Here is a 56897-nt window from a genome sequence, read left to right as displayed (position 1 = left end):
TCCTTGATCGGGTCCAGGAACGCGTTCTCCGCCTTCGAACCGTGGTCCATGGTGTCGCCGGTGTCGACGATCGCGGAGATCTTGTACTGCTCCACGAGCGAGGCGATGATCTTCCACGACGCCGGGTTGAGGTGGATGTCCGACACGTGCAGGACCCGGATCGTCGAGGGGTCCGGCTGGTACGTGGGGAGCGTGGACGTCGCGTCGTAGAGCTTGGTGACGTTCGTGACGAGAAGGGCCAACTCCTTTTGGTACGCGTCGAATTCGGTCACGATCGAGCGGGCGCTGCCGACCACGGAGGGCGCCGAGGAGAGCAGTCCCGAGAACTTCGGCTCCAGGACGGACTCCGGGTTCCACGTCGCGTACGCCGTGCCGCCCGAGGCCGCGAGCAGGGTGAGCGCCAAGCCGCCGGCGGCCAGGGCGCGGCGCGGGCGGCGGTAGACCACGAGGCCGAGCGTCGTGGCGCCCGCGACCACCGCCACACAGGAGCGCAGGGCCAGGTCGACCGTGCCGTGCTCGACGTCCCGCGCCACCTCGTCCTGGAGCCCGGAGAACCGCTCGGGGTGGTCGACGAGGGCCTGGGCGCGGGCCGGGTCGAGGCGGTCCACGTCGACGTCGAGGCGGATGGGGGCCGTGTGCGAGTGCAGTTCCAGGGCGCCGAGCGGCGACACGTTGATCTTCGTACCGCCCGCGAAGGAGGGGCGCAGCGTCATCTTCGTGTCCATCGGCCCCACCGGCGTGCGCACGCTGCCGACGATCAGGAGGCCGAGCCAGGCACCGAGCAGTACGACGGCGACGAGACCCAGCGCGCGTACGTACGGATGCGGCGGGTGGACCAGCTCGATGACCGGGTGCGGGTGCCGGCCGCGGTAGTGGCGCAGGAGGGCCGAGGGCGCTCCGCGAACGCCCCGCGTGCGGCGGCGGACTCCACGTATGGCGGCGGCTGGCGAGCGGGCCATTGCTCCCGTATGCCCAAGTGCACGGGTGGATATGCGGGTTGTACCGGACAATGGCCGTGTGCTGGAGATGACGCGCGAGACGTTCGAGGAACTGGTCGCCGAGGCGCTCGACCGGATCCCGCCCGAGCTGACCCGACTCATGGACAACGTGGCCGTGTTCGTGGAGGACGAGCCGCCCGCCGAGGACCCCGGGCTGCTCGGGCTCTACGAGGGGACCCCGCTGACCGAGCGGGGTGAGTGGTACGCGGGGGTGCTGCCGGACCGGATCACGATCTACCGGGGGCCGACGCTGCGGATGTGCGAATCGACGGAGGACGTGATCGCGGAGACCGAGGTGACCGTGGTGCACGAGATCGCGCACCACTTCGGGATCGACGACGCGCGGCTGCACGCGCTGGGATACGGGTGAGCCCAGGTTCTGGGTGACGGGTGAGGCCCCCGCGCTGATTGTGGGGGCTTTGTGCGGTGCTGGCGCGGCGCGTGTCCTCGTACGGGGGACAGGAGTTGGGAACGGTACCCCCCCCATGGTGATCCCGTTGGTGACCCCGTCTCGTGCACCGGAGGTGCCCGCCCGTGCGCCAGCTGTCCGTATCGCAACGCGCCCTGTCGCTCAGTGTGCTCCGCCTGGGCCGGTTGGCCGCCACCACGGTGGCCGTCGCCGCGGCCGCCGGCTGCATGAGTGTGGGCGCCGACGGCGGCGGCGCGCCCACCCACTCCCCGCCGCAGCGCGGCTCCGGCGCCGTGCCCGACGGTGGCGGAGCAGCGGTCCCGGACGGCGGGGCGGACGTGGGCGCGCGGGGCGAGAAGGCCGCGGAGGTGCCCTCGGGGCGACCGGCCTCGTCCAAGGGCAGGGGCAAGGGCCCGGCCACGCCCTCGTCCGCGGCACCGAAGCCCACGAGGACGTCCGTCCCGCCCTCCGCGCCCACCTCGCCGTCCCGCAGCGCGTCGCATCGGCCCACGCAGCGGCCGAGCCCGCCCAGCGCGACGAGCACTCCCTCGCCCACGAAGTCGTCGCCCGCGCCCTCGTCGTCACCGCCGACCGCGGAGCCCTCGTCGTCGGCGCACGAGGAGACCGCGTCGGAGCGGGCCAGTGAACCGCGTCCGCAGGCCGGGTCGCCTGCCTGACCCGGAACCCGGGCCCCGGTGGCGTGTGATCGGCGTCTCAGGGAGCGGGTTTGCCTCCGGGGGTGGGGGGTGCGTATGGTGGTAGATCGTTTGATCCCATTTGCCCGGCGCCGTTAAAGAGAGCGCCGCGTGGCGCGTACTCTCCCTTGCCGTGGCTGGACCGCATTGAGGCGGTCGATTTGCTGAACTGCGAATACACGGAGTTGCGGGCGCGTGCCGAGACTCCGGAAGGTTTCGCATTTCGCATGTCAATTTCCACTGAGAACACTGTCGACCAGGCCGTCGAGAACGACATCGACACCACCGTCGAGACGGACGTCGACACCATCGTCGAGACGGATGTCGACGCGGTCGACATCATCGAGAACGACGAGCCCACCCTCACCTTCGCCGACCTCGGTCTCCCCGAGCCGGTCGTCCGCAAGCTCGCGCAGAACGGTGTGACCACCCCGTTCCCGATCCAGGCCGCGACCATCCCGGACGCCCTGGCCGGCAAGGACATCCTCGGCCGAGGCCGCACCGGCTCCGGCAAGACCCTCTCCTTCGGTCTGCCGACGATGGCCCGCCTGGCCGGCGCCCGCAGCGAGAAGCACAAGCCGCGCGCCGTCATCCTCACCCCGACCCGTGAGCTCGCGATGCAGGTCGCGGACGCGCTGCAGCCGTACGGCGACCAGGTCGGCCTGAAGATGAAGGTCGTCTGCGGCGGTACGTCGATGGGCAACCAGATCTACGCCCTGGAGCGCGGCGTCGACATCCTCGTCGCCACCCCGGGCCGACTGCGCGACATCATCAACCGTGGCGCCTGCTCCCTGGCGAACGTCGAGGTCGCCGTCCTCGACGAGGCCGACCAGATGTCCGACCTGGGCTTCATGCCCGAGGTCACCGAGCTGCTCGACCAGGTCCCGGCCGGCGGCCAGCGGATGCTGTTCTCCGCCACCATGGAGAACGAGATCAAGACCCTGGTCAAGCGCTACCTGAGCGACCCGGTCTCGCACGAGGTCGACAGCGCCCAGGGCAACGTCACGACGATGTCGCACCACATCCTCGTCGTGAAGCCCAAGGACAAGGCGCCGGTCACCGCGGCCATCGCCTCCCGCAAGGGCCGCACGATCATCTTCGTCCGCACCCAGCTCGGCGCCGACCGCATCGCCGAGCAGCTCCGCGAAGCCGGTGTGAAGTCCGACGCGCTGCACGGCGGCATGACGCAGGGCTCCCGTACCCGCGTCCTCGAAGACTTCAAGAAGGGCTACGTCAACGCCCTCGTCGCCACCGACGTCGCCGCGCGCGGCATCCACGTCGACGACATCGACCTGGTCCTGAACGTGGACCCGGCCGGTGACCACAAGGACTACCTGCACCGCGCGGGCCGCACGGCGCGTGCCGGCCGCACCGGCACGGTCGTCTCCCTGTCGCTGCCGCACCAGCGCCGCCAGATCTTCCGCCTCATGGAGGACGCGGGCGTCGACGCCGGGCGTCACATCATCCAGGGCGGCGCCGCGTTCGACCCGGAGGTCGCCGAGATCACCGGCGCCCGGTCCATGACCGAGGTCGAGGCCGAGTCCGCGGGCAACGCCGCGCAGCAGGCCGAGCGCGAGGTCACCGACCTGACGAAGCAGCTGGAGCGCGCCACCCGTCGCGCCGCCGAGCTGCGTGAGCAGGCCGACCGCCTCACCGCCCGCGCCGCCCGTGACCGCGGCGAGGACGAGGAGGGCGTGGCCGCCGCGGTCACCGCCGCGCAGGAGGCTGCCGCCGAGCAGGTCGCCAAGGCGGCTGCCGCCGCCGAGGAGGCGCAGCGCGCCGAGCGTGAGCGTTCGTACTCGGACCAGCCGCGTCAGCGCCGCGACGACCGGGGCAACTTCGAGCGTCGTGACAACCGTGGCGGCGACAAGGGCGGCTTCCGTCGCGACGACCGTGGCGGCGACAAGGGCGGCTTCCGCCGTGACGACCGCGGCGGTGACAAGGGTGGCTTCCGCCGGGACAACGACCGCGGCGGCCGCTCCTTCGAGCGTCGCGACAACGACCGTGGTGGCCGTTCTTTCGAGCGTCGTGACGACAACCGTGGCGGTGGCTTCCGCCGCGACGACCGTCCGTCCGGTGGCGACAAGGGTGGCTTCCGCCGCGACGACCGTCGTGACGGAGACCGCGGTGGCGACCGTGGTGGCCGTTCTTTCGAGCGTCGTGACGACCGGGGCGGCGACCGCGGCGGAGACCGTGGCGGCTTCCGCCGTGACGACCGTGGCGGCGACAAGGGCGGCTTCAACCGCGACGACCGTGGCGGCCGTTCCTTCGAGCGCCGTGACGACAACCGTGGCGGTGGCTTCCGCCGCGACGACCGTCCCTCCGGTGGCCACCGGGGCAGCGACCGTCCGTTCAACCGCGACCGCCAGGGCGACCGTCCGGCCACCGGCGGCCACCGCCCCTACGGCCGCCGTGACGACCGCGCGGGTTCCGGCTCGGGCTCGTCCTTCGGCCGCCGCGACGACAAGCCGCGCTGGAAGCGCAACGGCTGACCGTTCTTGACGTGACAGGGCCGCGGCCCCACTCCCTTACGGGGGTGGGGCCGCGGCCTTTCGCTGTTCCGGGCACGGGAGTTGGGCCTTGATCACCCGCATGCGGCGCCTCCGGCGAGGGAATCGCTGGGGGCATGACAAGTGATGCCAGCAGAGTCACTGACGGAGAGCAGCCGGCCGTGGCCGCGGGCTCCGACGAGGAGCGCCTCGCCCAGCTCGGCTACACGCAGGTCCTCGCCCGCCGCATGTCGGGCTTCTCGAACTACGCCGTCTCCTTCACGATCATCTCGGTCCTCTCGGGCTGCCTGACGCTGTACCTGTTCGGCATGAACACGGGCGGCCCCGTGCTCATCACCTGGGGCTGGGTCGGCGTCGGCCTGATGACCCTCTTCGTCGGCCTGGCGATGGCCGAGATCTGCTCGGCGTATCCGACGTCGGCGGGGCTGTACTTCTGGGCGTACCGGCTCGCGCCGGAGCGCAGCGCGGCGGCGTGGGCGTGGTTCACGGGCTGGTTCAACGTGCTGGGGCAGGTGGCCGTGACCGCCGGCATCGACTTCGGTGCGGCGTCCTTCCTCGGCGCGTACCTGAACCTCCAGTTCGACTTCGAGGTGACACCGGGCCGCACGATCCTCCTCTTCGCGGGCATCCTGCTGCTGCACGGACTGCTGAACACCTTCGGCGTACGCATCGTCGCCTTCCTCAACAGCGTCAGCGTGTGGTGGCACGTGCTGGGCGTCGCGCTGATCGTCGGCGTGCTCGCCTTCGTGCCGGACAGCCACCAGTCGGCGTCCTTCGTCTTCGGCGAGTTCGTGAACAACACGGGCTGGGGCAGCAGCGTGTACGTCGTCCTGATCGGCCTGCTGATGGCGCAGTACACCTTCACCGGCTACGACGCGTCGGCGCACATGACGGAGGAGACGCACGACGCGTCGACGGCGGGCCCGAAGGGCATCGTCCGCTCGATCTGGACGTCCTGGATCGCCGGCTTCGTGCTCCTCCTCGGCTTCACCTTCGCGATCCAGTCGTACGAGGGCGCGCTCAACTCGCCCACGGGCGCACCACCGGCCCAGATCCTGCTCGACGCGTTGGGCGCGACGACCGGAAAGCTGCTGCTCCTGGTGGTCGTCGGCGCCCAGCTGTTCTGCGGGATGGCGTCGGTGACGGCCAACTCCCGCATGATCTACGCCTTCTCGCGCGACGGAGCGCTCCCCTTCTCCCGCGTGTGGCACACGGTGAGCCCGCGCACCCGCACCCCGGTCGCGGCGGTCTGGCTCGCGGCGGCGGGCGCCCTCGTCCTCGGCCTGCCCTACCTGATCAACGTCACCGCGTACGCGGCCGTGACCTCGATCGCCGTCATCGGCCTCTACATCGCGTACGTCATCCCGACGTTCCTGCGGCTGCGCAAGGGCGACGCGTTCGAGCGGGGGCCGTGGCACCTGGGCCGCTGGTCCGGGTTCGTGGGCGTGGTGGCGGTGACCTGGGTCGTCGTCATCACGATCCTCTTCATGCTGCCGCAGGTCTCCCCGGTCACCTGGGAGACCTTCAACTACGCCCCGATCGCCGTCCTCGCGGTCCTCGGATTCGCGGGCACGTGGTGGGGCATCTCGGCCCGCCACTGGTTCCTGCGCTGACGCGCGGCCCCGGGAACCCGATACCCGATCGGCCTCCCGGTCCGGGCGGGCTATGCTCGGGGGTGCGTCGGCTCAGGTCGGCGTGTGGACCCTTAGCTCAATTGGCAGAGCAGTGGACTTTTAATCCATTGGTTGTGGGTTCGAGTCCCACAGGGTCTACGTGTGCGGGGGAGGGGATGGCCCCTCCGTCCTGCTGGGCAGCGCCCGGGTCGGCTTCGGTCGGCGCGGGCGCTGTTTTGTTTGTGGCGCACGGTGTGGGAGGACGGGGCGGCTGGGGGCAGGGAGCCGTGCAGCCACGCTCTCCGGCCCGCGGGACGCCATGGCCCACAGGGCGCTGATGCGCTGCCCCGAGGCCCACATCCCGGTGGCGGAGAGCCGATCACACAGACCGCGGTGCGGGAGCTGTATGAGGAGACGGGCCTGGTCGTGAAGCCGGAGGCGCTGAAGGTCGCCCACGTCATCCACGGGGCGTGGGGAGTTGAGGCCCCGAACGGATTCCTCACCGTCGTGTTCGCGGCGCACGAGTGGTCCGGCGAACCGGAGAACCGGGAGCCGCGGAAGCACGCGCAGGTGCGGTGGGTCGATGCCGACGTCATCCCCGAGGAGTTCGTCGATACGACCGACAGTGCGCTGCACCGCTACCTCGAGGGCGGTTCGGAAGTTTCCCTCGAAGGCTGGCACCAGTGACGGTGAGCGAGAGGGCCGTGTCCTGGCGGGGAATAGGGGATCGCTCCAGGTACTGAATTCGGCGCCGAGACCTTGCTCGGCGTCGTCTCGATTGCCGGACGCTCCGGAGTGGACCGGTCCAAGCCCACACCGGCAAGGAGGCCGGCGACCGGGTTGAAGCCGGCGATCGCCGTGTATGCCATGCCCTCCGGGATCGAGAAGAGGCCCGTGCCCAGGCCGGAGCCGACGTCGGCGGGCGTCGGCTCCGGCCTGCCGAGGCTTGGCTTTCGCCTGCGCCATGAGCGGGGGAGGTTCACGAGGCGAGTCCGCTGATCGCGTCTCCCAAGTACTTGGCTCCGAGCACGGTGAGGACCACCGTCATGATCGCGCTGTTGTGCTCGCCCATCCACGTCTTCCAGCCGCCGAGCACCGCGGCCGACCGGCTGCCGCCGAAGACGTACACGAGCAGGGGCAGCAGGACGCAGGTCGAGCCGATCAGGACGAACAGGACGCCGGCGACGGCCTTGCCGCCGCTGTTCGCCGGGCTGCTCGCGATGGAGGCAGCGCCGCCGACCGCGAGGACGAGGTTCTTCGGGTTGGCACCGGACAGCAAGGCCGCGAGGCCGGCCGCCTTGCCCGGGGTGAAGCGGTCGATCGCCCGCATCCAGCCCGGCAGCGTGTGCTCCTGTCCCTCCCTGGGGCGGTCCTTCCACTGCTTGGCGCCCATGAGCAGGAAGAGCACGCCGAGGGCGAGCTTGAGCCAGTACGTCCAGTCGGCGGGTGTACCCGCGTCGTCGGCGCCGGCGCCCGAGCCGGCGAGAACGACCACGGCGGTGATCACTCCGAGCGTGACCATCCACCCCAGCGTGAACGCCGTGCCGTTGATCTTGCCGCGCGGAGTGGCCAGCATCAGCACCACCGCGATCAGCGGAAGGGGGCTGATGGCGATGCCCACCGCCGACGCCAGCATCTGTCCGACGGCGTCACCCATCGCTGCCTCCTCCGTACCGGCCCCGTTCCACCCCCGCCACGGAAGGCGGTGTGCCCGAGCCTTTCCGCCGGCTCAGGGGGCCGCAACGGAGGCGGGGCCGAACGGATGACACCCTCCCGGCCACCGCACGATCGCGAGGCGCGGTTGCGGACCCACCGGAACGCGATGACCGTTATAGGGCTTATGCCCTCCTCTTGGTGTACCGGATCGGAGCCCGCATGGACGCGCAGACGTTGAAGCAGCAGATCGCCGCAGCTCACGAGAAGGCACGGGCCGACGAGGGGTACTGGCTCGGCATGGCGGCCTTCCGCTACGGCTTCCCGCTCCTGGAGATGCACCGCAGCCTGTGGGAGTGGCACGTCGACACCACGGCTCCGACGCACCTCGGCGCGATCAACGAGATCCACCACACCCCGCGCCGCGCGGAGCCGAAGGACACCTACTTCGTCACGCCGATCGTCGACGCCCCGTACTCGCGCACCTTCGTGGACCTGACCGGCGGCGCGGTGATCCTCACCGTCCCGCCCGTCACCGACCGCTACTTCACCGTCCAGCTCCTGGACATGTACACCAACAGCTTCGGCTACGTCGGTACGCGCATGGGCGACACCACCGGCGGCGACTACCTGCTGGCCGGGCCCGGCTGGCGCGGCACCGTCCCCGACGGCATCACCCGGGTCATCGCCGCCCCCACCCCCCTGGTCTGCCTCCTGGCCCGCGTCACGATCCTCGACGACGACGTCCCCGCCGCCGTGGCCCTGCAGAAGCGGATCGCCCTGCGCCCCGCCGACCCGGCCGCCCCCAAGCCCGACCCCTCGGCCAACCCGCCCGCCCGCGACTGGCGGGGCGAGGGCGGCGACCCGCTGGACTTCTACCGGATGCTCGCCGACTGCCTGAGCGCGAGCCCGCCGCCGGCCGCCGACGCCGGCGTCCTCGGCCTGCTCGCCCGCATCGGCATCACCCCGCACCACACCTTCGATCCCTCCCGGCTGCACCCCGCGGCCGTCGACGGCCTGCGGCGAGCCATCGCGGACGGACTGCGCGACCTGTACGCGGACATGCCGTTCGCCGGTCCGTCCCGCAACAGCTGGGTGATGGTCGACGTCGACACCATCGGCGACTGGGGCACCGACTACTTCTCCCGCCTGGAGATCGCCCAGATCGGCCTGCTCGCCAACAGCGCGAAGGAGGCGTACTACATCGGCGCCATCCTCGACGGCGACGGCGACCCGCTCTCCGGCGAGCACCGCTACGAACTGCGCTTCGGACCCCAAGACTTCCCGCCCGTGGACGCCTTCTGGTCGGTGACCATGTACCTCAACCCGCAGGGCTTCCTCGTCGAGAACCCGATCGGCCGCTACCACCTCGGCAGCCTCACCAAGGACCTCGCCTACGGCCCCGACGGCTCCCTCACCCTGTACCTCCAGCGCGAGAACCCCGGCCCGGACAAGGAGTCCAACTGGCTCCCCACCACCGAGCCCGGCGTCCTGTTCCGCCTCATCCTGCGCCAGTACCTGCCCACCCCCGACATCCTCACCGGCCGCTACGCACCCCCGGCCGTCATCCGCGTCGACCGCTGACCCTCCACCGCCCTCCCCTCCCGTGGCCCGGGCCGAGGGAACCAGAGCACGCGCATGTGCGAGCCGCCGCCCGTCTACCGGCGCAAGCAGGCGAACTCTCGGACGCCGCTTCGAAACGCGCTCACCCGGCGCAAGTGCTCCGCTCGGCCAGGCCGGCTCGGGCCGGTGGGTCCGCCGCTGGACGACACGGATCGGCCGAAGACGTGCCTTGGAGCCGACATCGATGACGACTGGGCAGCCGGCGCATGCGCTGCAGCCGACTCAAAGATCTTTAGGGACAGCCCTTAGCAGCCATTCAGGGCTGCGCGGCAGCCCCTGCAGTACATGGGGGTGTACCGCCCGTACCGGTGCATGAGCTGGCCACATCCGGCACACGGTCCCAGCTCCCACGGCTGGCATCCCAGCGCGGCTGCGGCGGCGGCCCGTTCCACCGGTGTTATCCGCGTCGCACCACGGGCGCGCCGCACCGGCATGCGCGGGAGCGTGATGCCACCGGTCGGCTGGTCGAGATCGCGAAGTGGGCGAGCGTCGCTGACGAACCACCCGTCTTCCCCTGCGTGACAGCTGCGATCGATCTCCTGCTCGGCGAACGTGATCACGTCGTCGTCCTCTTGGACCGGAGCAGTGGGCAGCGGCTCCTTCTCGCCGACCAGTTCCTCCCACCGTGCACAGTCGCCCGCCGAGACCCACATGTGCCGTCCAGCGCGACCGTTTCCTCGGCTGGGTACGTAGACGGGGACGCTCTCCCCTGTGGCACTCTGCACAACCAGGTCCTCGATGTGGACGGGATTCCTCTCCGGTAGGCAGAGCGCGGGCACGAACCAGTCCGCATGAATCTCGCCACAGTGGCTTGCCCCATCGCTCACGAGGCAGTGCCGCTCACTGCTCGGAACGCACTTCCAGACCTCAAGGTGGCGGTATCCACCTCGAATCAGCATCTCCTTGCCGTCGGCTATGTCCTTCCACGGCATGTCGTCGACACGGGCCCAAGGTGCGCGGTCTATCAGAGCAGCTGTCCTGTCCTTCGCCACCCACAGAGGTGTGATGCCGTGATCGACGGCATTGGCGGAACGCCGGAACACGGTGCTGGGGCTGAGTTGGTGGTACTGGATTTCCCAGCCGATTTGTTTGCCGCCAGGCCCCGTGACGACGGCGTCCGAGATGGTGCGTCGATTGGCCACGGGAACCTCGGACTCGGCCCCCAGCCCGTATCGCGCGGCGGTCTCGACGACCCGTTCCTTCGTCGCCTTGTGCTGCGCGCCTTCTGTTGGTGTCGCCTTGTGCGTGATGGGCAGGTGCGAGGCCACCAGTGGCCGTCGACCCCCGACACGACCTCGGCGCACGAACATCCACGGGGACTTTCCGCCTGTCTCCGCGAGGCACTCCCGGCCGTCGTGGTGGGCCAGGCACTCGAGCAGCTGGGGGTCTCGTTCGGAAATGCTCGCCGTGATCTCCCGCAGGAGATCGGGACGGTTCGGGTAGCCGAGGTCGGGTAACGACAGGTTGATCTCTATGCCATATCCGGTGTGCCACACGCCGTTAGCCATTCCTCCACGATAGGAACGCCCACTGACATTCAACAGGGCGCATATCAAGGAGAGATGGGTCTGGACAGCATGAAGGCCCGGTGGCGGAGGTCCGCCGCCGGGCCGAGGTCATTCTCGAACTCCCAGGCCACCATGGTGGCGAGTGCGATTTCTGTGGGGAGCGTCTCGCCCAGCGTGTAGACGCACAACTCTCCCGCGGGAAAGACCACTTCGGCTTCCTCGTCGTGCGACCACGGCCCCTCGCCGGGCGGGTTTCCCTTCCACGGTTCCACGCGCACCCGGGCATCGATCACGTTCGATGGAACAGTGCGCGTGAACCAGCCCTTCGGCAGGGCGCAACCAGTGCCCGGCCGGCGCATCCGGACAGTGGATGTCGCTCTCTCGCGAGGTCGTGGGTCGTGGTCACCCGGACAGCCCGTTCCCGGTCGCTCGCCCGCCCTCCAGGGCTCACGCTCGGAATCTCTGCCTCGGCGGAGAACCTGAGCGAGTAGAGGAGGAGCGGTCATGGCGAACGCGTCCCACAGTGCAGGGCGTCCTACGCGGACCCGCGACGACAAAGCCGGTGCCTGGGCTTCTGGCGGCACGATGTTCGCCGGCGTCCTGATGCTGGTGGAAGGCATCTTCGGGGTGCTCGGTGGTATCGCCGCCCTCGCCGAGAACGACGTCTACGCGCGCGTCGGCGACTACGTCTACAAGTTCAACCTGACCACCTGGGGCTGGATCCACCTGATCCTCGGCATCGTCGTGGCGCTCACCGGCTGCGGTGTGCTCAAGGGCCTCGACTGGGCCCGCGGCATCGGCGTGGGGCTGGCCGCCCTGATGATCGTCGTCCAGTTCATGTGGCTGCCCTACCAGCCGGTCTGGGCGATCGTGTCCATCGCTCTCGCCGTCTTCGTCGTCTGGGCGCTGTGCACCGACCACGGCCGGACGTCCACGTCCTCGTCCACGTCCTCGTCGTCCTGACTCGAACTGGGCGTCGGAACATCGGCCTTGATGACTGACCCGCGCCCTCCGCCGCGTGTCACCCGTCCGGCGCTCCCACGTGGCCCGACCTTCGGCCGAAAGCTTGGCTGAGCGCAGGCCGAGGGAAGGGGGAGGGAGCACATGACCGGGTGGCAGCGCCCTTCCGTGCGAACGTGGCTGAGAGGGCTCGGTCGGCCGAGTGGCGCGGATGCCACCTCCGGTGCGGTGACCGGTCTTTTCTCCATTCCCGAGGGCATGGCGTACGCGGCGATCGCCGGGTTCAATCCGGTGGCCGGGCTCTACGCGGGGGTGGTGCCCGCGATCGTGGGCTCGCTGACCTCCCGTACGGTCCTGATGGTCACCACCCTCACCAGCGCCATCGCGCTGACCTCGCAGAGCGTGCTGTCGGACGCCGGGCTCGATCCGAAGGACGCGGGCAACGTCGCCATGCTGACCGTGATGGTCGGCGTGGTCATGCTGCTCATGGGGGTGCTGCGGCTCGGCGCCGTCATGAGTTTCGTGTCGAACGCCGTGATGACCGGCTTCGCCACCGGCATCGCCCTGCAGATCGTCATCGGCGTACTGAAGGACGCCACCGGCTACAAGCCGCAGGGTCACAACAAGCTGTACCAACTGGGCGACTGGCTCGCGCACATCGGCGACTGGAAGGGCGCGGCGACCGTCGTCGCCGTCGTCACCATCGCCGTGTGGGCGGCGGCCCGCACCGTCAAGCGGCTCGAGGCCGTCGCTCTGTTGATCGCCATGGTCGTGGTGAGCGTCGGGGTGGCCGTCTTCTCCGTGGATGTGGAGTTGGTGCGCTCGATCGCCGGGATCCCGGGTGCGCTGCCCTCGTTCAGCGCGCCCGACTGGTCCGCGGTCCCGCAGCTGATCGCGGGCGCGTTCTCGGTGGCGCTCGTCGCGCTCGCGCAGGCGGCGGGCATCGCGCCGTCGATGCCGAACCCGGACGGCTCGCGCTCCGACGTCAACGGTGACTTCCGCTCCCAGGGCTACGCCAACCTGCTCGGCGGCCTCTTCCAGGCGCTGCCCTCCGGCGGCTCGCTGTCGCGCACCGGGGTCGCGGTGAGCGCGGGCGCGCGCACCCGCTGGGCCGGGATCATCTCGGGCGTCTTCCTCGCGCTGGTGGTGCTGGTGTGCGGCTCGCTCGCCGAGCGCATCCCCATGCCGGTGATCGGCGGTCTGATCCTGGTGGTGGGCGGCGAGCTGATCTGGGGCAAGCGCCGCGACATCCGGCTCGTCCTGCGGACGTCCCCGCTCTCCTCGGTGGCGATGATCCTCACCTTCCTCGCCACCACCCAGCTCCCGTTGCAGCAGGCCATCGTCATCGGCGCCGTCCTGTCCCTGCTGCTGTACTGCGCCCAGGCCGCCCGGCAGGCCAAGCTCGTCGCGCTGCGGCGGCAGGCGGACGGGCACTGGGCCACCGCCGAGCCGCCGCAGCGGCTCCCGGCCGGTGAGGTCACCGTCCTCGACTACGCGGGCACCTCGTTCTTCGCCGAACTCCCGCGTATCGAGAGCCAGTTGCCGGATATGACGGGGGCTCGCGGCGCCGTGCTGATCCTCGTCGTACGCACCCTGCCCGACGTGCCGTCGTCCGCCGTCATCAAACTCCTGGACCGGTACGCGACCAAGCTCGCCGACGCGGGAGGGCGTCTTGTCCTCGCCGGGGTCCAGCCCTCCCTGCTGCGGATCCTTCAGGCGTCCGGGCTGTACGAACGGCTCGGCGAGCGGGGTGTCGTCCCGGCGGGGCCGGAGCTGTTCGGGCCGCTGGAGACGGCCGTGGAGGACAGCCGCGCATGGATCGCCGACCGGTCGGCGACCGGCCCACCACCCACGGAGGAGTCATGAGCGAGCAGCACGTATCCGGCGAGCCGGCGGGTTTCTGGCCGCGTCAGGCCCGCGCCCTGTTCCCGCTCGTCCTGCCCGCGCTGCTCATCGGCATCGGCTCCAGCCTGGTCCTGCTGGCCATCAGCTGGGCCGCCGAGCGGCTCCAGGACTGGTTGTGGGACGCGCTGCCCGACGGGCTCGGCATCTCCGCCACCTCGGCCGGCTGGACCCTCGCCGTACTGACCGCGGCCGGTGTCGCCGTGGGCCTGATCGTGTGGAAGTTCCCCGGCCGCACCGGCCCCGACCCCGCCACCCGCGGCCTGGTCGATCCGCCGCTGCCCGCGTGGATCCTGCCCGGTGTCGTCCTGGCCGTCGTGATCGGCCTCGCGGGCGGGGTGAGCCTCGGCCCGGAGAACCCGATCACCACGGTCAACATCGCCCTCGCGTACGCCCTCGGCATGAAGGCGATGCCCCGTACGCCGGGCGCCGTCTGGGTCTCGCTTGCCGCCGCCGGGACCATCGGCGCCCTGTTCGGCACGCCGGTCGCCGCCGCCCTGATCCTCTCCGAGACCTCTGGCACACCCGACCCGCGCCCGCTGTGGGACCGGCTGTTCGCGCCGCTGGTCGCCGCGGGTGCCGGAGCCCTGACGACCGTACTGGCCGCGGACCCGGTCCTGTCCGTGGACGTCGCCCCCTACCCGGGCGCGCGGCTGATCGACGCCGTGTCCGCCATGGTCATCTCGGCGGCCGCGGCGATCGTGGGCCTGGTCGCCGTCTACGCCTTCCCGTACGTCCACCGTGTCTTCCACCTCCTCAAGCACCCTCTCGTCATGCTCACCGCGGGTGGTCTCGTGCTCGGCGCGCTGGGTGTGCTCGGCGGCCAACTGACCCTGTTCAAGGGGCTGGACGAGATGAAGGAGCTGACCTCGCATCCGGAGGCGCACGGCGCGGCGAACCTGCTGCTGATCGCGGCGGTGAAGCTGGTGGCGCTCGTCGTCGCGGCCTCCTGCGGCTTCCAGGGCGGCCGGATCTTCCCCGCGGTCTTCGTCGGCGTCGCGCTCGGCATGCTCGCGCACGCGCTCGTCGACGCCGTGCCCATCGCGCTCGCGGTCACCACCGCGACCCTCGGCGTGCTGCTCGCCACCACCCGGCAGGGCTGGCTGAGCCTGTTCATGGCCGCGACGCTCGTCACCGACATCCGGCTGCTGCCGCTGTTGTGCGTGGCGGCGCTGCCCGCGTGGCTGATCGTCACCGGACGGCCCGAGATGCTGATTCACACCCCAGCCGAAAAATCACCCCAAAGTGCACATGGCACCGCCTGATGCCGAGATGCATCCGACCGGCCGGCGAGCGGAGCAGGATATGGGCGCGAACCTCCCCTTCGAGGACACCACCGACTTCGACAACGCCGACCGGGGCTTCCTCGGCGCGCTGTCCCCGGGCGCGGTCCACGCACCCGACGGCCGTGTCGTCTACGACGCCGACGCCTACGCCTTCCTCAAGGGCGAGTGCCCCGACACCGCCAACCCGAGCCTGTGGCGCCAGGCCCAACTCGCCTCAATGCAGGGCCTGTACGAGGTCACTGAGGGCATCTACCAGGTCCGCGGCCTCGACCTGTCCAACATGACGCTGGTGGAGGGCGAGCGCGGCGTCATGGTCATCGACCCGCTGATCTCCGCCGAGTGCGCCGAGGCCGCCCGGTCCTGCGTGACCGGGCCTCAGGGCGTCGGGGGCCGGCTCGTCGTCGTGTCCTCCAGGCGGAGGTGGTCCAGGTGCACCACGCCGGTGAGGGCGCACCCGGTCAGGTCCACGTCCGTGAGGGTCAGGTGGGCGGCGTCGACGCCGTCGAGGGACTTCAGCCGCACCGTCGCGTCGCGGCCCGTGAGCGCCGCCTCGGACAGGGTGTCGCCCAGCGGGTCGGTGAAGGGCACCGGGTAGGTCACCACGGTGACCGGCTGTTCCAGGACTGCCCCCGCGAGGTGCACCGCGGCGCGGCGGATGCGCAGCGCCGCCGCGGACTCCCACCGCGTACGCCGGAACGACGCCTCGGCGGCCGCGATCTCCACGGTCACCGGCGCACCGAACACCGCGTTGTCGAGACGTACGGTGCCGCCGCACGCCAGCGGCCCGAGTCGCCGCACCGTGTGCAGCCGGGACCGTTCGAAACCGGCGTCGCCGACGAAAGTGGCCCCGCCGAAGTGGACGTCGCCGTCGAAGACCACATCGACGAACTCGGCGTCGCCGCCGAAACGCACCCCGCCGAACCGGGCGTCGCGGGCGAACGACGCCTCCCCGAACGACGCTTCGCCGGTGAACGCCGCCCCGCCGAACCACGCGTGGCCCGCGAAGACCGCCGAGCTGAACTCGACGCCGCCGCTGAAGGTCGCCCCGTCGAACCGGGCGTCACCGGTGAAGGTCACGCCTAGGTGTGTTTCGCCGTTGAAGGTGGCCCCGCCGAAGTCGGCGACGTGGGCGAACGAGGCGTCGCAGAAGTCGGCGCCGGCGTTGAACGTCGTCCCGTGAAGGTCGGCGCGACCCGTGAACGTCACATCGTTGAAGTCGACGTCCCCGTCGAAGGCCGCGCAGTGGAAGTCGACATCACCGACGAACGAGGCCTCTCTGAACACGGCGCCACCTACGTACGGGCCCTGCTGAGCCGGGTAGTGGAGGGCGGCGAGCAACTGGTCCAGCAGGTCACGGGTGAAGGGTGTGCCTCGGTGGTCGAGGTCGTCGCCGGGAGACACCGTGGCCAGATACGCGGCGCGCTCGGCGTCGTCCAGGTGGGCAAGACACACGGAGTGCCCGGCGACCTGTCTGCCCCGGCAGCCGACGGTCTCCTGGGCGATGGCACCCCGGCCGCAGTGCGGCCAGTCGGGCCGGGCGAGGGGCGATGTTTCCGGAACTGCGTCTGCCATGTTCTTCAGGACGGCGTGTGGGGCGGGAGGGTTGCCTCTGGGAGTGGGGGCCGGGGTTGCCCCGCCGGTACCGGGCCCCGGCACGGGAGGGGCTTCAGGCCAGGTCGTGGATGCTGTGCACGGTCAGGTCGGACGTGTCCAGCTAACAGATCACTGGCCGAGCTTCTCCGTCTGGTGCAGGCGCTCGGCATCCTCAACGGCACCCCACGCGCGTGCCCGTTCGAAGTGACGGCCTATACGCGCCGCACGTTCCTGCTGCTCGGCGTAGAAGCGCAGGGCAAGGTTGACCGCTTCCTTCTTGGTCCTGACCTTGGACAGGGCCATCGCCCGTTCCAGCGCATCATCGTCGATGTCGATCTGGATCACTGACACAACGCACCTCCCTGGCATCTTGGTGATGTGCTCCGACATGGCACGCGGCTTGAGAAGTGCGCACCTGAAACTGGGTGTTGCGGCGATCGCTGGAACTCAAGTCGCCGGGTGGGGCGCTGCTTCGTCCTCGGCCGATCAGGCCGCCTCGTGTGCCGAGAGCGTCAGGCTCGCGTGCTCTTCGTCTATGGCGATGTTGAGCGAGGCGTCGAGCCCCTTGGCCAGCTTGGCGAGGAGCGGCAGTGTGGGAACGGTGTCGGAGCCCTCGATACGGGAGACCTTCCCCTGGGTCAGGCCGCAGCGCCGGGCGAGTTCCTCCTGGGAGAGCCCCAGGGCCTTGCGCCGGTCGTGGACGACTTGGGCGAGAGCCATGGACAGGCTGATCTCCCGGTCGAGTTCCTTGAGCTCTTCGGACCGGTGATCGGGTTCCGCGAGCCGCTTTTCCCGAGCGAGCTTCCAGCGGCTGTGGCTCATTCCCACTCCTCCTTGTCGATGTCACGCTCGAAGACCTCGTGGGCGGGCCCGTGCTCGGACGCACAGGTCTTCTTGACCTGCTTGGCCCGATCCACCTCCGCATCCTCCCGCATCCTGGTCTTGCGGAACATCGTGAGCAGGACGACGCTCCGGCGGGGACTCAGCCAGTACGTGATGCGGTATGCCGTGCCGTCGATGGTTGGCCGTAGCTCCCGTACCCCCTCGCCCAGGTGACGGGCGTGGGGTTCGCCGAGCTCGGTCGGGTTGGCCGCCAGGAGTATCACCAGGCGCTCGACCTTCCTGTAGTGCCGGGCAGGCAGAGCCTCCAGCCAGGCGCGCACCTCGGGCTCGATCTCGACGTCGAACAGGTCGGTCATGTCGTTCACAGTATATGTTGTTGAAGGTATAAGTCGCGTGAGTGGCGTTCCTCGGCGAGGTGGAGAGGGGTTTCGGCTCGGTCACGGAGCCTGCGACCCGACGCTCAGCCGGTGGGGGTGGAGGCTGCGGTGAGGCCGGTGACCAGGGCCCGGAGGCCGGGCAGGTAGGTGTCCTGGGCGGTCAAGTCCGCCCAGCGGTCGGCGACTTCGGCCAGGCGGGGGACCTCACCCGGGTCGAGGTCGGCGAAGACCGTCTCCCGGTAGGTGGGGCGGTCGTCGGCCGAGCGGCGGCGCGTCGATGCCGCGCGGATCATGATTTCGCCGGCCGTGTAGTGCCAGATCGCGCGGTAGCCGTGCACGGCCTGATCGAGGGGCAGCCCGCAGGCGACGAGCCCGTCCACGATCTGCTCGACGAACCACAGCGCGCTTCGGGACAGCAGGTCGTCGGCGGTCAGGACGTCCACGATCCAGGGGCAGGCCGCCAGCACCGTATGGATCGCCTCCGCCGCCAGGACGATCCGCTCGCGCGGGTCATCGGGCAGGTCGGGGCGGACCAGGGTGCGCGTCGCGTGGTCGTCCAGAAGCAGCAGGAGCAACTCGTCCTTGTTGCGGACATGGTGGTAGAGGGCCATGGGCGTACTGCCGAGCTCCGTGGCCAGCCGCCGCATCGTCAGCCGCTCCACTCCCTCCTCGTCGAGGATCCGAAGAGCGTTCTCGACGATCGCGACGCGGGAGATCCGAGGCGGCCGGCCGGGGGTGCCGGGCTTCTTGCGGGGGGCGGAGGGGGGCGGCATGGGTCCCATCCTCTCCCCGGTATCGACAGCAGGGGGCACGCGGGTCTAGTTTTTATACATGTATAGAAACCGGCGAGGGCGTCCGGGGGCCGTACTGGCGGCCGCCGCTGTCGCTCAGTTCGTCTTCGCCCTGGACATGTCCGTGGTCAACATCGCGCTGCCCGCGGTCCGGATCGCGCTGGGATTCGCGCAGCTCGATCTGTCCTGGGTCGTGCACGTGTACGCGCTGACGTTCGGCGGGCTCCTGCTGCTCGGCGGCCGGGCCTGCGATCTGTACGGGCGACGGCGGCTCTTCGTGCTCGGCCTGGCGCTCTTCGGGGCGTGTTCGCTTGCCGGTGGTCTGGCTCAGGCGCCCTGGCAGCTGATCGCGGCGCGGGCGGGCCAGGGGGTGGGCGCCGCGGCGGCGGCACCGGCCGCGTTGGCCCTGCTGACCACCACGTTCCCGGAAGGCCCTCGGCGTACCCGCGCGCTCGCGGTGTGGAGCGCGGTGAACGCCGCAGGCGGGGCGCTGGGGGTGCTGGCGGGCGGGCTGCTCACCCAGTACGTGGGGTGGCGGTGGGTCATGCTGATCAACCTGCCCATCGTTCTGCTGGCCCTCCTGCTGGTCCCCGGGGGTGTGCCGGCAGGGGCGCCGTCCGGCGTGCGTGCGAGGCTGGACGGGCTCGGCGCGCTCCTGGCGACCGGCGGTGTCGGGGCGCTGGTGTTCGGCGTGGTCCGTACGGACTCGCACGGCTGGGCCTCCACGGACACGGTGCTTCCGCTCGCTGCCGCGGTCGTGCTGCTGGCCGCCTTCGTGGCGGTCGAGTCCAGGGCCGAGGCGCCTCTGCTGCGCCTGGGGTTGCTACGCAGCCGTTGGATCGTCGGCGCCAACGTGCTGGTTTTCCTTGCCGCTGCCGGGCAGTTCGCCGCTTTCTACTTCGTCTCCCTGTACATGCAGCAGGTGCTTGGCATGACGGCGGCCGCGACCGGCGCCGCTTTCCTGCCCTTCTCCTTCGGACTTGTCCTGGGGACCCTCGCCGCGACGCGCATCACCTCTTCACGTACGCCGCGTGCGGCGCTGGTGCCCGGCGCCCTGCTGGCGGCGGCAGGGCTTGCCTGGTTCGCCGCGATCCGACCCGACGGCTCCTTCGTCGTCGACGTTCTCGGCCCGTCCGTCCTGACCAGCATTGGCACCGGCCTCGTACTGGCCCCGGTCGCCGCCGCCGCGACCACCGGTATCGCCAGGGAGGAGGCGGGGATGGCTTCGGGCTTCTTCAACAGTTCCCGCCAACTCGGTGGCTGCGTCGGTCTGGCCGTCCTCGCCACGGTGGCGGCTCATCACACCGGATCCGCCACCGGCGCTGCCGCAGTGAACAGCAGTTACGCCGTGGGTCTCGCGATAGCCGCAGCGCTCTTCCTGCTCGCGGCGGTTGTGGCGACGTTTGTACTGCCAGGTCGACGGGGCGGGCCGCTGCAAGCCCACGCGTACGAGCAGCTCGAGCAGCCCGAGCAATCCGCACTAGCCGAGCAAGAGAAGCGATTGAAGGGAACTCTGTGATGACGATGAGTAGTACGCCTGCCCTGGACCTGTTTGCCTCCGCTCTGCTCTTCCATCCCGACGGAGACGTCCGTGCCGCCGAGCGTCAGATGGCCGGGAGCGACTCCGACGCGTGGCAGATCGCGACCTTCCACGTGGAGACGGACGCTGAAGTGCACGCCGACCACTGGGAGATGCACCCGGAGGCGGAGGAGGCGGTGTGCTGTCTGGCGGGCGGCGTGCGCCTCTACTTCCGCGCGCCCGCCGGGTCCGGTGAGCCGGAGGAGATGGTCCAACTGCCCTCCGGTAACGCCGCGATCGTGCCCCGGGGGCGCTGGCACCGGTTGGAGCTGGACGGCCTGAGCGACCTCATGTCGATCACGCTCAGGCGCGGCACGCGGCTTGAGAAGCGCGCCGATGCCGGTTGAGGGGAGTGTGGGTCAGGGGCCGGTGCGCTGCTCACCGCGCCGCCACCCCCGCCCGGTCCTCGGCGCAGCTCGGGCAGCGGCCCGCCTCCGGCCCCCGGTACGCCCGGTCGTAGGTGTCGCAGTTTTGGAGGGGGTGGATCACCGGTGGCGTGGTGTGTGGTGGGCGGAAGGGTGGCAGGGGTGGGAGCTGGGTCACCAGGCGGTGGGCCAGGAAGGCCGCCGGGTGGTGGATCGGGTCCGGTGGGAGGTCGCGGGTCAGGGCGTGGCGGGCCGCGTCGGCGGGGGCTTCACGTTCGAGCCAGGCCGCGACGCCCGGGGCCAGGTGGGCGGTGTCCTTCGCCGAGAGGAGGAGGCGGGGGTCGGCGCGGTGGAGGGTGGTGAGGAGGGCCGTGGCGCGGTCGATGAGGGCGGGGGCCGACGTCGACGGGTGCGGTACGTGGAGGGGTTTCGGCGGGCGCTTCGGGCGGCTGGGGGCCGGGGCCGCAGCGGGAGTCGGGCGGGCGCCCGGGTGGTTGCAGGAGATCGTGCGGGTCGTGACCCGGCCCTCGGGGGTGCGGCGGCGTTCGCGGCGCAGGTAGCCGTGGGCCTCAAGTTCCCGCAGGGCGGCGGAGATTCGCGTCGTTCCCTCGGGGAAGAGGGCCGCGAGGGTACGGATGTCGACGCGGGCGCCCGTCGGCAGTGACTGGATGTGGACCGAGAGGCCGATCGCCGTGAGCGAGAGTTTGCGGTGCTGGGCGAGGTGGTTGCCGATGACCGTGAAGCGGGCGGCGATCCGGGTGTTGTCGTGAAGGACCCCGGCAACGGGAGACTGCGCGCATGCGGGCGCGTTAGGGTGCTGCGTATCCATCGGGAAGGTTCTCTCTTCCTTGGTGGTCAGGCCCTCGCAGTGGGATGCCAGTCCCGGCGGGGGCCGTCTCATGTCTTCGGTTGTGTTGGGCGTGAGCGTATGGGGCGCAACCCGGCTTTGCGCAAGCTGAGTTGGGTTCGTTCACCCGACCGGGTGGCGGGAGGAAAGGTGGGGATTGGGTTGGGTCCTTTTCCCCCCGTCGTTCTTTGTTGGTTGATCGGCCGCGACACCGTGGTGCGGGTTATTGGTCGCCGGTCGCGGCTCATCCGCGTAGCCGAATCTCCGCCCAGACCGTCTTGCGCGGCGCCGGGCCCGTTGCCACTCCCCACCTGTCCGACAGCGCCTGTACGAGGAGCAGGCCTCGGCCCGAATCGCTGACCGCTGGCAGGAGGTCGGCGCGGGTGTCCGTGATCTCCGTGCGCAACGTGAACTCCGTTACGTAGAGCGCCACGCGGAAGTCGCGGCCGGGTACGCGACCGTGTGTTGTGGCGTTCGTCGCCAACTCCGCCACGATGTGCGCTGCCGCGTCCAGGTCCAACGGGAGGTCCCACGAGCGGAGTTGTTCCGTCACCAGGAGGCGCGCGAGACGGGCTCCGCGTGGTGTGGGGGACAGTTGGACGTTGAAGTGGTGGGTGATGCGCGGAAGTTCGGCCGCTTCTTGGGTCATGTCACTCAGCGTGGTCGCTTCCGCTTACAGTTCGGAGTGACTTGGCGGTTGCGTACGGTGACTGTCCAGGGGTTGTCCAGGGCTGTACGGGCTGTCCAAGGGGCGTGGGGCGATGAGCGGGATCACCGGGAGTGAGTGCGGGTCCGAGTCGGAGGACCCGGGGTGGGACGTCGACCCGGACGATGCCGAGGGGGTGGCCCTTGTCGCCACGGCCGGGCGGCAGTTGCGCAAGTGGCGGGAGGCCGCCGGGCTGCGGGTCGGCGAGTTCGCCGAGGCGATCGGGTACGGCGAGGGGATCGTCTACAAGGTTGAGGCGGGCAAGCGGATTCCTCGGCCCGAGTATTTGGACAAGGCGGACGAGGCGCTTGGGGCGCGCGGCATTGTGGCTGGGCTGAAGGACGACCTGCGGGAGGTCCGGTACCCGAAGAAGGTGCGGGACATCGCGGGGATGGAGGCGAAGGCCGTCGAGCTGTCGGTGTACGAGAACCACAACCTGAACGGTCTGCTGCAGACCCCGGAGTACGCGCGTGCGCTGTTCGAGATGCGGCTGCCCGCCTACGAGCCCGATGCCGTCGAACGGGCAGTGGCCGCCCGCCTCGCCAGGAAGTCCGTCTTCGAGAGATGCCCTGCACCAGCGCTCAGCTTCGTCCAGGAAGAGGTGACGCTCCGGCGGCCCCTCGGGGGCAGAATGGTCATGCGCCAGCAGCTCGAACACCTCATGGAGCTGGGGCGGTTGCGCACCGTTTCGATCCAGGTGATGCCGACGAATCGCGAGGAACACGCCGGAATGCAGGGCGAGTTGCAGGTGCTGAAGTTCAGTGACGGCACGGCCGTGGGGCGCTCGGAAGGGGCGTTCAGCGGGCGGCCGGTCAGGGAGCCGAAACAGCTCCGCATCCTCGAACTGAGGTATGGCATGATCCGGGCCCAGGCTCTCACGCCAGGGGAGTCGCTGGCCTTCGTCGAGAAAGTGCTGGGAGAGACATGACTCGCAAGATCTCCGCCGGGACCTCGTCCGAACTGGCCTGGTTCAAGAGCAGCTACAGCAGTAGCAGCAGCGAGGCTGATTGCGTCGAGGTCGCCCACGCCCCCGGCGCCGTCCACGTGCGCGATTCCAAGAACGCCGGGAACTCCTACCTCACCGTCGGCGGAGCCGCCTGGGTGGACTTCCTGCAAACGCTGGCCGAGTCGTGAACCTGGCCTGGTTCAAGAGCAGCTACAGCAGCGGAAGCGACGACCCCAACTGCGTCGAGGTCGCCCACGCCCCCGGCGTGACCCACATCCGCGACTCCAAGCACCCCCGGTCCCCCCACTGCACCGTCAGCGGCGCAGCCTGGACCGCGTTCCTCAGGGGCCGCGCCGAGGGCTGACCCTCCGTACCCCCCACACCGCCAAGCCCGCCGCGGCGACCGGCGCCAGTCTCCGCGTGACGAAACCCGTGCCGTCCTTGCCCAGGCCGTGGCCGGGCAACAGGCCTACGCGCATGGTGAGTTCGCGGTTGGAGATGTCGCGGAGGAGGGCGCGGAGCTGGTCGACCGTCGAGTTGCCGGCGACGATCAGTTCCAGGGCGCGGCGGGCCGTCTGCTCGCGGGAGAGGACGTCGCGGGCGAGTTCGACCATGACGTCGGTGAGGGCGTCCTGGAAGACGTCGAGGGCGGAGAGCTCGGGGGCGATCCGGCGGACCGAGCCCTCGATGTTCGTAATGGACTTGCCGAGCATGCCGATCATGGGGCTGGTGCGGATGCCCCGCTGGGCCGCGCAGCGCAGGACGTCGGTGAGGGCGATGCCGAAGTCGAGGTCTTCGAGGGCCGCGGAGGTGATCAGGGGGACCAGGCGTGTCATGTCCTCCTGGAAGCCGAGGAGGTCGGCGAAGGGGGTCGCCCGGCCCATCTCCGTCCAGGCCGACGCGAGGCCGCGGGCGTCGTTCTGGGCGAGGCTCGTGAGGACCATGATGCCGAGGGAGCTGAGGTTGCGGTCGATGCGGCCGACCATGCCCCAGTCGATGAGCGTGGCCCCGTGCTCGGGGTGGACGAAGACGTTGCCGGGGTGCGGGTCGGCATGGAACATCCGGTCGACGAAGTAGCCGCGGTACATGAAGGCCAGCAGGTCGCGGCCGATTCGGAGGCGTTGGGTGGACGAGAAGGTGGAGAGGTCCGCATTGTTGAGTGAGGCGCCCGGGGCCATGCTCTGCAAGAGGACCCGGGGTGTCGCCAGATGGACGTCGGGGACGTGGATGCGCTTGAAGTCGCGGGCCATGCGCCGCGCCTGCACCATGTGCTTCGCCTCGGCCGTGAAGTCCAGCTCCGGCCGCATGCAGTCGAAGATCGCCTGAAGGGTCGCCTCGACGTCGAGGACCGTGTCGATACGGGGGACGGCGCGGCCCGCGATCCTGGCCGCCCGCCGCAGATGGGTCATGTCGGCGTACACGCGGTCCCGGGTGCCGGGCCGCTGCACCTTGAGCACGGCGGTCCGGCCGTCGGCGAGGACCACCCGATAGACCTGCGCGAGGGAGGCGGAGCCGAGCGGGGTGTCCGTGTCGATCTCGCGGAAGCGGTCCCGCCACCGCCGGCCGAGCTCCTGGCACAGGACCGGCTCGAAGACGTGGAACGGTTCGCTGTGCACGGAGTCCTGGAGGCCCCCGAGTTCGGTGAGCACCGCGTCGGAGACGACGTCGGAGCGGGTGGCCAGGATCTGGCCGACCTTCACCCAGAACGGGCCCAGCTTCTCGATCGACTCCCGGATCCGCCGGGCCCGGCGGCGCTGCCCGGCCAGTTCCGTCCGCTCCACGTCGATACGTTCACGGGAGGTGAGGACGTCCGTCACGAGCAGGGCCATCAGACGGGCCATCGCACGGTTGCGGCCCGCGCTCACCGCAGCAGACCCTTTGGCAGGGCCTCACGCGGCAGGCACGCCGCCAGCAGGTCGAAGATCGTGTCCAGCGTGCAGTCCGTGTCGGTCGTCTCGTGCCGCACCCGCAGCCGTTCACCGGCCTGCAAACGCGCGCGCAGCTCCGGAAAGGACACCGTGGTGCCGTCGGCGGCGTCCGTCAGTACACCTTCCGCCGTTCGGATCAACTCCCGTACGGGGGACGGGGGTTGCTCGTCCGCCGTCACGGGTTGTACCTGCCGAACAGCTGCGCCCCCGCCTCGACCTCGTCCCGAACGGTGAAGTACAGGGCCAGCGCGTCGAGGAACTCCGCCCTGGTGATCCGGCCGTCGCCGTCCACGTCGATCTGCTTGAAGCCCCGGTTGAGGTCGGCCGGGTGCAGCTTGGGCCCGAAGACCGTGCGGTACTCGGTCATGTCCAGGTGGCCGCTGTGGTCGCTGTCCACCGCGTCGAAGACGGCGCCCATCGCGTCGAGCAGCCCGCTCCACAGGCCGAGCGCCGTTCCGTCGGCCCCGGCGAGCGGCGCCGCAAGGAACTCGGCCCGGGAGACGCGGCCGTCGCCGTCCGTGTCCAGTTCCGCCGCCAACTGTTCCCACCAGGCGTAGAAGGCGTCGTAGACCACCTGTTCCGATGCCTCGGTGAGTTCCAGGGGCCAGCAGACGCCGCGTGCCATCGCCCCGAGGTCCTCACGGGTGAGGTGGCCGTCCCCGGTCTGGTCGAGGACGTCGTCGAAGAAGCGGCCCACGCGCACCGGGCGCGGTTCCCCGGCGCCCCGGCGCCGCCCGGCCGGTGCGCTGCGCCGGGTCTGGCCCGGGATCAGCGGGCCGCCCCGCATCGCGGCCGTCGCGAGCGGCAGGTATTTGCGGTCCGCCCGCTGTGTGCCGAGCACCCTGCGGGCGGTGCCGTGCAGCAGCCGGGACAGGGCGCGGTCGCGGCGGCGGGCGGTCACACCGAGGGTGCGGCGGTACGGCTCCGGCAGGTCCGCGCGCAGGACGCAGCCCATCACGGCGCCCGCGAAGACCCGGACGACGTGCCACAGCGGCGCCGGGCAGCGGGCGAGGAAGGACGGCGGGGGCACGGTCGCGTACAGGGCGCCCATGAGGTGGCGCGCCTCCGTGTTGTCCTCCAGGACGCTGCTGAGCATGGCGTCGACGTGGCCGCGGCAGGCCACGAGGTCGCGCGGGACGGCGCTCTCGTCGATGCCGAACGCGAGGATCACCGGCCGCCACTCGTCGTACAACCGGGCCTCGTCCGCGGGGGACAGCGGGTGGCCGGCGAGCCGTTCCATCGCGACCATGGCGTCGAACAGCGTGAGCATGATCCAGGTGCGGCTGGGGTCGTGGAGACCGTCGTAGCGGCGGCCCTGGTCGTCGGTGCCGTTGATGTGCCGGTGTACGCGCCCGATGCGGGCCACCTCGCATTCGCGGGTGTTGGCGTCGCCGTAGACGAGGCGCATCAGGCTGTCCAGCGTGAGTTCGAGCCGGTGCAGTGGGCGGGTCCGGTACGTGGAGTGCTGGGCGAGGGCGGCGCCGCCGGCGGGGAGCGCGGCTTCGAGGATCAGGGCCCGGCCGGTGACGAGCAGCATTCTGCGCTGGCCGAACAGCTGCCAGCACAGTGAACCGGGGCCGGGGAGCTGGCGGTTGGTCACGTGGAACCTCCTGCGGTGCGGCCTGCGGCGCCTGGTGGCACCGCCGACACACTCCCTGCGGAGAGCCTTCTGTAAACACCGGCCTTTTGCCTTCGCTTACGTTCCCGAGCGCGTCGGAGGTCGTCGGAAGCCGCCGCTCCGGCATGGGGCAAAAGGTGTGTGAACTCTTAAACCACCAATATTTAACGGGAGTTCGGGAGGCGATGACTACTCGTTCGAGGGACGCTGTGCGGTGCGGATTTTCATCTGCACATAGCTGAGAGGCCGTGGGGGTAGGACGGCTCTGCCCATCGAGTGCAGCCGATACAGCGAGTACAGCGAGGCGGATGTGCATGATCGACACGCAAGTCATCGAAACCCTGAAGACCACGAGCAGGACGTTCTTCCTGCCCATCATGCGGCTGGACGGAGACCTGCGGGACACCGTCGCCGCCTACTACCTCGCCAACCGGGCCCTCGACGAGATCGAGGACCATCCCGCGCTGACCCCCGACGCCAAGATCGAACTGCTCGGCGGCATCAGCCGACTGCTTCAGCGCGAGAGCCTCTCGGCCGCGGATGCCGACGCGCTGATGCGACCGTATGAGGACCAACTCCCACCCGTTACACGGCAGTTCCACGACTGGGCGGTCCGCCTCCCGGCGCCCGAGGTCGCGCCGCGCCTGTGGGACTCCCTCGCCACGCTCGCCGACCGCATGGCCGACTGGGTGCGGGCCGACTTCCGGGTCCGGAACGTCGCGGACCTCGACCGGTACACCTTCGCCGTGGCGAGTTCCATCGGCATCACGCTGTCCGACCTGTGGGCCCGGTACGCCGGGATCGTCACGTCGCAGTCCGGCGCGGTGGCCTTCGGCCGCGCCGTGCAGGCCGCCAACATCACCTGGAACCACGCGGACGACCTGGAACGCGGTGTCGACTTCTTCCCGGTCGGCTGGACACGGTCCGACATGTGCGCGTACGCACACCGCCACCTGTCCGCGGCGGACGCGTACACGGACTCCGTGCCCCCGGGCCCCGTCAAGGACTTCTGCTCTCTGACACTGGACATCTGCCGCACCACCCTGGACGCGATCCAGCAGGGCACCACCGTGGACAGAACCACGATCTCCGCCCTCGCCGACCGGTACACGATCCCCACCCAGTACCTGCCCCACCCGACGGAAAGCCCGTGAACCCCGACGAGGGGCTTGGCAAGCCTGGTCGCGATTCACGTATCTGAACGTCGAGCAGGTGCGCCCAACCGACACCCGCCTCGTGAGTGGGCTCGACGCCGGCTCCGTCTGATCGTCGATCTGAGCGCGGTGACCTTCGCGGACGGCAGCATCCTTGAACCGCTGTGCGAGGCACGGGCCGACAGCCGGGCGCGGCACGGTTGGACCCGGGTCGTCCACACCAGCTCGGCGCCGCGGGGAGGAAACCGCTCACGGATCGAGGAGCAGGACACTCCGCGGCGGCCACAGCGGGTTCCCGTACGAGCCCTGCGGGGCGTCCCGCCACCCCCAGGACCGCAGTGCCGCATGGGTCCGTACGTCGTCCCGGTCGACCAGCGTGATGCCCCTGGAGTGACCGTGGTCGACGAGGAGCCGGCGCTGCAGACGCCGGGCCAGATTCCAGCCCTGATGCGGGGACTGCACCCGCGTCCGACGCGGGACCACGATTTCGCGGACTTCGAAAAGCCCCGTGCGCAGCGGGAAGCCGTAGGCGCACGCCGTCATGCTCGGGTTCTCCGCGACCAGGAGGCCGAAGCCGGGACGCCGGATGTCGATCACCAGGCGACGTAGGAAGGCGCGCGTCGGCCGGTCACATTGGCCCGCCTCCGCACAGTAGTTGGCCGCGTACAACGCGCCCAGTTCCTGGAGCCGATCGGCGATCTGTCCCCGGGGCAACGGATGAATCCGCTCCGCCTCCAAGGGAGAGGGGTCCTGCTCCCTGTGCCGCGGGGGCGCCGGGTCGGCGGACGGCCGCACCGCACGCCTGCTCATGAGACCAACTCGCGCCCTGCGTACGGCAGCGGCCGCGGAAAAGCCCCTGACGGAAATCCGCAGAACATCGTCAGGGGCCACTCCGGCGAGAGAACGCGCTCCCCCCTCGGCGTCTCCTCGCTTGCCTCGTCCCCTGCGACTCCTGAACGCGGGAGTGCACCGGTGGTGGCTGTCCGGAGGGGCGCGGCGCCGAAGCCGCGCGTGTGGAGATCGCGGGTCCGGCCGTTTTCGGGACCGCACCCGGGGGCGCGGGGCACGTAAAGGGTGAACCTACCCGTCATCAGGCTCGACTTGCGGCTGCTGTTCTTCTGGATCGAGTTGTTGGGGGCGAGTTGGGACCCGGCCCGGCGCGGGGGCCCGCACGGCCCCGTCGATGGTTCGGTGCGAGGGGGCATGGATGCGGCTCCTGCCGACTGCCGTGCGTGGACCTGGCCCGACGGTACGGAGAGAGTCACCCACCGTACTCCTGCCCGACCGGAAGCGGACGGGACGTACGCTGGCGCCACCGGGTGCTCCTCGTACGCCGACCCCGTCGGTGTCGCTTCCGGCGCGCCACGACACCGGGCTCGCCGTCACGTCGGCCCGTAGAAGGGTGTGCGTCATGAACGCACCCGCCGCCCACCGCAGTTCGACAACCTCCGGTCGGCCCGACGCGTACCCGCCCGCCCGACTGGCCCTGCGCCCGCCGACCTTCCCGCCGGGGCCGGTGTGCGGAGCCTGGTGGCCCCGCACCGACGACCTGGCCACCGAACTGGCCGCCCTCACCGATGTGTTCGACGCGTCACGTGGACTCGTGACCCGGATCGCGTCCAGCCGGGGAAGCTGGCGGAAGGAGCCGCGCATCCTGCCCGTGACGGGCCACACGGTCACGGCCACCTGGTGGTGCGCGTCCGGCTTCGACCCGTACACGATCCGGCTCTTCTCCCACGGTGCCGGTCGCTGGGACCTGCTCGTCGTGCCACCGCACACCGGGGCCGACGCGGCCGCCCGGCTGATGCTCGCGGCGGCCGACCCGGCGCTGCGTCTCACGGGGACCGCGTTGCTGGCGGCCGAGGGCGCCTCCACCGGTTGACGGACCGCCGTGGACAGGCGCGGCCGTACTCCGCACCGGCCCCGGCCGCAGGAGTACTGTTGACGTACCAAGGGCATTTCGTACTCCGGCACCCACGCAGGTCTCGTCCTCGGTGAGCAGTGACCTCGGGGACGCTTGCCGCGTCGCTCCGAAGACGGGTTCGCATGATGACCGCGACCACCACGTCCATTCACACCGCCCTTCCGCCTCCGAGTTCCGCCGCGCGTGTGGCGCTCAAGTCCCCGACAGGCCGAGGCCTGCTCGACGGCGCGTGGTGGCCTCGTTCACGCGACCTGGCCGCCGAACTGCCCGGCCTGGCGGATGCACTCGATCCGCTGTGGGGCCGGATCACACGCGTCGCCGTCAACCCGATGCTCTGGCCCGTCGTCCCGCGCAAGGTGACCGTCCACAACCGCGTCATGAGGATCGGTTGGTTCACGCCCGAACTCGACCCGCACAAGCTGCTGTTGCTCTCCAACGGGGCCGGACGCTTCGACGTTCTGGTGATCCCGCCCGAGACGGATGCCGCGAGCGCCGCCCGGCTCATGCGCGCCGCCTGCGCCACGGACGGCCCCCCGCTCACCGCCACCGATCTCATGGCCGCCGAAATCGCGCACCTCCGTGACGCCGCCGTACTCGACCGGCCGCAGAGCGCGCAGGAGTCGTGGGAGTACGAGGGCGGTGCGACATCCACCCACGCCCTCCCCACGGCCGCGGGGCGGTGAGGACCATGGACGCCGCACTCATCGCAGCCGCACTCCTGCTGCTGATCACCATCGGTGCCTACCTGATCCACCGGCTCAACGCGCAGCAGGGGGGAACGACCACCCGGGCGCGCCGCCACCGCGACCGCACCACGCACAAGCCGGCCCACTGAGTCGGGCCGGGGCGGAGGGACCGCGAGGGGAGTCCGGATGGACGAGGTGTATCTGCGCAGGCTCACCCGATGGCAGGCCGAACAGCAGCGGGAGGGGATCGCCGATGTGTACGTCACGGCGTACCGCGGTGCGGCCGGGGCCGAGTACCGGGACCGGGCGAGCTTCCTGGGCCGCTTCGAGCAGCATGTTCGGCACGACGGGTTCGACATGACGGTCGCCGACGCGCCCGGACTCGTCGGCTGCGCCTACGGGTACCGCCTGGAGCGCGACGGGGCATGGTGGGCGGACCTCCCCGTCGAGGTGACACGGCAGACGGAGGAACTCGCCGCGTCCGGACGGGTGTTCGCGCTGGCCGAGCTGATGGTGTTGTCCGGGCACCGCCGCCACGGTGTAGCGACCCGCCTCGGCGACCTGCTGCTCTCCCGCCACACCCAGGACCTTGTGGTGGCCGGTGTGGGCGGGAACAGGCGCGCGGCCGGCGTCGGGCAGCTGCTCCGGGCATGGGGCTGGAAGGAACTGCCCGCCTCGGGGCCGGGCGCCGGGGAGTCGGGCCGGGAGGTGTGGGCGCGCGGGCCCCTGCGGTGAGCGGCCACGCTGCGCGAGCGGCCGCGACCAGCCCGCCCCCTGACCGGCGCAACAGAAACTGCGCCACCGCTGAGGACACGTCAGGCTGCCATTGATCCGACCGGAGGTGTTGCATGGCAGCGGGCGCACGGGTGCGACGCGTTCTTCTGGGGGGCCTCGTCCCCCTGCTGGTGGTGGCCGCGACGGCGTGCGGCGGGGCCACGCGGACCGACTCCGACGTGGGTGCGCACCCCGAACACCGGCCCTCCGGCGGGCCGTTCGCGCACCCGGGCGTCCTGGTCGGCAAGGGACAACTGGCCGCCGTCCGTGACCACGTGGCCCGGAAGCAGGAGCCGTGGATCTCCGCGTACAAGGAGATGAGCGACAGCAAGTACGCCGACCTCGACTACAAGGCCAAGCCGTACGCGACCGTGGAGTGCCCCTTCGACGCCGAGACCGGGCAGGGCTGCGTCGAGGAGCGGGAGGATGCCATCGCGGCGTACACGCAGGCGCTGCTGTGGAACGTCACCCGCGACAAGGCGCACGCCGCCAAGGCCGTCGAGATCATGGACGCCTGGTCGGACAAGGTCACCGGGCACACCGCGGACAACGCGGGGTTGCAGGCCGCCTGGGCCGGCACGTCCTGGGCGAAGGCCGCCGAGCTGATGCAGTACACGTACAAGGACTGGCCGGACGGGCAGGAGCTGAAGTTCCAGCGGATGCTGCGCGAGGCCTATCTGCCCGAAGTGCGGGGCGGATCCGCCGACTTCAACGGCAACTGGGACCTGGTGATGGCCGACGCGACGATGAGCATGGCCGTCTACCTGAACGACCAGTCGGCCTTCGACCAGGCCGTCGGGCACTTCCGCGCCCGCGTCCCCGCGTACTTCTATCTCTCCAGCGACGGGCCGCTGCCGGTGAAGCCGAAGGGCAGCGACATCGACACCCCGAAGGAACTGCGGACGTACTGGTTCGGGCAGAAGACCTTCAAGGACGGGCTCGCCCAGGAGACCTGCCGCAACTTCAAGCACGCCAGCTACTCCCTCGCCGCCACCTCCCACATGGCGGAGACCGCCTGGCACCAGGGCGTCGACCTGTACGGAGAGGTGAAGGAACGGCTCGCCGCCGCGCTCGAACTGCACTCCAAGTACCAGCTGGGCACCAAGGCCCCGTCCTGGCTGTGCGGCGGCAAGGTGCAGCGGGACATGGGGCCCGACACGGAGGTGGGCCTCCAGCACCTTCAGGGGCGGCTGAAGATGGACCTCCCGCAGACCGAGAAGCTCACCCACAAGCAGCGGCCGGAGGGTACGGACGACCTGTTCGTGGCGTGGGAGACCCTCACGCACGCCGCCGCGTGAACGGTCACGGGAAGCGATTCGCGTTCACTCCCCCTGATGGCGTAGAGTTGTGAACACAACGGCGCGGGGTGGAGCAGCTCGGTAGCTCGCTGGGCTCATAACCCAGAGGTCGCAGGTTCAAATCCTGTCCCCGCTACTGAAGACCAGAGGCCGGAATCTCACTGAGATTCCGGCCTCTGGTCATTTGTGTTCCGTTTCCGCCCCCGCCCGCGCGGTCACCCGTGTTGCGCACGTCACGTTCCCCACCCGTACGGCCCACCCCTGCTCGCCCGCACGCCCCCGTGCGGGAACTCTTGGTGAGACGCCGGAAGCTGGCAGGGAACGGCAGGAGACGAGTGGTGGGGCAGCGAACAGGAGGCACCAGCGGGAGACGGAGGCGGCACGGCTCCGACACCGTGAGCACCCGCCTCTTCCTGCGGCTGCTGCCCCTGCTGCTCATCATCGGCGGTGCGATCTACGAGTACGTCACCCCCAAGGGCTTTCCCGGCGCCCCTTTGTTCAGCGCGGCGCCACTGGTCGCCGCCCCGTTCTTCTCGCTCGGCGCGACGATCCTGACGGGCGTCGTGTCGATCGTTGCGATCACCGCCGTGCACCTGCGCTTCACGGAGAACCTCGACTCCGTGTTCGTCACCGAGGTCGTGACCGTGGCCACCGTCTGCGTCCTGGCCTGTGTGATCAACCGGATCGTGTACCGCGGTTACGAGCAGCTGGCCTCCGCCCGCGAGATCGCCCAGGCCGCGCAGCTCGCGGTGCTGCCCCGGCCGCCCCAGCGGCTCGGCGGCTTCGTGATCGCGGCGCGCTACGAGGCGGCGCAGGCCGGCGCGTTCATCGGCGGTGACCTGTACGCGGTCCAGGACACTCCGCACGGCATCCGGATCATCGTCGGCGACGTACGCGGCAAGGGCATGGGCGCGGTCGCCGCGGTCGCCGTCGTCATCGGCGCGTTCCGGGAGGCCGCCGAGCAGGAGGGCTCCCTGGAGGCCGTCGCCCAGCGCCTGGAGCGGGCGCTGGCCCGCGAGGGCACCCGGCGCAGCGGCATCGACGACTTCGAGGGCTTCACCACGGCCGTGCTCGTCGAGATCCCGCACGGCGTCGAACTCGTCCGCGTCCTCAACCGCGGTCACCCCAGCCCGCTGCTGCTGCTCGGCGACGGCACCGTACGCGCACTCGACCCGTGCCAGGCGGCGCTGCCGCTCGGCATGAGCGAACTCGGCAGCTGGCCCGACCGGGCCGTCGAGGCGGCGTTCCCGTCCGCGGCCACGCTGTTGCTCTACACCGACGGGCTCTCCGAGGCGCGCGACCCGAGCGGCCGCTTCTACGATCCGGCGGCCCGGCTCTCCGGACGCGTCTTCCCCGGACCCGATGAACTCCTCGCGGCCCTCGCCGTGGAGGTGCGCGCGCATACCGGCGGCGGGACGAAGGACGACATGGCGCTGCTCGCCGTGCGGCGGGGCTGAGGGGCGGGGCTGTTGGGCGGGCCCGAGTTTCTTGATCGTTGTTACCTGTGGTAGCCGACCGTAGTCGAACGGCGCCGCTCCGCATAACAATTGACGCACCATCACTTGCGCGGACGTTTGCGAGGCTCTGCCAACTCGCCCCGATCCGCCCGCTCGTGTCCCGATAAGTCCTGGCCAGAGTCGTGAACGATCAGTGGGAAGCGCTTGGAATTATTGTCTGCTGTCTATTAACGTTCGATAACGCAGCGCGGTCGTCCCAGCCGTCACAAGAGACAGCTCCGTGCGCACACGCTTAATCCCGCAAGGGAACCGGGGAACCATCAACTTGGGGTGAATCGGACATCGTTGAAGCTCGCGATGTCGGTAGGAGACCTTCCTGCTCCGAACCCGTCAGCTAACCCGGTAGGCGAGAAGGAAGGAAAGGAGAGCGCCCCCGTGGCGTCGAACCGGCCTGCCCCAGACTTCTTCTACGGACCCGAAGACGACTTCGGCGTCGAGCAGGAGACCTGGGAGGAGTGGAATCCCACCGAGGAGTCCGTCTCCCCCGTCCGCGGCAGGCATCGCACAGCCCGCCGCCGTGGTGGATTCGCTCGTAGCTCCACTGTTCTCGGCGTCGGCGTGGTCGCCGCCGTCGGTGCGGGCGGCATCGCCACCGCACAGGGCGGCAAGCCCGCGGTCCACATATCCATGCCCGACCTGTCGGCGGTCAAGGACTCGCTGCCCGCGGCCAAGTCGCTGCCGGGCGTGGGCTCGTTGATGTCCGACGGCTCGGACTCCGATTCCGACTCCGGCGCCACGGCCTCCCCGCTGAGCGGCGCCGGTATCACCCAGGCCGAGGCCGCCGACGGGCAGACCGGCGCGGGCGAGGCGCTGCGGGCCCGCATCATGCAGCAGGCCGAGACGCAGCAGGACGCGGCCGACGCCACCGCGAAGCAGGCCGCGGAGGAGGCCGCCGCGAAGCAGGCGGCCGTCGAGGCCGCGGCCAAGCAGGACGCGGCCAAGGCCAAGGAGCTCGCCGAGAAGAAGAAGGCCGAGGCGGAGGCCCGCCGCAAGGCCGAGGCCGAGCGCCTCGCCAAGCTGGCCAAGAGCTTCAAGCTCCCGGTCGCCTCGTACACGCTCTCCGGCACCTTCGGCCAGCCCGGCTCCATGTGGTCCTCCGGGTACCACACGGGCCTCGACTTCGCCGCCTCCACCGGTACGCCGATCCGCGCCATCCACTCCGGCACGGTCACGGAGGCCGGCTGGGCGGGCGCGTACGGATACCGCACGGTGCTCACCCTCGACGACGGCACCGAGCTGTGGTTCTGCCACCAGTCCTCGCTCAATGTCAGCGCGGGCCAGAAGGTCAGCACCGGCGATGTCATCGGCCGCGTGGGCGCCACGGGCAATGTCACCGGGCCGCACCTCCACCTGGAGGTCCACCCCGGCGGGCAGTCCACCGGCGTCGACCCGGCGTCGTGGCTGCGCGAAAAGGGCCTCACGCCCTGAACACGTGAACTCCGGCGGTCCTGGCGCTCACCCCCCGACGTCAGGGCTGCCGGTTTGCCCATTCCTGGGTCTCTTGAGGCGATTTTCGGCGCGGTCGCGGAATACCGTATTCCGTACGGGTGTTGAGTCGGGGCATGACTTCCTCTCCTTCTCTGCGCAAGCTCGGCACCTCCGACCTCGAGGTCTTCCCGCTGTCCCTGGGTGGCAACGTGTTCGGCTGGACCGCCGACGAGGCCACGTCCTTCGAGGTGCTCGACGCGTACGTCGCCGCGGGCGGCAACTTCATCGACACCGCCGATGTGTACTCGGCGTGGGTGGACGGCAACCGGGGCGGTGAGTCGGAGACCGTCATCGGCAAGTGGCTGGCCTCGCGCGGCCGCCGCGACGACGTCGTCATCGCCACCAAGGGCGGCCACCACCCGGAGTTCCAGGGCCTGTCCGCGGCCAACATCAAGGCCGCGGCCGACGCCTCCCTGAAGCGCCTCGGCACCGACCACATCGACCTGTACTACACGCACTACGACGACCCCGAGGTGCCGGTCGAGGAGATCATCGGCGCCCTTGACGAACTGGTGAAGGCGGGCAAGGTACGCCACATCGCCGCGTCGAACATCTCCGCGCAGCGCCTCCAGGACTCCCTCGACCTCTCCGACCGCGAGGGCCTCGCCCGTTACGTCGCGCTCCAGCCGCACTACAACCTAGTCTCGCGCGACACGTACGAGGGTGAGCTGCAGGACGTCGCCGCGCGCGCGGGCCTCGGGGCCGTGCCGTACTACGCACTCGCGGCCGGCTTCCTGACCGGCAAGTACCGGGCGGGCGTCAAGGTCGACAGCGCGCGGGCCGCCGGTGCGGGCAAGCACCTGGAGACCGAGCGCGGGCAGAAGGTGCTCGCCGCCCTCGACGAGGTCGCGCAGGCGCACGACGCCGAGATCGCCACGGTCGCCCTCGCCTGGCTCGCCGCGCAGCCCACGGTGACGGCGCCGATCGCGTCCGCGCGGAAGGTCGAGCAGCTTCCGGGGCTGCTCGCGGTGGCGGACGTGGAGCTGACACAGGCGGAGCTCGACCGGCTCACGGCGGCGTCTCAGTAGCGGTACGGGTTGTCGTAGGTGTACGCGGTATATGTGGTGTAGGCGGGGTGCTGCGCCGGGGGGCCCGCGTACGCCGGGGGCAGCCACATCGGCGTCGCGATCTGGGAGCCGTACGCGAGCGCCGGGCGCGCGGAGTGGCGCCGCGCCCACAGTGCCTCCAACAGCTCCCGTTCCCGTACGACGTAGTCCGCGCCGGCCCTGCCTCTGCGGCCGCGGTGGCGAAGCAGCGCGAGGGATGTCGCGAGGTCCTCGTACTCGGCGACGGCCGTCGCGGCCGGCCGGCCGCCGTAGTGCGTGGCGAACTCGCGGGCCAGGCGCCGCGCCTTGAGCGAGCCGAGCGCGAGCGGGTCCGGCGGGGCGAGCCAACCCGCGGCGACGTAGGCGGGCAACTCCTGGCGGATGGTGCGCAGCTCACGCTGGCGTACGTACACCGCGAGCCAGGTGAGCACGCCGAACACCGGCACCATGAACGCGGCGTACACCGCGAAGAAGCCGTACTCGCCGAACGAGGACGAGCCGTTCCAGAACGCGTGCATGCCCATCGCGGCGAGCAGTCCCGCGAGCGGGAGCAGCATCCGGCGCAGTCGGCCGCGGCCCGGCGCCATGGCGGCGGCGATGCCGAAGCCGATGCCGGTGAGGACCGTGAACAGCGGGTGCGCGAACGGGGACATCACGACGCGCACGAAAAAGGTGGCGGCGGTGACCGAGGTCAGGCCAGGACCTGTGCCGGCGAGCTGGTCGGTGCCGAAGGCGTTGCCGAGATAGAGGATGTTCTCGGTGAACGCGAAGCCGGTGGCGGTGACCCCGGCGATGACGACGCCGTCGACGATTCCGGTGAAGTCCCGTCTGCGGAACAGGAAGACGAGCAGCACGGCCGCCGCCTTCGCGGACTCCTCGACGACCGGGGCGATGACGGTGGCACCGAGGGTGTCGGCGCTCGACGGGTCGGCGGTCGCGGTCTCGATCCAGCGGGTCGCGAAGCTGTTGGCGACGATCGCTATCAGCGCCGCCGCGCAGGCGCCCCAGGCGAAGGAGAAGATCAGGTTCCGCCAGGGTCCCGGCTGTACGCGGTCCAGCCAGCGGAACGCGGATATGAGGAGGGGGACGGGTAGCACGGCGAGCCCGAGCCCCACCAGGAACCCCTCGGTGCCGGTCTGCTCGCGGACCAGGGCGAGGATCACGGCCCCGGAGACCGCGAGCAGCGTCGCAAGCGCGGTGGCCCGCACGCCCTTCCGCTCCCACCAGCGCCGATGCGGAACCGCGCCGCTCGGGTGTGCGCCGAGGACGTGGTCCTGCGGATGCGGATAGACGGGATACGAGGCCACCAATTGACCCTAACGAGGGATACGCCGCGCCGCGACGGGGCGTATCGAGCACTTCGAGATTCAAGCCCCTGCGGCGTTTGAGCAGCGTGGTCCGGGGCGGAGCCCCGCGGCCGCAACGCCGGTTCCCGCTCAGGGCCGGAGGCCTCGGCGGAACAGCAGGTCGTGCACCACGTGGCTCTTGTCGAGGCCCTTGCCCTCGAAGCGGGTGAGCGGACGGAACTCGGGCCGAGGCGCGTACCCGCCGCCCTCAACCGTGTTCTCGTAGTCGGGATGGGCGGTCAGCACCTCGAGCATCTGCTCGGCGTAGTCCTCCCAGTCGGTGGCGCAGTGCACGATCGCGCCGGGCTTGAGCGGGCCGGCCACCAGCGAGAGGAACTCGGCCTGGATCAGCCGCCGCTTGTTGTGGCGCTTCTTGGGCCAGGGGTCGGGGAAGTAGACGCGCAACCCGTCGAGACTGTCGTCCGGGAGCATGTCGCGCAGCAGCACGATCGCGTCACCGTTCGCCACCCGTACGTTGTCGACTCCCGCGCGGGCCGCCAGGTTCAGCAGATTGCCCTGGCCGGGCGTGTGCACGTCGACCGCGAGGATGCCGGTCGTCGGATCGTCCTGCGCCATCTGCGCCGTGGCCTCGCCCATGCCGAAGCCGATCTCCAGGACGACGCGCTCGACACCGGGGAACATCTCCGCGAGGTCGAGCGTGCGCCGCCCGTCGATGTCCAGGCCCCACCTGGGCCACAGCCGCTGCAGGGCGTCCGCCTGCGCGTCGGTGACCCGGCCACGGCGTGGCTGGAAGCTCCGGATGCGGTGCTCGTGGTGCGACTCGGCAGGGTCGGGCCGCGGCCCCTCGGGAAACCGGGGCTCATTGGGGCGGGCGGCGGACACGGAAGTTTCAGACGACTCAGACACAGTGCGACGATTTTACGGGCACCCGGACGTGGGTCGGTCTTTCACTTTCAAGCCCCTGCGGCCATTCAAGCCCCGCCGGCGCTTGAGGCGCGTCTTTTAAGCCCCTGCGGCGATTGAGGCGATCAAGCCCCTGCGGCGATTGAGCAGCGGGGTCCGGGGCAGAGCCCCGCGACCGCAACCCCGGCGCTGCCTCACAGCAACGCGAGGACCCGCCCCGCGATCTCCCGCCCAATCGGCAAAGCCGCCGTCGCCGCAGGCGAAGGCGCATTCAACACATGAACCGCCCGCACACCTTCACGTATCAAAAAGTCATCCACAAGCGTCCCGTCCCGCAACACCGCCTGCGCCCGCACCCCCGCCGCCACCGGCACCATGTCCTCCGCGACGACCCCGGGCACAAGCCTCCGCACCGCCTTGGTGAACGCCGACTTCGACAACGACCGGTGGATCTCCCCGGCCCCGTAACGCCAGTGACTGCGCGCCATCCGCCACGACCCCGGCCAGGCCAACGTCCCGCCCACCTCGCGGGGCCGCACGACCCCCCACCCGTAGCCCTCACGCGCGAGCGCCGGCACCGCGTTGGGCCCCACGTGCACGCCGCCGTCGATCCCCCGCGTCAGGTGGACCCCGAGGAACGGGAACGCCGGATCCGGCACGGGGTAGACGAGCCCGCGCACCAGGTCGGGACGGCCGAGCTCGAAGTACTCGCCGCGGAACGGCACGATGCGCATCTCCGGGTCGTCCCCGGTCAACCGCGCCACCTCGTCGCACCGCAGCCCCGCGCAGTTGACGAGCACCCGCCCGCGCACCACGTCCCCCGCTCGCGTCCGCACGGCGATGCCCCGGTCCGCGCGCCGGTCGACCTGCACGACGTCCGCCCCGTACCGGATCTCGGCCCCGGACGCCTCGGCGAACCGCTCGGCGACCGCGCTGTAGTCGACGATCCCCGTCGTCCCCACGTGGATCGCGGCGAGGCCGCGGACCTCCGGCTCGTACTCCTGGATCTGCGAGGCGCCGAGCTCGCGCACCGGAATCCCGTTCTCCCGGCCGCGCTGTACGAGGGCGTGCAGGCGGGGCAGTTCCTCGCGCTCCGTGGCGACGATCAGCTTCCCGGTTACCTCGTGCGGGATCCCGTACTCCGCGCAGAACTTGACCATCTCGGCGGCGCCGCGCACCGCGAAACGGGCCTTGAGCGAGCCGGGCCGGTAGTAGATCCCGCTGTGTATGACCCCGCTGTTCCGCCCCGTCTGGTGCCGGGCCGGGCCTTCTTCCTTCTCGAGGACGACGACCCGGGTACCCGGCGCCGCCCGCGACACGGCATACGCGGTGGAGAGGCCGACGATTCCCCCGCCGACCACCAGTACGTCCCCGTCATACGCAGCCGCCCCCACGGGCCTCACCTCCACTCCCGACACACTCAGCATCTTGCCCGACCCCACTGACAATCGGCGCCGCACGGCCGGGATTCACGTTGCGGTCGTTGTCCTCCTACGTCACGGGGCTCTGCCCCGGACCCCGCTGGCTCTCGTTCGAACGGCGGGGCTTGAATCAGCTACGCCGGAGCCATCAGCAGCGGGCGGGCCCGCTCGCGGAGCTCCACCACGCGTGGCTCGTCGCCGTACGGTTCCAGGCGGTGCAGGAGGTCCTTCACGTACTCCGTGGTGCGCGCGGACGAGATCCGTCCGGCGACCTCGAGCGCCCGGGTCCCCTGCTCGCACGCGGCGTCCAGGTTCCCCGACTCCAGCTCGGCCACCGCCGACACCACGAGACGTAAGCCGTGCGAGCGCACGAACTCCTCCGTGGGCTTCGACAGCGCCTGCTCGGTGAAGCGCCGCACCTGACGGGGCGCCTTCAGATCGCGGTAGCACTCCGCCGCGTCCGCGGCGAACCGGTCGTACGAGTAGAAGCCGAGCCACGAAGGGTCTGTGTCGCCGTCACGGGCCCGCTCCAGCCACCCTTCGGCGGCCCGCAGCGCGGCCCCGGCCGCGTGCCCGTCGCCGGTGCGCGCGTGCGCGCGTGCCTCGATGAGCCGGAAGAAGCTCATGGTCCGGGCCGTCGCAAGGCCGCGGTTGCGCTCGATGGCGGCCTGCGCCAGGTCGACGCCCTCGTCGCCGAACCCCCGGTAGGTCGCCTGTAGCGACATGGAGGCGAGTACGTACCCGCCCAGCGGCACGTCCGCGGCGGCACGCGCGAGCCGGAGCGCCTGGATGTAGTAGCGCTGCGCGGCCTCCTGCTGCCCGGTGTCGAACGCCATCCACCCGGCCAGGCGCGTCAGTTCGGCCGCCGCCCCGAACAGCGAGCGCCCCACTTCGTCCGAGTACGAGGCGAGCAGCAGCGGCGCCGCCTCCACCCGCAGGCACTCCGGCACCATCGACGAACGCCAGTCACCGCCCCCGTACTTGGAGTCCCAGCGCCGCGCGTCCTCGGCGGCCTCGCGCAGCTTCTGTACGTCGCTGTGGCCGACCTTCTGCGGCGAACCCTCCTCTACGTGGTGCGCTTCTCGCGCCACGGAGGAGTCGGCCGGGGTTATCAGCCAGCGGGACGCGGGCGTCGCGTACGCGCTCACGGCGAACGAGCCGGCGAGCGACTGCCAGATCCCGCCGCCCGCCCGCCGCCCGGCGAGGTCGAGGCGGTACAGCTCCGTCACGGACTTCACCGCCGCCCGTACGTCACGCGGGAAGGCCAGGCCCACCTCGGGCGCGGGATCCGCGTCGGCCAGGCCGATCTCGTGCAGCGGCACGGGCCGGCCGAGCTTCTGCCCTATCGCGGCGGCGATGAGGTGCGGGGCGGCGCCCTGCGGCACCATGCCCTTCGACACCCAGCGCGCCACCGACGTCTTGTCGTAGCGGAGCGTCAACCCCCGTTGCGAACCAAGGTCGTTGACACGGCGGGCGAGGCCTGCGTTGCTGATTCCCGCGAGGGCGAGGACGGCGCCGAGCTTTTCGTTCGGCCCGCGTTGCTCCCTGGACATGAGCCACCCCTCGACACAGACGGCTGCCGCGCCCGGCACCACACCGTCTGTTTCGGCCTGGCATAACCACGCGGCATTCGTACACACAGCGTAGTTCGCCGCATCCCAAGCGTTAAGGGTCGGCATTCCGGATGGCGGGATTGTTGTCCGTACGGAAGTACGGCGCAGGCCACGCCGTGTGACCGTGTGCTCCGGGCATGGTGCCGTGCGCCTGTGCGTGCGCTCTTACCCGGACGGCAGGGCGGCGGTTGCATGGGACCTGCGTGGGTCGGCCCGCTGTACTGGATCCGGTGGGCTGGGGGACACCGCCGCCTACATCCCCGCGGGCGGCGGACCGGTCCGGGAGGCGAACTCCGCCTCCCGGACCGTGCGTTGCGCGCTGTGGCCGAAGCGGGGTGTTCAGCTCCGGCCACCAACAGCCGATTTGGCCGAATCTCGCCCCTGGAATCCGAACTCGCCCGGGTAGTACCACGGTTCAACCACGGCTCAAAAGGGGCGCATTAGGGGGAGCGTACGCCTGTTCCCGCTCGGTCCTTCCCTTCGCCGTGTCCCCTCCTTGGGGCCGCCTTCGTGGCAGCATGGGTTCCCCTGTGTTGTCCACAGCCTGTGGAGGCGACGATGCGCTGGTTGGTGGGGTGGAGCAGTGCCACCTCCGGGCCCGTTGCCCTCGGTTCCGCGGGTGCCACGGGAGCGGAGGGCGAAACCGTACACCCGGTGGGCTCCCAACTCCTGTGGGGCGACCCGGATCCGCTGTGGGCGGTCGGTGACTGGCGCCCCGACGAAGTACGCATCGTGAAGGCCGACGACCGGACGCGGGTCGCGGTCCTCGGCGTGTGCGGCGCCTCCGACGAGCAGCTGAGGGTGGGCCTGTTCGCGGCGCGCGGCGGCGCCCTGCGCCACCTCACGGCCTGGCCCGGCAGCTACACGGCCGTGGTCCAGGTCGGCCGCCGCATCACGGTGGTGGGCGACCTCGCGGGCGCGCGCCCGGTGTTCCACACCCCCTGGGCGGGCGGCACCGCGTACGCGACGGCCGCGCTCCCGCTCGCCGACCTCATCGAAGCCGACCTGGACGTAGGGCACTTGGCCGCGCTCCTCGCGGCGCCCGATGTCCCGGAGGCGCTGCACGACTCGACGCCCTACCAGGGCGTGCACCGCATCCCGCCGGGCCACGCGCTGATCCTGCGCGCCGGGGCCCGCGAGATCGCCGGCTACGAGCCCGTGGCGTCCCTCGCGGTGGGCGCGGGCGCCGTCGACCCGGAGAGCGCCGTGGACGACGTCAGGGACGCCCTCGTGGAGGCCGTGCGGACCCGCCTCGCGGCGCCCCGGCACGTGCCCGGCACGGACCTGGACCCCGGGCCCGTGCCCGGCATGGGCCCCGCCGAGCGCCGGGCCGCCCGCGGCATGCCCGTGCCCGGCATCGGCGCCGACGTCTCCGGTGGTCCTGCGTCCGGCACCCTCGCCCTCCTCGCGGCGGGCCTGCCCGGCATGCCCGGCACGGTCCTCGGGCACGGCACGGGCGCGGGCGAGCGGCTCCTGGCGGTCACCTTCAACGACCGCTCGTCGCGGGCGGACCAGCACGAGGCGGAGCTCGAGAGAGCCGGGGCGCTCGCCGCGAACCCACGCCTCCACCACGTAGTGGTGGCGGCAGGCGAAGAGGCGCTCCCGTACGCCGAGTTGGATGGACCGCTCACCGACGAGCCGAGCCCGTCCCTCGTCACGGCCGCACGCCACCGTGCACGCCTCGTCTCCGGCAGCGCCGACCACTTCACCGGCTACGGGGCCCGCCAGGTCCTGGACGCCCACCCGGCGCGCCTGGCCGACCTGCTGATGGACCGGCAGCGGCGCCACATGATGCGCCCCATGGCGGCGCTCACCAAGGCTGACGGCTCCCTCACGGTGCCGGCGCGCGTCTACGGAGCGGCAAGAAAACTCGCCCGTACGCCCTACAAGGCGGGCCTCGAAGGGCTCTCCAGCCGACTCCTCCAGCGCAGTTTCGAGGAACCGGGCGGTGCCGTCGGCGCCTCGCTCGCCGCCCTCGCCTGGGCCAGACCGGGGCCCGCCGCGCGCTGGCTGACCGGAGAGGCACTCGCTGAAGTATCGGTTCGCCTCCACGACGGCAAGACCCGTCCGGGGCCGGGTCCCGGCCAGCGCCCCGGAGAGTTCCGCGCCCGCGCGGTCCTCGCCCGGCACGCCGCGGACCTGCGCATCCTCGAACAGGCCGCAGAGGTCCGCTTCCAGCGCCTGCACGCCCCCTTCCTCGACAACCAGGTCGTCCGCGCCTGCCGCGCCCTGCCCGAGGCGCTGCGCGTCCAGCCGGGGGCCCGCGCCGACATCCTGCGCCGGGTCCTCGAAGGCGCGGGCGTCAGCGAACTGCCACCCGGCTGGGGCGCCCCCTCCCACGCCTCGTCGTCCGCCGCGACCCGCGCCGGGCTCCGCCTCGCGGCGGAGCAGCTGATCGGCCTCTTCGACACGCCACTGCTCGCACAGACGGGTCTGATCGAGGCCCGCGTGGTCCGCAAGGCCCTGCGCGCCGCGGCCGACGGCGAACCGCTGCCGCTCGACGGCCTGGCCGACCTGGTCGCCCTCGAACTGTGGCTGCGCCGCCTCCTCTCCCGCCGCGGCACCTGCTGGACCGGCACCCCGGCACGCGCGCGTGCGGTGCCGACGGGGAGCGTCGTCCCCGAGCGCGCACTGGGAGCGGGGCCGCGGTAACCCCGCCCCGGGCAAAAACTGGGCCGTCCCGCCGCCGAGCGGCGACAATGCCTCAGTGCAGTACAAAATCCTGGGCACCACACAGGCATACGACGACGAGGGCACACCCGTGCCCGTGGGCGGCCCGCGGCTGCGCGCCCTGCTCACGGCCCTGGCCCTGCACGCCCCGAACACCGCCCCCACCGAAGCGCTCATCGACGACGTCTGGGCCGGAGACCCGCCCGCCGACGCCCCGGCCGCCCTGCAGGCGCTGGTCGGCAGGCTCCGCCGCGCACTCGGCAAGGAGGCGGTCACCTCCGAGGCCGGCGGCTACCGCCTCGCCGCGGGCCGCGGGAACATCGACCTGTACGTCTTCGAAGGCCTGGCCCGCGAGGGCGTCGCGGCCCTTGCGGCGGACGCCCCGGAGGCCGCCGCCCGGGTGCTGCGGGACGCGCTCGCCCTATGGCGCGGCCCGGCCCTCGTCGACCTCCCCGACCACACGGCTGCCACCCGCTACGAGGCCCGCCGCCAGGACGCCGTCCGCGCGCGCGTGGAGGCGGACCTGCGCCTGGGGCGCGCCCTCGACCTCGTACCGGAGCTGCGGGAGCTCACCGCCGCGCATCCGTACGACGAGCCGCTGCGGGGCCTTCTGATTCGGGCGCTGCGGGACTCCGGTCGGAGGGCGGATGCGTTGGCCGCGTTTGAGGATGCGAGGGGTGTGTTGGCGGAAGGGTTGGGGGCGGATCCCGGGCCCGAACTGGCCGCGCTGCATGCTGAGTTGCTGGCGCCTGCCGATTCTGCCGCCCACCCGGGGTTGCGGCCTCGGGGCTCTGCCCCGGACCCCGCTGGCTCTCGTCCACAGGCGGGGCTTGAAAAGCGAGGGCTTGACGTGCCGCAGGGGCTTGAGCGGCCCCCGGCTCGAACCGGGAATCTTCGGCCGCGGCTGAATTCGTTCGTTGGGCGGGAACCTGAACTCGCCGCCATCCGTTCCCAATTGCGAGGAGCACGTCTGGTCACCCTCACGGGGCCGGGCGGTTCCGGCAAGACCCGGCTGGCGGAGGAGGCAGCGGCACCGCTGTCCCAGGCCTGGCTGGTCGAGCTGGCGCCGCTCGACGATCCGCTGGCGGTGCCGGGCGCGGTGGTCAGCGCACTGGACCTGCGTGAGACGGTCCTGATGACGAACGAGTTGTCGGGCCCGCAGACCGATCCGACCAGCCTCCTCGTAGAGCACTGCGCCCACCGCAGCCTGCTCCTGATCCTTGACAACTGCGAACATGTCATCGGCGCAGCGGCCCAGCTCGCCGAGACCCTCCTCACGCGCTGCCCCGGCCTCACGATCCTCGCCACCAGCCGCGAACCCCTCGGCGTTCCGGGGGAGTCCGTGCGCCCCGTCGAGCCGCTGCCCCCGGACCCCGCCCACCGCCTGTTCGCCGAACGGGCCGCCGCGGTCCGCCCCGGCTTCGACCCCAGCCAGGATCAGGCCGCCGTCGCCGAGATCTGCCGCCGCCTCGACGGGCTGCCGCTGGCCATCGAGCTGGCCGCTGCCCGCCTCAGACTGCTCACGCCCCGCCAGATCGCGGACCGGCTCGACGACCGCTTCCGCCTGCTGACCGGCGGCAGCCGCACCGTGCTGCCCCGCCAGCAGACCCTCCGCGCGGTCGTCGACTGGTCGTGGGACCTGCTCGACAAGGGGGAGCGCAGCACCCTGTGCGAGCTCTCGGTCTTCGCCGGCGGCTGGGACATGGAGGCGGCGGAGGCCGTGTGTTCCACGGACGAGGTCGCCGACGTCATCGGCTCCCTCCTGGACAAGTCCCTGCTCGTCGCCGCACCCCACCAGGAGCAGCGCGGCGCGGGCATGCGCTACCGGATGCTGGAGACCATCCACGAGTACGCGACGGAGCGTGCCGCGCAGGCCCCCGAGCTCCTGGCAGGGGCCGAGCGGCGGCACATCGCCCACCTGCGCGCGCTGGTCGAGGCGGCCGACCCCAAGCTGCGAACCGCCGAGCAACTCCCGTGGATCCAGCGCCTGGAGGCGGAGCTGGACAACATCCGCGCGGCGCTGACCCGCGTCACGTCCGGGCCGGGGCCCGTCGACCTGGAGTCGGCGATCGCCCTTGCCCTGCACATGGGTTGGTTCTGGTGGCTGCGCAACTACCGCCACGAGGGCTCGAACTGGGTCGAGCGCATCATGAAGATGCTGCCGGACGGCGAGCTACCGGAAGACACCGAGGACCCGATGTACTGGCCGCAGATGAACCTGCGGCTGCTCTCCCTGTTCCTGCTCTCCGAGATCTACCCGCAGAGCGCGGTCGCCGATGGGGAGCAGCGTGCATACGCGCTGCGCGTGCAGGCCGTCTTCGCGCCGCCCAACCCGGAAGGCGCCCGCTTCCCCGGCATCATCTGGCCGTTCACGCTGTTCCTGCTCGACGGCCGCGACGTGCGCACCGACCTGGACGCCGCGGTCGCCAACTGCCGCCGTTTCGGGGGCGACTGGGAGCTCGGCGTCACCCTGATGTTCCGCGCGCACATGGCCGTCGACATGCCGGGCAACATGAGCGGCGTCGACGACGACCTCGCCGAACTGCGGGGTCTGAGCCGCCGGGTGGGCGACCGCTGGATGCGGGCCCAGGTGTGCAGCGCGGCGGGCGAGGCCGCCATGGGGCGCGGCCGGTTCGAGGAGGCTAGGGGCGAGTACGAGGAGGCGCTGATGCTCGCCTACGAAGTGGGGGCGCACGCCGAGTCGCCGTTCCTCATGGCGCGCCTCGCGGAGATCTCCTTCCGCGCGGGCGACCGGGCCACCGCGCAGAAGACGCTCGACATGGCGACCGACGAGGCGGAGCGGTACGGGGTGGTGGACACCGCCGCCTTCGCCCGGCTGCTGCGGGCGTATCTCGCTCTGGCAGACGGTGACGTGGCCGGCGCGCGTGAGCACTTCGACGCCTCGTGCGCGGTGGCCGAGGGCGGCACCCCGCCGCCGCAGTTCGTCGCGGCCCTCGGTGTGGTCGACGCGCGCGTCACGGCGGCGGAGTCGGGGCCCGGCGCCGGCCTGCGGAAGGTGGTCCGCCTGCTGCGCGCCGAAGTCCTGGGGCAGACGGCCGAGTTGGTGACCGCGGGCCTTGTCGACGTCGGAGCCGCACTGCACGCGCGCGTGGGCGACATGGCACGTGCGGTGCGCCTCTTCGCGGCAGCCGACGTGATGCGCGCCGGTCTGCCGAGGGCGATGCCGGAGCGCGAGGAGTACGAGGCCGTGGAGTCCCGCGCGCGGGCCGAGCTGGGCGCCGTACGGTACGAGGCCGAGCGTGCGGCGGGCGGCGCCCTCACGCACGAGCAGCTCCTCGCGGAGCTGGACACCGGCGCCGATACGGGTGGCTGACGCCGGGTGATCAGCTACAGGTGAAGCGGGACTCCGCCCAGTCGGCGACCGCCACCGAGTCGGCCGGGCTGTTCGGTTCGGTCACGAGCCGGATCGACTTCGCCCCGGCCACGTTCACATGAACCGGCACAGCGGGGTCACGGCCCTTGACCACGGACGAGCTCCAGGCCCGCGCCCCGTCGACGTAGACGGAGAACCGGACGGCGCCGAGACCGAGCGTCATGTCGTCGACACCGGCATGGGCGTCGTACGCCGTGCAGCTTCGGTTGAGGTCGATGGTGACGGATGACCGGGAGTGCACCGACACCCCGTTCGCGTACTGCTTGTCGGCGATCGACATGCCGTAGCGCTGCCACACCCAGCTGCTCTCGCCGAGGCGGATCTCCGGCTTCGAGCCGTCCCCGACAAGGTCGTGCTGCAGCTTGTTCACCTGGTAGACGGCCGGGGCGGGTGGAGGCGTCGGCGTCGGTGTCGGCTTCGTCGGCGTCGGTGTCGGCTCGGGAGCCGGCGGCTTCGGCTTCGGAGGTGTCGGCTTGGGCGTGGGCTTCGGGGTCGGCTTGGGGGAGGGCTTCGGCGGCGTCGGCTTGGCCACCGGGGGCTTCGGCTCCGGCGTCGGCTTCTTCGGTTCGGGCTTGGGCTTCTTCGGCTCGATCGGCTGCGAGGCGGGCGGCGGCGCCTGCTCGTGGGCCTCCGGTTTCGGCTTCGGGTCTCCACCGGTGAGCGCCATGGCCAGCGCGACGGCGGTGCCGGCAGCCACCACACCGGCCGCGATCCCCGCCTTCGCGGGGGCGCCGAGCCCCTCGGACGCCGCGCCTCCGGCGGCGCCGCCGCTCGAGGAGCCGCCCGTCGCCGCGGCCGCACCCGCTCCGGCCGCGCCCGCCGCACTCGCGGCGCCACCGCCGATGAACGCCGCGGCCTTCGCGTACCCGGCCGCGCCGAACCAGCCGATGACCGCGATCGGTACGACACCGGGGATGCCGCCGGCGACTTCCTTGATCTGGCCGGCCGCGAGCCGGCACTTGGCGCACTCCTCCATGTGCTTGCGCAGGCCCCGCTCCGCCCGCGTGCGCAGGCTGCCGCGCGCGTAGGCGCCGAGCCGGTCCGCGTAGCGTGCGCACTCCTCGGACTGGGTGAGCGTGGTCGAGACATGGGCCTGGAGGTAGGCCTCCTTCAGGCCCTCGCGGGCCCGCTTGGCGAGCACGCGCGTGCCATTGGCGTCGAGCCCGAAGAGCGTGGCGACCTCGCTGGGCGACTCCTCCTCGACCTCCGTGTGCCACAGCACGGCCTGCCAGCGCTCGGGCAGCGAGCGGAAGGCCTGCATGGCCATCGACTGCTCGGCCTCGTGCATCGCGAGGACGTCGGCGCCCAGGTCGAGCGTGTCGTCGTCCATGGCCTCGGACGAGCGGGCGGCCTGCGTGGCGAACACGGCGAAGTCGTCGACGAGGTGCTCGCGCTTGGCCGACTTCGTCCAGCCCGCGGCCACGCGGCGCACCGTGGTCAGCAGATAGGCGCGCATCGCGTGCTCGGGACCGCTGCCGCTGCGCACCGCCTGCAGGGTGCGGGCGAAGACCTCGGCCGTGAGGTCGTCGGCGGTGTGCCCGTCGCGGCAGCAGGTGCGGGCGTAGCGGCGCACGGCGGCGGAGTGGCGGCGGTACAGCTCTTCGTAGGCGCCGTCGTCGCCCGCGCGCATGCTGGCGATCAGGTCGGCATCGGAGGACGGTGCCTCGCCGTCGACCACGCCGGGTGAGCCGCTCTCGCGCTGAGGCGGCACGGATGTCTTGATGTCCGGTGTCTGGATGTCCGCCGTCTGGATGTCCGGCTGCTCGGGGGGCGTGCGCCCCGGACCGCCCTGGCTCGGTACCTGCCGCGAGGGCGGGCTCTCGGCGCTCGTCCCGCCGCCCTCGGGCCGCTGCTCGTCCCGCCCGTCAACGCTCATTGCGGAATGCCCCCGACCGCCCACTCTGACCCGATCACCGGGAAAGAGTGTCACACGCACGGGCCCCCGAAGTAGCTGCTGCACCGCAACCACTCATCCGTGGAGATTTCGCGTGCTCGACCCCTAAGGATCACCCGTTCGGGGAAGCATCAACCACCGTGCCGTTCAACGGGAGTTGACCGCGAGTGACGGTGTGGTCGACTCGCGGTCACTCCCTCGGTTCGGTGAGGATCCGGCCCGTTGTTCCGACCGGTCACGCCGGCCGGGACCGCAGCCCTTCGAGCAGGATGTCGAGCAGCCGGGCGGAGGCCGCCTCCTGCTGTACGGCGTCCGGAAGCGACGGGGCCGCCGTCGCGATGACCAGCAGTACGTCCGACACGGTCACATCGGCGCGCAGCTCACCGGCCTCCCGGGCGCGGTCCACGAGCCGCCCCACGACCTCGAGGAGCGCCGCGGCCCCCGAGTCGTCCGATGGCAGGCTCTCGCCGCCGACCGCCGGCTGTCGCTCGACGAGCCGCAGCTCCGGTGTCGCGGCACGCTGCTCGGGAACGCGCGGCTCGTCGAGCACGCCGTCCTCGGAGTCGGCTACCCCCACCCGCAGTACCTGCGGAGGCAGCAGCCGCCCCGCACCCGAGGCGACCGAGGTCCGCAGGAAGCGCGAGAGCGCCGACCACGGCTCTTCCTCCTGGCCGAGCGCCGTGCGCGCCTGGTCGGTCAGCCGCGCGGTCTCCTCCTCGGCTATCCGCCGCACCAGTACGTCCTTGCTGGGAAAGCGCCGGTAGACCGTGCCCACCCCGACGCGAGCGCGACGCGCCACGTCCTCCATGGGCGCCCCGTACCCCAGCTCGCCGAAGACCTCCCTGGCGGCGCGCAGCACATGCTCAAGGTTGCGCTGTGCGTCCACACGAAGCGGCGTGGAGCGCGAACTGTCGCCCGCCCCCCGCCCGTTGGCCCCCGCGACCGTGCCAGAGGGCGCGACGGTAGAGGTCGAGGTCCAATGAGAGTCCTGAATGTGCATATGTGTTCCCCCGGTAATGACGTCTCCCCCCGGAGACACTCCCCGCCATTGTCTGTCGGAGCCGGAGGAACAGACAGCGATTTCCGGGACCGCGTCCCCATCGCCCGCGTATCCCCCCAGACACCCCGACAAGAGACGAACATAGTTGAGCCGGGGGCAATTCAGAAGGGGCAGGTTCCGCACCGGGTGCCCCTCGAAAGAAGTACGTGCGGGATTTCGCCATGACGGCCTTGCCGCTCTCCACCCCGGCCCAGGGCCCCGCTTCGGACGCTGACCTGGGCACCTCCCGCGCGCGCGGGTCGACAGCCGGGCCAGGAGGGGTACTTCTGGTCGTCATACAAATGGTCGAGGCTGTGGACAAACGCAGGGGGCCGATGCGTCATGGGAGGGTGAGGACTGCAATCTTCCGGGGGACGACCCCCGTACCCCCGAGGTGTACGCGCATTGTTGTAGTCGGCGGCGGTTACGTCGGGATGTACACGGCTCTGCGACTCCAGAAGAAGCTCGGACCGGAGCTCAAGAGCGGTGCCGTGGAGATCGTCGTGATCACCCCCGACCCGTACATGACCTATCAGCCCTTCCTGCCGGAGGCGGCCGCCGGATCGATCTCGCCGCGCCATGTCGTCGTCCCGCTGCGCCGCGCGCTCGACCTGTGCCAGGTGATCGTCGGCGAGGCGCACTCCATCGACCACGCCAAGCGCACGGCCACGTACACCACGCTGGCCAGCGACGAGGAGGGGACGGGCGCGGCCACCCTCACCTACGACGAACTGGTCCTGGCGCCGGGCTCCGTCTCCCGCACGCTCCCGGTCCCCGGGCTCGCCGAATTCGGCATCGGGTTCAAGACCGTCGAGGAGGCCATCGGCCTGCGCAACCACGTCATCGAACAGCTCGACATCGCGTCCTCCACGCGCGACCCGGCGATCCGTGACGCGGCGCTCACCTTCGTCTTCGTAGGAGGCGGCTACGCGGGCGTGGAGGCGCTCGGAGAGCTGGAGGACATGGCCCGGTACGCGGCGAAGTACTACCACAACGTCAAGGCCGAGGACCTGAAATGGATCCTCGTGGAGGCGAGCGATCGGGTCCTGCCCGAAGTGGGCCCGGAAATGGGCCAGTACACGATCCGCGAACTGCGCGGCCGCAACATCGACGTACGCCTGGAGACCCGGCTCGAATCCTGCGAGCACCGCGTAGCGGTGCTCAGCGACGGCTCCTGCTTTCCCACACGTACGGTCGTGTGGACGGCCGGCGTCAAGCCGAGTCCGCTGCTCGCCGCCACGGACCTGCCGCTGAACGAACGCGGCCGCCTCAAGTGCACCGCCACGCTCGCCGTCGACGGCGCCCCGCACGCGTGGGGAGCGGGCGACGCCGCGGCGGTCCCGGACATCACCGCGGACGAGCCCGGCAAGGAGTGCGCGCCCAACGCCCAGCACGCGGTGCGCCAGGCCCGCACCCTCGGCGACAACATCGCGGCATCCGTGCGCGGCGAACCCCTCACCGACTACGAGCACGCGTACGCGGGTTCGGTGGCCTCACTCGGACTGCACAAGGGCGTCGCGCACGTCTACGGTCGCAAACTGAAGGGCTACCCTGCCTGGTTCATGCACCGCGTCTACCACCTCAGCAGGGTGCCCACCGTGAACCGCAAGGCCCGCGTTCTGACCGAATGGACGCTCTCCGGTCTGTTCAAGCGAGAGATCGTCTCGCTGGGCTCGCTGGAACAGCCCCGCGCCGAGTTCGAACTCGCGGCCGGAGCGGTCCCTCCTACGGACCCATCTGGCGGACCCTCCCGCGACACCCCACAAGGGCCCCCGGAAAACCCGAAGGGGTCGCCCTGAGCGTCCTGTTGACGCCCCCGACGGAGCACTGCTGACCGGAGCGCGGAACCCCCGCTCGCGGACCGGCGTCTGACGTTTGTCAGTACGGTCCGCCAGACTGGTCCACGACCCTGGGCGGGCCCCTCGCCCACCCTCGACCCCACGAGGCTTTTCCCCTGTGAACTTCACGCGCTGGAGCGCCCGGCTCCCCGGAACGCAGCGCCGCGCGGTCCCCGCTGCCCGCGCCGAGCACCTGTCCGAAGAGGCGCCCGGCGAGGAGGGCGGCGTCGACGAGCTGCCCGTACGCGAGGTCCTCGACCGCATCCCCGCCCTCGTCGCCCTGGTGCACGGCCCCGAGCACCGCATCGCGTACGTCAACGACGCCTACGTAGCGGCCTTCGGCGAGCGCACCGCGGGCGAGCCCGCCCACGAGGCGCTGCCCGAGCTCGACGAGCTCAGCCTGCTCCCGTTCCTCGACCAGGTGCTGCGCAGCGGCAAGCCCCGCACGGTCAAGTCCCGCAAGACGTCCGGCGGTCGCTCGTACACCGTCACCTGCACCCCGCTGGAGACCGCGGAGGGCCCCGGGGTGCTGATCTTCGCGGCCGATGTCACGGACCACGCGGAGGCGGCGGAGCGCCTGCGCACCAGCGAGAGCGAACAGCGCGAGACGGCGGTCACGCTCCAACGCTCCCTCCTGCCACAGGAGTTGGAGGAGCCGGACGACCTGCGGATCGCGGCCACGTACCAGCCCGGCGGCACCGAGGCCGCGGTCGGCGGCGACTGGTACGACGTGATCACCCTCGGCGGCGGCCGCACGGCCCTGGTGATCGGCGACGTCATGGGCCGCGGCGTCCGGGCGGCCGCGGTCATGGGCCAGCTCCGCACGGCGGTCCGCGCCTACGCGCGCCTGGACCTGCCCCCGCACGAGGTACTCCAACTACTGGACGGCCTCGCTACGGAGATCGACCCGCACCAGATCGCCACCTGCGTCTACGCCGTCCACGACCCGAACGAGGGCAGCCTCGTCTACGCCTCCGCGGGCCATCTGCCGATCCTCGTACGCGACGAGAACGGCACGATCCACCGCGGCGACGAGCCCACGGGGCCGCCGCTCGGCACCGGCGGCTGGCTGCACGCCTCGGGCTCGGTGCCGCTCGGCTCCGGGTCCACGGCGGTCATGTACACCGACGGCCTGGTGGAGCGCCGCGACGAGGACATCGACGAGGGGGTGGCCGCGCTCGAGAACGCCCTGGCGGGCGCGACCGGCACGCCCCAGGTGGTCTGCGACCGCCTGATCCGCGCGGCCGGTGTCACGGCCGATCACGACGACGACGTCGCGGTCCTGGTCGTTCAGCACCCGGCCCGCAAGGGCACCGACGGCGAGCGCTTCCGCAACGCGGCGCTCGAACTGCTCGGCGGCGTGGAGGCGGCTCCACGCGCGCGTGCCTTCGCGTCCGGCGTCCTCACCAGCTGGCGCTTCGCCGACGAACTCCACGACGTGGGCGTCCTCGCGGCCAGCGAACTCGTCGCCAACTCCCTCCAGCACGGCACCCCGCCCATGCGCCTGCGCCTGCGCCGCACGGACCGCCGCCTGATCATCGAGGTGACCGACGGCGACGACCACCTGCCGCGCCGCCGCCGCGCGGAACCGGCGGACGAGGCGGGGCGTGGCATCGCGATCGTCGCCACGATCGCCTCGAACTGGGGCTCGCGGCGCACGCCGGGCGGCGGCAAGGCGGTGTGGTGCGAGTTCGTGCTCCCACCGGGCAAGGCCGGGGGAGCGCTTCCGGCGTGACGTCTCAGCCGGACGTGGCGGCTGCGGGCTCAGGCGAGCTCTGCATCACCACACGGCTGCCGGCCAGCGACGGCTGGTCCTGCACCGGCGTGAGCCGCTTGCCGAGCCGCAGCGCGAGCACGGTGACGGCCAGCGAGAACAGCACGAACGTCACGATGTACGGCCCGTGCAGCGCGGCGCCCATCGGCCCGCCCACGGCAGGCCCGACCGCCAGCGCGAGCTGCTTCACCAGCGCGAAGGCCGAGTTGTACGACCCGACCATGCCGGCCGGAGCGAGATCGGCGACGAGCGGCGCCACGGTCGGCGACAGCATCGCCTCACCGAGACCGAACAGCGCGTACGTGGAGATGAACGCGGCGGTCGCCATCGCCTGGCTCCCGTGGCCGATCCCCGCGTACCCGGCCGCCAGCCACGCCACAGTCCAGATGAGCCCCACGGCCGCAATCACCCGCGACCGCTTCCGGCGCTCGACCAGCTTGAGGACGGCGAACTGGGCGACCACGATCATCGCCGTGTTGGCGGCGAGCGCGATCCCGAGCGTGGACGCCGAGATACCGGCCGCCTCGACACCGTAGGCACTCAGCCCCGACTCGAACTGCCCGTAGCAGGCGAAGAACAGCACGAACCCGAGCACGCACAGCTGCATCATCGCCCGGTGCCCGAGCAGCGCCCGCATGCCGCCCTGGCCCTCGCCCTTCGGCACGGCCTCGCCGAGCGCCGGCGAATGCGGCATCCGTACGGTCAGCACGATCCCGGCGAGCACCAGGAACATCACGGCCTCGATGGAGAAGAGCAGCAGGAAGCTGTCCGGCCTGGACTCGTCCACGATCTGTCCGCCGATGAGCCCGCCGATGCCGAGGCCCAGGTTCTGCAGGAAGAACTGTGTCGCGAACGAACGGGTGCGCGTCTCCGGCGCCGAGCACCACACGATCATCGTCGCGAGCGCCGGCTGCAGCACCGCGGTCCCGGCCCCCAGCACCGCGGCGGCCACGATGGCAGCCGACTCGTACGTGGCGAACCCGAGACCGACCGCTCCCACGGACGCCACGACCGAGGCCGCGACGAGCACGGGCAGCGGCCCGCGCCGGTCGATGGCGCGGCCGGTGAAGGGGAGGACGACCAGGGCGGCCATGGCGAAGGCGGCCAGCACGATCCCCGCCGCACCGGCCCCGAGCTCTCGGACCTCCGCCACGTACACGTAGAGGAACGGAACCGTGAAGCCGATGCCGAACGCGCTCAGCGCGCTGCCCACCTGAATTCGGCGCATCGCGGCGCCCATCGCCCTGGTCACTTTCACCTGGCCTTTCGCTGGTCGGGGCCTTACCCCTGAAGACTTCGAAGCTAAAGTTAGAAGCTAAAGAGTACACACCCAAGGACTTCAACGCCAACGACAGCCGTGCCATACTGCGCGGCATGGCGGACACCCCAGGCGTACGGGCGACCGAGCCGACGCTCGAAGAGCAGATCGCCGCGTACCAGCGCGAGTTCCAGGCCCTCGACCCCCAGGTCGAGCAGATCGTCTCGGCGCTCGGCAGGCTCAACCGTCGGATGAACGTGGCGTACGGACGCCAGACCGCGGAGATAGGGATCAGCAACACCGATTGGGAGGTCCTCAAGGCCCTCGTCCTCTCCGGTGCCCCCTACCGGATGGGCCCCGGCGACATCGCCAAGCGCCTCGGCCTGACCCCCGCCGCGATGACCCACCGCATCGACCGCATGGTCCAGGAGGGCCTGGTCACCCGCGACCGCGACGAGAACAACCGCGTCCGCGTCATCGTGGAGCTGACCTCGGAGGGCCGCGAGAAGTGGCTGGAGGCGATGCGCCTCGCGTCCGTCTTCGAGGAGGACCTCCTCCAGGACCTCACGCCGGCGGAGCGCAGCGCCCTCGGCGAGGTCCTCACCCGTCTTCTACGTCGCGTGGAAGACGCCCAGCCGGACGCCGGCGGCCGCCTCAACGACCTCGACTGAAGCCGGACCGGGGGAGGGTTGACACGGCCTTCCCCGATCCGTAAGGTACTTCGGGTTGCCACGGAGCCGTAACGGTTCTTCGGTAGCCATCCGCCGCTCAAGCGGCATCCAATCTCAGCACGATCACCCCACCGGGATTCTGTTCGGCATGCCCGAATTCAATTCCGAACCCCCGATTAGCTCGGGGGCCGGGAATCCGCTAAAGTTTGGAACGTCGGAACGGCCCAACAGCCGGGAAGACAAGCCCCTCTGACTGGAAATCAGGCCCGAAAGGATCTGATAGAGTCGGACTCGCCGGAAAGCCGAAAGGCCGGAAAGCGAAGCGGGACCGAGGGAAATCGGCCGGTGAAACGGTCTGATAGAGTCGGAAACGCAACAACAGCAAGACCGAAGGGAAGCGCCCGGAGGAAAGCCCGCGAGGGTGAGTACAAAGGAAGCGTCCGTTCCTTGAGAACTCAACAGCGTGCCAAAAATCAAC

49 protein-coding genes, 2 tRNA genes, 2 pseudogenes and 1 riboswitch (1 of these 54 running past the window's edge) are annotated in these 56897 nt (G+C 71.0%); of the genes and pseudogenes, 31 read left to right on the top strand and 22 right to left on the bottom strand.

Going from position 1 to position 56897, the window contains the following annotated elements; all coding sequences use genetic code 11:
- Positions 1-959: the 5' portion of a metallophosphoesterase family protein gene (locus ABT004_RS16580; RefSeq protein WP_351336846.1), read on the bottom strand. It extends 631 nt beyond the left edge of the window; 959 of the gene's 1590 nt are visible here — the first part of the coding sequence; it begins with the start codon at positions 957-959; its stop codon lies off the left edge, out of view.
- Between the two features lie 58 nt (positions 960-1017).
- On the opposite strand from ABT004_RS16580, the gene ABT004_RS16575 reads away from it, so the two are divergent.
- The 6 genes and pseudogenes from ABT004_RS16575 to ABT004_RS16550 form a co-directional block, all read left to right on the top strand.
- Positions 1018-1368: a metallopeptidase family protein gene (locus ABT004_RS16575; RefSeq protein ID WP_351336843.1), complete on the top strand. Its 351-nt coding sequence runs from the start codon at positions 1018-1020 to the stop codon at positions 1366-1368.
- A gap of 164 nt (positions 1369-1532) precedes the next feature.
- On the top strand, positions 1533-2084 hold the full coding sequence (locus ABT004_RS16570; RefSeq protein ID WP_351336840.1) for a hypothetical protein: 552 nt from the start codon (positions 1533-1535) through the stop codon (positions 2082-2084).
- Positions 2085-2329: 245 nt separating this feature from the next.
- Positions 2330-4594, top strand: coding sequence for a DEAD/DEAH box helicase (locus tag ABT004_RS16565; RefSeq protein ID WP_351336837.1), 2265 nt, complete (start codon positions 2330-2332; stop codon positions 4592-4594).
- A 134-nt stretch (positions 4595-4728) separates the two neighbouring features.
- Positions 4729-6225, top strand: a complete 1497-nt coding sequence (locus ABT004_RS16560; RefSeq protein ID WP_351336835.1) for an amino acid permease — start codon at positions 4729-4731, stop codon at positions 6223-6225.
- Positions 6226-6311: 86 nt separating this feature from the next.
- Positions 6312-6384, top strand: a tRNA-Lys gene (locus ABT004_RS16555).
- A gap of 168 nt (positions 6385-6552) precedes the next feature.
- A pseudogene (locus ABT004_RS16550) lies at positions 6553-6912 on the top strand (NUDIX domain-containing protein); the annotation flags it as partial.
- Positions 6913-7204: 292 nt separating this feature from the next.
- Here the strand turns inward: ABT004_RS16550 and ABT004_RS16545 are convergent.
- Positions 7205-7882, bottom strand: coding sequence for a GAP family protein (locus tag ABT004_RS16545; protein ID WP_351336833.1), 678 nt, complete (start codon positions 7880-7882; stop codon positions 7205-7207).
- Positions 7883-8100: 218 nt separating this feature from the next.
- Between ABT004_RS16545 and ABT004_RS16540 the strand changes: the two genes are divergently transcribed.
- Positions 8101-9462 carry a DUF1254 domain-containing protein gene (locus ABT004_RS16540; protein ID WP_351336830.1) on the top strand — a complete coding sequence of 454 codons (1362 nt, stop codon included), beginning with the start codon at positions 8101-8103 and terminating at the stop codon, positions 9460-9462.
- A 284-nt stretch (positions 9463-9746) separates the two neighbouring features.
- On the opposite strand, the gene ABT004_RS16535 is transcribed toward ABT004_RS16540, so the two are convergent.
- Together ABT004_RS16535 and ABT004_RS16530 are read right to left on the bottom strand one after the other, a co-directional pair.
- On the bottom strand, positions 9747-11009 hold the full coding sequence (locus ABT004_RS16535; protein ID WP_351336827.1) for a competence protein CoiA family protein: 1263 nt from the start codon (positions 11007-11009) through the stop codon (positions 9747-9749).
- A 44-nt stretch (positions 11010-11053) separates the two neighbouring features.
- The gene (locus ABT004_RS16530; protein WP_351336825.1) at positions 11054-11368 is read right to left on the bottom strand and encodes a hypothetical protein; all 315 of its coding nucleotides are present in this window, start codon (positions 11366-11368) and stop codon (positions 11054-11056) included.
- A 145-nt stretch (positions 11369-11513) separates the two neighbouring features.
- Here ABT004_RS16530 and ABT004_RS16525 point away from each other — a divergent pair, with 145 nt between their 5' ends.
- The 4 genes and pseudogenes from ABT004_RS16525 to ABT004_RS16510 all read left to right on the top strand — a co-directional run.
- Complete coding sequence (locus ABT004_RS16525) at positions 11514-11972, top strand: DUF7144 family membrane protein (RefSeq protein ID WP_451192771.1); 459 nt, start codon at positions 11514-11516, stop codon at positions 11970-11972.
- A 141-nt stretch (positions 11973-12113) separates the two neighbouring features.
- Positions 12114-13835 (top strand): SulP family inorganic anion transporter, encoded by a 1722-nt coding sequence (locus ABT004_RS16520; protein WP_351336823.1) that lies wholly within the window; start codon positions 12114-12116, stop codon positions 13833-13835.
- A complete protein-coding gene (locus tag ABT004_RS16515) occupies positions 13832-15136 on the top strand; it encodes an ion channel protein (RefSeq protein WP_351336821.1) in 1305 nt (434 codons plus the stop codon). The genes ABT004_RS16520 and ABT004_RS16515 overlap by 4 nt, the downstream gene beginning before the upstream one ends.
- A gap of 40 nt (positions 15137-15176) precedes the next feature.
- A pseudogene (locus ABT004_RS16510) lies at positions 15177-15512 on the top strand (alkyl/aryl-sulfatase); the annotation flags it as partial.
- A gap of 20 nt (positions 15513-15532) precedes the next feature.
- On the opposite strand, the gene ABT004_RS16505 reads toward ABT004_RS16510, so the two are convergent.
- From ABT004_RS16505 to ABT004_RS16485, 5 genes are all read right to left on the bottom strand, one after another.
- On the bottom strand, positions 15533-16729 hold the full coding sequence (locus ABT004_RS16505) for a pentapeptide repeat-containing protein (protein ID WP_351336818.1): 1197 nt from the start codon (positions 16727-16729) through the stop codon (positions 15533-15535).
- Positions 16730-16879: 150 nt separating this feature from the next.
- Positions 16880-17101 carry a type II toxin-antitoxin system VapB family antitoxin gene (locus ABT004_RS16500; RefSeq protein WP_351336815.1) on the bottom strand — a complete coding sequence of 74 codons (222 nt, stop codon included), beginning with the start codon at positions 17099-17101 and terminating at the stop codon, positions 16880-16882.
- A gap of 135 nt (positions 17102-17236) precedes the next feature.
- Positions 17237-17572 carry a helix-turn-helix domain-containing protein gene (locus tag ABT004_RS16495; protein ID WP_351336813.1) on the bottom strand — a complete coding sequence of 112 codons (336 nt, stop codon included), beginning with the start codon at positions 17570-17572 and terminating at the stop codon, positions 17237-17239.
- Positions 17569-17949, bottom strand: a complete 381-nt coding sequence (locus ABT004_RS16490) for a type II toxin-antitoxin system RelE/ParE family toxin (RefSeq protein WP_351336810.1) — start codon at positions 17947-17949, stop codon at positions 17569-17571. Before ABT004_RS16490 ends, ABT004_RS16495 begins: the two co-directional genes overlap by 4 nt.
- 104 nt (positions 17950-18053) lie before the next feature.
- Complete coding sequence (locus ABT004_RS16485) at positions 18054-18743, bottom strand: TetR/AcrR family transcriptional regulator (RefSeq protein WP_351336807.1); 690 nt, start codon at positions 18741-18743, stop codon at positions 18054-18056.
- A gap of 58 nt (positions 18744-18801) precedes the next feature.
- On the opposite strand from ABT004_RS16485, the gene ABT004_RS16480 reads away from it, so the two are divergent.
- Together ABT004_RS16480 and ABT004_RS16475 are read left to right on the top strand one after the other, a co-directional pair.
- A complete protein-coding gene (locus tag ABT004_RS16480) occupies positions 18802-20280 on the top strand; it encodes an MFS transporter (protein WP_351336805.1) in 1479 nt (492 codons plus the stop codon).
- A 5-nt stretch (positions 20281-20285) separates the two neighbouring features.
- Entirely contained in the window at positions 20286-20687 is a 402-nt protein-coding gene (locus ABT004_RS16475; protein WP_351336877.1) for a cupin, read from the top strand.
- Between the two features lie 31 nt (positions 20688-20718).
- On the opposite strand, the gene ABT004_RS16470 is transcribed toward ABT004_RS16475, so the two are convergent.
- The gene (locus tag ABT004_RS16470) at positions 20719-21534 is read right to left on the bottom strand and encodes a helix-turn-helix domain-containing protein (protein ID WP_351336802.1); all 816 of its coding nucleotides are present in this window, start codon (positions 21532-21534) and stop codon (positions 20719-20721) included.
- 262 nt (positions 21535-21796) lie between these two features.
- Complete coding sequence (locus ABT004_RS16465) at positions 21797-22201, bottom strand: ATP-binding protein (protein WP_351336799.1); 405 nt, start codon at positions 22199-22201, stop codon at positions 21797-21799.
- Positions 22202-22313: 112 nt separating this feature from the next.
- Here ABT004_RS16465 and ABT004_RS16460 point away from each other — a divergent pair, with 112 nt between their 5' ends.
- The 3 genes from ABT004_RS16460 to ABT004_RS16450 are packed head-to-tail and all read left to right on the top strand — an operon-like array spanning position 22314 to position 23568.
- Positions 22314-23186, top strand: coding sequence for a helix-turn-helix domain-containing protein (locus tag ABT004_RS16460; RefSeq protein ID WP_351336796.1), 873 nt, complete (start codon positions 22314-22316; stop codon positions 23184-23186).
- A complete protein-coding gene (locus ABT004_RS16455; protein WP_351336794.1) occupies positions 23183-23392 on the top strand; it encodes a DUF397 domain-containing protein in 210 nt (69 codons plus the stop codon). Before ABT004_RS16460 ends, ABT004_RS16455 begins: the two co-directional genes overlap by 4 nt.
- Positions 23389-23568: a DUF397 domain-containing protein gene (locus tag ABT004_RS16450; RefSeq protein ID WP_351336791.1), complete on the top strand. Its 180-nt coding sequence runs from the start codon at positions 23389-23391 to the stop codon at positions 23566-23568. The genes ABT004_RS16455 and ABT004_RS16450 overlap by 4 nt, the downstream gene beginning before the upstream one ends.
- On the opposite strand, the gene ABT004_RS16445 is transcribed toward ABT004_RS16450, so the two are convergent.
- Genes ABT004_RS16445 through ABT004_RS16435 form a run of 3 tightly spaced genes read right to left on the bottom strand, consistent with a single transcriptional unit; the run spans position 23546 to position 26732 of the window.
- The gene (locus ABT004_RS16445) at positions 23546-25069 is read right to left on the bottom strand and encodes an ABC1 kinase family protein (RefSeq protein ID WP_351336788.1); all 1524 of its coding nucleotides are present in this window, start codon (positions 25067-25069) and stop codon (positions 23546-23548) included. The two genes, ABT004_RS16450 and ABT004_RS16445, sit on opposite strands and share 23 nt — an antisense overlap.
- Entirely contained in the window at positions 25066-25311 is a 246-nt protein-coding gene (locus tag ABT004_RS16440; protein ID WP_351336786.1) for a hypothetical protein, read from the bottom strand. The genes ABT004_RS16445 and ABT004_RS16440 overlap by 4 nt, the downstream gene beginning before the upstream one ends.
- Complete coding sequence (locus tag ABT004_RS16435; protein ID WP_351336783.1) at positions 25308-26732, bottom strand: oxygenase MpaB family protein; 1425 nt, start codon at positions 26730-26732, stop codon at positions 25308-25310. Before ABT004_RS16435 ends, ABT004_RS16440 begins: the two co-directional genes overlap by 4 nt.
- Before the next feature lie 332 nt (positions 26733-27064).
- On the opposite strand from ABT004_RS16435, the gene ABT004_RS16430 reads away from it, so the two are divergent.
- Complete coding sequence (locus ABT004_RS16430; protein ID WP_351336781.1) at positions 27065-27904, top strand: squalene/phytoene synthase family protein; 840 nt, start codon at positions 27065-27067, stop codon at positions 27902-27904.
- 249 nt (positions 27905-28153) lie between these two features.
- On the opposite strand, the gene ABT004_RS16425 is transcribed toward ABT004_RS16430, so the two are convergent.
- Entirely contained in the window at positions 28154-28618 is a 465-nt protein-coding gene (locus tag ABT004_RS16425; protein WP_351336779.1) for a hypothetical protein, read from the bottom strand.
- Positions 28619-29315: 697 nt separating this feature from the next.
- On the opposite strand from ABT004_RS16425, the gene ABT004_RS16420 reads away from it, so the two are divergent.
- The 9 genes from ABT004_RS16420 to ABT004_RS16380 all read left to right on the top strand — a co-directional run bounded on the left by ABT004_RS16420 (position 29316) and on the right by ABT004_RS16380 (position 36619).
- Complete coding sequence (locus ABT004_RS16420) at positions 29316-29786, top strand: DUF5994 family protein (protein ID WP_351336776.1); 471 nt, start codon at positions 29316-29318, stop codon at positions 29784-29786.
- 164 nt (positions 29787-29950) lie between these two features.
- On the top strand, positions 29951-30511 hold the full coding sequence (locus ABT004_RS16415) for a DUF5994 family protein (protein ID WP_351336774.1): 561 nt from the start codon (positions 29951-29953) through the stop codon (positions 30509-30511).
- A 5-nt stretch (positions 30512-30516) separates the two neighbouring features.
- Entirely contained in the window at positions 30517-30663 is a 147-nt protein-coding gene (locus tag ABT004_RS16410; RefSeq protein ID WP_351336771.1) for a hypothetical protein, read from the top strand.
- 37 nt (positions 30664-30700) lie between these two features.
- Positions 30701-31249: a hypothetical protein gene (locus ABT004_RS16405; protein WP_351336768.1), complete on the top strand. Its 549-nt coding sequence runs from the start codon at positions 30701-30703 to the stop codon at positions 31247-31249.
- A gap of 113 nt (positions 31250-31362) precedes the next feature.
- Positions 31363-32586, top strand: coding sequence for an alginate lyase family protein (locus ABT004_RS16400; protein WP_351336765.1), 1224 nt, complete (start codon positions 31363-31365; stop codon positions 32584-32586).
- Positions 32587-32648: 62 nt separating this feature from the next.
- A tRNA-Met gene (locus tag ABT004_RS16395) sits at positions 32649-32722 on the top strand.
- A gap of 199 nt (positions 32723-32921) precedes the next feature.
- The gene (locus ABT004_RS16390; protein WP_451192780.1) at positions 32922-34043 is read left to right on the top strand and encodes a PP2C family protein-serine/threonine phosphatase; all 1122 of its coding nucleotides are present in this window, start codon (positions 32922-32924) and stop codon (positions 34041-34043) included.
- Between the two features lie 279 nt (positions 34044-34322).
- A riboswitch (cyclic di-AMP (ydaO/yuaA leader) is annotated at positions 34323-34467 on the top strand.
- A gap of 11 nt (positions 34468-34478) precedes the next feature.
- Positions 34479-35531, top strand: a complete 1053-nt coding sequence (locus ABT004_RS16385) for a M23 family metallopeptidase (RefSeq protein ID WP_351336759.1) — start codon at positions 34479-34481, stop codon at positions 35529-35531.
- 134 nt (positions 35532-35665) lie between these two features.
- Entirely contained in the window at positions 35666-36619 is a 954-nt protein-coding gene (locus ABT004_RS16380; protein WP_351336756.1) for an aldo/keto reductase, read from the top strand.
- On the opposite strand, the gene ABT004_RS16375 is transcribed toward ABT004_RS16380, so the two are convergent.
- From ABT004_RS16375 to ABT004_RS16360, 4 genes are all read right to left on the bottom strand, one after another.
- Positions 36613-37944, bottom strand: a complete 1332-nt coding sequence (locus ABT004_RS16375) for a PrsW family intramembrane metalloprotease (protein ID WP_351336753.1) — start codon at positions 37942-37944, stop codon at positions 36613-36615. The genes ABT004_RS16380 and ABT004_RS16375 overlap by 7 nt on opposite strands.
- Before the next feature lie 129 nt (positions 37945-38073).
- A complete protein-coding gene (trmB, locus tag ABT004_RS16370; RefSeq protein ID WP_351336750.1) occupies positions 38074-38850 on the bottom strand; it encodes a tRNA (guanosine(46)-N7)-methyltransferase TrmB in 777 nt (258 codons plus the stop codon).
- 191 nt (positions 38851-39041) lie between these two features.
- Complete coding sequence (gene lhgD, locus ABT004_RS16365) at positions 39042-40274, bottom strand: L-2-hydroxyglutarate dehydrogenase (RefSeq protein ID WP_351336748.1); 1233 nt, start codon at positions 40272-40274, stop codon at positions 39042-39044.
- Between the two features lie 128 nt (positions 40275-40402).
- Positions 40403-41821 carry an NsdA family TPR-like regulatory protein gene (locus ABT004_RS16360; RefSeq protein WP_351336745.1) on the bottom strand — a complete coding sequence of 473 codons (1419 nt, stop codon included), beginning with the start codon at positions 41819-41821 and terminating at the stop codon, positions 40403-40405.
- Positions 41822-42439: 618 nt separating this feature from the next.
- On the opposite strand from ABT004_RS16360, the gene ABT004_RS16355 reads away from it, so the two are divergent.
- Both ABT004_RS16355 and ABT004_RS16350 read left to right on the top strand, forming a co-directional pair.
- A complete protein-coding gene (locus tag ABT004_RS16355; RefSeq protein WP_351336743.1) occupies positions 42440-44533 on the top strand; it encodes an asparagine synthase-related protein in 2094 nt (697 codons plus the stop codon).
- 55 nt (positions 44534-44588) lie between these two features.
- Entirely contained in the window at positions 44589-47885 is a 3297-nt protein-coding gene (locus ABT004_RS16350; RefSeq protein WP_351336740.1) for an AfsR/SARP family transcriptional regulator, read from the top strand.
- 10 nt (positions 47886-47895) lie between these two features.
- On the opposite strand, the gene ABT004_RS16345 is transcribed toward ABT004_RS16350, so the two are convergent.
- Positions 47896-49821, bottom strand: a complete 1926-nt coding sequence (locus tag ABT004_RS16345) for a sigma-70 family RNA polymerase sigma factor (RefSeq protein WP_351336738.1) — start codon at positions 49819-49821, stop codon at positions 47896-47898.
- 253 nt (positions 49822-50074) lie between these two features.
- Positions 50075-50839, bottom strand: coding sequence for a TetR/AcrR family transcriptional regulator (locus ABT004_RS16340; protein WP_351336735.1), 765 nt, complete (start codon positions 50837-50839; stop codon positions 50075-50077).
- 374 nt (positions 50840-51213) lie between these two features.
- Between ABT004_RS16340 and ABT004_RS16335 the strand changes: the two genes are divergently transcribed.
- Positions 51214-52677 carry an NAD(P)/FAD-dependent oxidoreductase gene (locus ABT004_RS16335; protein ID WP_451192784.1) on the top strand — a complete coding sequence of 488 codons (1464 nt, stop codon included), beginning with the start codon at positions 51214-51216 and terminating at the stop codon, positions 52675-52677.
- 157 nt (positions 52678-52834) lie between these two features.
- The gene (locus ABT004_RS16330; protein ID WP_351336731.1) at positions 52835-54451 is read left to right on the top strand and encodes an ATP-binding SpoIIE family protein phosphatase; all 1617 of its coding nucleotides are present in this window, start codon (positions 52835-52837) and stop codon (positions 54449-54451) included.
- Positions 54452-54455: 4 nt separating this feature from the next.
- Here the strand turns inward: ABT004_RS16330 and ABT004_RS16325 are convergent, their stop codons facing one another.
- Entirely contained in the window at positions 54456-55730 is a 1275-nt protein-coding gene (locus tag ABT004_RS16325) for an MFS transporter (protein ID WP_351336875.1), read from the bottom strand.
- 134 nt (positions 55731-55864) lie between these two features.
- Here ABT004_RS16325 and ABT004_RS16320 point away from each other — a divergent pair, with 134 nt between their 5' ends.
- Positions 55865-56419, top strand: a complete 555-nt coding sequence (locus tag ABT004_RS16320; protein WP_351336728.1) for a MarR family winged helix-turn-helix transcriptional regulator — start codon at positions 55865-55867, stop codon at positions 56417-56419.
- Positions 56420-56897 lie beyond the last annotated feature (478 nt).

The organism is Streptomyces sp. NPDC002790 (genome assembly GCF_040295505.1).
GTDB lineage: Bacteria > Actinomycetota > Actinomycetes > Streptomycetales > Streptomycetaceae > Streptomyces.
The sequence above is the reverse complement of the archived record's forward strand: the minus strand, read 5'-3'. Positions and strand labels throughout refer to the sequence as shown.

Bases quoted from the DNA above. Each gene is read 5' to 3' on its own strand.
- ABT004_RS16420 (WP_351336776.1), top strand. From the start codon at position 29,316: ATGAACGCACCCGCCGCCCACCGCAGTTCGACAACCTCCGGTCGGCCC.
- ABT004_RS16325 (WP_351336875.1), bottom strand. From the start codon at position 55,730: ATGGGCGCCGCGATGCGCCGAATTCAGGTGGGCAGCGCGCTGAGCGCG.
- ABT004_RS16560 (WP_351336835.1), top strand. From the start codon at position 4,729: ATGACAAGTGATGCCAGCAGAGTCACTGACGGAGAGCAGCCGGCCGTG.
- ABT004_RS16410 (WP_351336771.1), top strand. From the start codon at position 30,517: ATGGACGCCGCACTCATCGCAGCCGCACTCCTGCTGCTGATCACCATC.
- ABT004_RS16320 (WP_351336728.1), top strand. From the start codon at position 55,865: ATGGCGGACACCCCAGGCGTACGGGCGACCGAGCCGACGCTCGAAGAG.
- lhgD (WP_351336748.1), bottom strand. From the start codon at position 40,274: ATGCTGAGTGTGTCGGGAGTGGAGGTGAGGCCCGTGGGGGCGGCTGCG.
- ABT004_RS16535 (WP_351336827.1), bottom strand. From the start codon at position 11,009: ATGGCTAACGGCGTGTGGCACACCGGATATGGCATAGAGATCAACCTG.
- ABT004_RS16530 (WP_351336825.1), bottom strand. From the start codon at position 11,368: ATGCGCCGGCCGGGCACTGGTTGCGCCCTGCCGAAGGGCTGGTTCACG.
- ABT004_RS16495 (WP_351336813.1), bottom strand. From the start codon at position 17,572: ATGAGCCACAGCCGCTGGAAGCTCGCTCGGGAAAAGCGGCTCGCGGAA.
- ABT004_RS16505 (WP_351336818.1), bottom strand. From the start codon at position 16,729: ATGGCAGACGCAGTTCCGGAAACATCGCCCCTCGCCCGGCCCGACTGG.
- ABT004_RS16490 (WP_351336810.1), bottom strand. From the start codon at position 17,949: ATGACCGACCTGTTCGACGTCGAGATCGAGCCCGAGGTGCGCGCCTGG.
- ABT004_RS16565 (WP_351336837.1), top strand. From the start codon at position 2,330: ATGTCAATTTCCACTGAGAACACTGTCGACCAGGCCGTCGAGAACGAC.
- ABT004_RS16380 (WP_351336756.1), top strand. From the start codon at position 35,666: ATGACTTCCTCTCCTTCTCTGCGCAAGCTCGGCACCTCCGACCTCGAG.
- ABT004_RS16360 (WP_351336745.1), bottom strand. From the start codon at position 41,821: ATGTCCAGGGAGCAACGCGGGCCGAACGAAAAGCTCGGCGCCGTCCTC.
- ABT004_RS16400 (WP_351336765.1), top strand. From the start codon at position 31,363: ATGGCAGCGGGCGCACGGGTGCGACGCGTTCTTCTGGGGGGCCTCGTC.
- ABT004_RS16335 (WP_451192784.1), top strand. From the start codon at position 51,214: ATGCGTCATGGGAGGGTGAGGACTGCAATCTTCCGGGGGACGACCCCC.
- ABT004_RS16470 (WP_351336802.1), bottom strand. From the start codon at position 21,534: ATGGATACGCAGCACCCTAACGCGCCCGCATGCGCGCAGTCTCCCGTT.
- ABT004_RS16455 (WP_351336794.1), top strand. From the start codon at position 23,183: ATGACTCGCAAGATCTCCGCCGGGACCTCGTCCGAACTGGCCTGGTTC.
- ABT004_RS16520 (WP_351336823.1), top strand. From the start codon at position 12,114: ATGACCGGGTGGCAGCGCCCTTCCGTGCGAACGTGGCTGAGAGGGCTC.
- ABT004_RS16355 (WP_351336743.1), top strand. From the start codon at position 42,440: ATGCGCTGGTTGGTGGGGTGGAGCAGTGCCACCTCCGGGCCCGTTGCC.
- ABT004_RS16515 (WP_351336821.1), top strand. From the start codon at position 13,832: ATGAGCGAGCAGCACGTATCCGGCGAGCCGGCGGGTTTCTGGCCGCGT.
- ABT004_RS16345 (WP_351336738.1), bottom strand. From the start codon at position 49,821: ATGAGCGTTGACGGGCGGGACGAGCAGCGGCCCGAGGGCGGCGGGACG.
- ABT004_RS16525 (WP_451192771.1), top strand. From the start codon at position 11,514: ATGGCGAACGCGTCCCACAGTGCAGGGCGTCCTACGCGGACCCGCGAC.
- ABT004_RS16405 (WP_351336768.1), top strand. From the start codon at position 30,701: ATGGACGAGGTGTATCTGCGCAGGCTCACCCGATGGCAGGCCGAACAG.
- ABT004_RS16340 (WP_351336735.1), bottom strand. From the start codon at position 50,839: ATGCACATTCAGGACTCTCATTGGACCTCGACCTCTACCGTCGCGCCC.
- ABT004_RS16430 (WP_351336781.1), top strand. From the start codon at position 27,065: ATGATCGACACGCAAGTCATCGAAACCCTGAAGACCACGAGCAGGACG.
- ABT004_RS16485 (WP_351336807.1), bottom strand. From the start codon at position 18,743: ATGCCGCCCCCCTCCGCCCCCCGCAAGAAGCCCGGCACCCCCGGCCGG.
- ABT004_RS16475 (WP_351336877.1), top strand. From the start codon at position 20,286: ATGAGTAGTACGCCTGCCCTGGACCTGTTTGCCTCCGCTCTGCTCTTC.
- ABT004_RS16415 (WP_351336774.1), top strand. From the start codon at position 29,951: ATGATGACCGCGACCACCACGTCCATTCACACCGCCCTTCCGCCTCCG.
- ABT004_RS16480 (WP_351336805.1), top strand. From the start codon at position 18,802: ATGTATAGAAACCGGCGAGGGCGTCCGGGGGCCGTACTGGCGGCCGCC.
- ABT004_RS16465 (WP_351336799.1), bottom strand. From the start codon at position 22,201: ATGACCCAAGAAGCGGCCGAACTTCCGCGCATCACCCACCACTTCAAC.
- ABT004_RS16540 (WP_351336830.1), top strand. From the start codon at position 8,101: ATGGACGCGCAGACGTTGAAGCAGCAGATCGCCGCAGCTCACGAGAAG.
- ABT004_RS16460 (WP_351336796.1), top strand. From the start codon at position 22,314: ATGAGCGGGATCACCGGGAGTGAGTGCGGGTCCGAGTCGGAGGACCCG.
- ABT004_RS16545 (WP_351336833.1), bottom strand. From the start codon at position 7,882: ATGGGTGACGCCGTCGGACAGATGCTGGCGTCGGCGGTGGGCATCGCC.